At 70.9% G+C, this 55,814-nt stretch carries 53 protein-coding genes and 1 other RNA gene (1 of these 54 only partly in view); 28 read left to right on the top strand and 26 right to left on the bottom strand.

Annotated elements, in window-relative coordinates; genetic code table 11:
- Nucleotides 1-1,994, top strand: the 3' portion of a protein-coding gene (locus tag ACIQD6_RS12850; RefSeq protein ID WP_401881321.1) for an HAD-IC family P-type ATPase. The gene continues 280 nt to the left of window position 1, outside the view; 1,994 of the gene's 2,274 nt are visible here — the last part of the coding sequence; the start codon falls outside the window, past its left edge; the stop codon is at nucleotides 1,992-1,994.
- Between the two features lie 62 nt (nucleotides 1,995-2,056).
- Nucleotides 2,057-2,533, top strand: a complete 477-nt coding sequence (locus ACIQD6_RS12845; RefSeq protein WP_401881320.1) for a (2Fe-2S) ferredoxin domain-containing protein — start codon at nucleotides 2,057-2,059, stop codon at nucleotides 2,531-2,533.
- A gap of 11 nt (nucleotides 2,534-2,544) precedes the next feature.
- Here the strand turns inward: ACIQD6_RS12845 and ACIQD6_RS12840 are convergent, their stop codons facing one another.
- Nucleotides 2,545-2,880, bottom strand: coding sequence for an SCO0607 family lipoprotein (locus tag ACIQD6_RS12840; RefSeq protein ID WP_401881318.1), 336 nt, complete (start codon nucleotides 2,878-2,880; stop codon nucleotides 2,545-2,547).
- A 420-nt stretch (nucleotides 2,881-3,300) separates the two neighbouring features.
- Here ACIQD6_RS12840 and ACIQD6_RS12835 point away from each other — a divergent pair, with 420 nt between their 5' ends.
- From ACIQD6_RS12835 to ACIQD6_RS12825, 3 genes are all read left to right on the top strand, one after another.
- On the top strand, nucleotides 3,301-3,543 hold the full coding sequence (locus tag ACIQD6_RS12835; protein ID WP_401881316.1) for a glycosyltransferase: 243 nt from the start codon (nucleotides 3,301-3,303) through the stop codon (nucleotides 3,541-3,543).
- 230 nt (nucleotides 3,544-3,773) lie between these two features.
- Nucleotides 3,774-4,403: a TetR/AcrR family transcriptional regulator gene (locus tag ACIQD6_RS12830; RefSeq protein WP_401881314.1), complete on the top strand. Its 630-nt coding sequence runs from the start codon at nucleotides 3,774-3,776 to the stop codon at nucleotides 4,401-4,403.
- Between the two features lie 280 nt (nucleotides 4,404-4,683).
- Nucleotides 4,684-5,373, top strand: coding sequence for a GPP34 family phosphoprotein (locus tag ACIQD6_RS12825; RefSeq protein ID WP_401881312.1), 690 nt, complete (start codon nucleotides 4,684-4,686; stop codon nucleotides 5,371-5,373).
- 99 nt (nucleotides 5,374-5,472) lie between these two features.
- Here ACIQD6_RS12825 and ACIQD6_RS12820 read toward each other — a convergent pair whose 3' ends face one another.
- The 8 genes from ACIQD6_RS12820 to ACIQD6_RS12785 form a co-directional block, all read right to left on the bottom strand.
- Nucleotides 5,473-6,225 carry a MerR family transcriptional regulator gene (locus ACIQD6_RS12820; RefSeq protein WP_401881310.1) on the bottom strand — a complete coding sequence of 251 codons (753 nt, stop codon included), beginning with the start codon at nucleotides 6,223-6,225 and terminating at the stop codon, nucleotides 5,473-5,475.
- A gap of 166 nt (nucleotides 6,226-6,391) precedes the next feature.
- Nucleotides 6,392-7,918 carry an NADase-type glycan-binding domain-containing protein gene (locus tag ACIQD6_RS12815; RefSeq protein ID WP_401881309.1) on the bottom strand — a complete coding sequence of 509 codons (1,527 nt, stop codon included), beginning with the start codon at nucleotides 7,916-7,918 and terminating at the stop codon, nucleotides 6,392-6,394.
- Nucleotides 7,915-8,487, bottom strand: a complete 573-nt coding sequence (locus ACIQD6_RS12810; protein WP_401881307.1) for a phage tail protein — start codon at nucleotides 8,485-8,487, stop codon at nucleotides 7,915-7,917. Before ACIQD6_RS12810 ends, ACIQD6_RS12815 begins: the two co-directional genes overlap by 4 nt.
- Nucleotides 8,484-10,451 carry a putative baseplate assembly protein gene (locus ACIQD6_RS12805; protein WP_401881305.1) on the bottom strand — a complete coding sequence of 656 codons (1,968 nt, stop codon included), beginning with the start codon at nucleotides 10,449-10,451 and terminating at the stop codon, nucleotides 8,484-8,486. Before ACIQD6_RS12805 ends, ACIQD6_RS12810 begins: the two co-directional genes overlap by 4 nt.
- Entirely contained in the window at nucleotides 10,451-10,942 is a 492-nt protein-coding gene (locus tag ACIQD6_RS12800) for a GPW/gp25 family protein (protein WP_401881304.1), read from the bottom strand. The genes ACIQD6_RS12805 and ACIQD6_RS12800 overlap by 1 nt, the downstream gene beginning before the upstream one ends.
- Nucleotides 10,942-12,843, bottom strand: coding sequence for a VgrG-related protein (locus ACIQD6_RS12795; protein WP_401881302.1), 1,902 nt, complete (start codon nucleotides 12,841-12,843; stop codon nucleotides 10,942-10,944). Before ACIQD6_RS12795 ends, ACIQD6_RS12800 begins: the two co-directional genes overlap by 1 nt.
- A complete protein-coding gene (locus ACIQD6_RS12790) occupies nucleotides 12,843-13,607 on the bottom strand; it encodes a LysM peptidoglycan-binding domain-containing protein (protein ID WP_401881301.1) in 765 nt (254 codons plus the stop codon). Before ACIQD6_RS12790 ends, ACIQD6_RS12795 begins: the two co-directional genes overlap by 1 nt.
- Nucleotides 13,608-14,045: a phage tail protein gene (locus tag ACIQD6_RS12785; RefSeq protein WP_401881299.1), complete on the bottom strand. Its 438-nt coding sequence runs from the start codon at nucleotides 14,043-14,045 to the stop codon at nucleotides 13,608-13,610. It lies immediately after the preceding gene.
- Nucleotides 14,046-14,375: 330 nt separating this feature from the next.
- Between ACIQD6_RS12785 and ACIQD6_RS12780 the strand changes: the two genes are divergently transcribed.
- Nucleotides 14,376-15,146 carry a hypothetical protein gene (locus ACIQD6_RS12780; RefSeq protein ID WP_401881297.1) on the top strand — a complete coding sequence of 257 codons (771 nt, stop codon included), beginning with the start codon at nucleotides 14,376-14,378 and terminating at the stop codon, nucleotides 15,144-15,146.
- A 708-nt stretch (nucleotides 15,147-15,854) separates the two neighbouring features.
- Nucleotides 15,855-16,457, top strand: coding sequence for a hypothetical protein (locus tag ACIQD6_RS12775; RefSeq protein ID WP_401881295.1), 603 nt, complete (start codon nucleotides 15,855-15,857; stop codon nucleotides 16,455-16,457).
- A 1,001-nt stretch (nucleotides 16,458-17,458) separates the two neighbouring features.
- Here ACIQD6_RS12775 and ACIQD6_RS12770 read toward each other — a convergent pair.
- From ACIQD6_RS12770 to ACIQD6_RS12755, 4 genes are all read right to left on the bottom strand, one after another.
- Complete coding sequence (locus tag ACIQD6_RS12770; protein ID WP_401881294.1) at nucleotides 17,459-17,614, bottom strand: DUF6760 family protein; 156 nt, start codon at nucleotides 17,612-17,614, stop codon at nucleotides 17,459-17,461.
- Entirely contained in the window at nucleotides 17,611-18,117 is a 507-nt protein-coding gene (locus tag ACIQD6_RS12765) for a hypothetical protein (protein ID WP_401881292.1), read from the bottom strand. Before ACIQD6_RS12765 ends, ACIQD6_RS12770 begins: the two co-directional genes overlap by 4 nt.
- Nucleotides 18,117-18,557: a phage tail protein gene (locus ACIQD6_RS12760; protein ID WP_401881290.1), complete on the bottom strand. Its 441-nt coding sequence runs from the start codon at nucleotides 18,555-18,557 to the stop codon at nucleotides 18,117-18,119. Before ACIQD6_RS12760 ends, ACIQD6_RS12765 begins: the two co-directional genes overlap by 1 nt.
- A gap of 120 nt (nucleotides 18,558-18,677) precedes the next feature.
- A complete protein-coding gene (locus ACIQD6_RS12755) occupies nucleotides 18,678-20,267 on the bottom strand; it encodes a phage tail sheath family protein (protein WP_401881288.1) in 1,590 nt (529 codons plus the stop codon).
- Between the two features lie 255 nt (nucleotides 20,268-20,522).
- On the opposite strand from ACIQD6_RS12755, the gene ACIQD6_RS12750 reads away from it, so the two are divergent.
- Nucleotides 20,523-21,956 (top strand): RICIN domain-containing protein, encoded by a 1,434-nt coding sequence (locus ACIQD6_RS12750; RefSeq protein WP_401881286.1) that lies wholly within the window; start codon nucleotides 20,523-20,525, stop codon nucleotides 21,954-21,956.
- A 38-nt stretch (nucleotides 21,957-21,994) separates the two neighbouring features.
- Here the strand turns inward: ACIQD6_RS12750 and ACIQD6_RS12745 are convergent, their stop codons facing one another.
- The 3 genes from ACIQD6_RS12745 to ACIQD6_RS12735 are packed head-to-tail and all read right to left on the bottom strand — an operon-like array spanning nucleotide 21,995 to nucleotide 25,475.
- Complete coding sequence (locus ACIQD6_RS12745) at nucleotides 21,995-24,163, bottom strand: ATP-binding protein (RefSeq protein ID WP_401881284.1); 2,169 nt, start codon at nucleotides 24,161-24,163, stop codon at nucleotides 21,995-21,997.
- Nucleotides 24,160-24,810, bottom strand: a complete 651-nt coding sequence (locus ACIQD6_RS12740; RefSeq protein ID WP_401881283.1) for a DUF4255 domain-containing protein — start codon at nucleotides 24,808-24,810, stop codon at nucleotides 24,160-24,162. Before ACIQD6_RS12740 ends, ACIQD6_RS12745 begins: the two co-directional genes overlap by 4 nt.
- The gene (locus ACIQD6_RS12735) at nucleotides 24,807-25,475 is read right to left on the bottom strand and encodes a response regulator transcription factor (protein WP_401881281.1); all 669 of its coding nucleotides are present in this window, start codon (nucleotides 25,473-25,475) and stop codon (nucleotides 24,807-24,809) included. Before ACIQD6_RS12735 ends, ACIQD6_RS12740 begins: the two co-directional genes overlap by 4 nt.
- Nucleotides 25,476-25,899: 424 nt before the next feature.
- Between ACIQD6_RS12735 and ACIQD6_RS12730 the strand changes: the two genes are divergently transcribed.
- Nucleotides 25,900-26,949 carry a zinc-binding dehydrogenase gene (locus ACIQD6_RS12730; protein WP_401881280.1) on the top strand — a complete coding sequence of 350 codons (1,050 nt, stop codon included), beginning with the start codon at nucleotides 25,900-25,902 and terminating at the stop codon, nucleotides 26,947-26,949.
- Nucleotides 26,950-27,100: 151 nt separating this feature from the next.
- Here the strand turns inward: ACIQD6_RS12730 and ACIQD6_RS12725 are convergent, their stop codons facing one another.
- Together ACIQD6_RS12725 and ACIQD6_RS12720 are read right to left on the bottom strand one after the other, a co-directional pair.
- The gene (locus tag ACIQD6_RS12725) at nucleotides 27,101-27,772 is read right to left on the bottom strand and encodes a TetR/AcrR family transcriptional regulator (protein WP_401881278.1); all 672 of its coding nucleotides are present in this window, start codon (nucleotides 27,770-27,772) and stop codon (nucleotides 27,101-27,103) included.
- On the bottom strand, nucleotides 27,769-28,461 hold the full coding sequence (locus ACIQD6_RS12720; RefSeq protein ID WP_401881277.1) for a DUF998 domain-containing protein: 693 nt from the start codon (nucleotides 28,459-28,461) through the stop codon (nucleotides 27,769-27,771). The genes ACIQD6_RS12725 and ACIQD6_RS12720 overlap by 4 nt, the downstream gene beginning before the upstream one ends.
- A gap of 277 nt (nucleotides 28,462-28,738) precedes the next feature.
- Between ACIQD6_RS12720 and ACIQD6_RS12715 the strand changes: the two genes are divergently transcribed.
- The gene (locus ACIQD6_RS12715) at nucleotides 28,739-29,104 is read left to right on the top strand and encodes a BlaI/MecI/CopY family transcriptional regulator (RefSeq protein ID WP_401881275.1); all 366 of its coding nucleotides are present in this window, start codon (nucleotides 28,739-28,741) and stop codon (nucleotides 29,102-29,104) included.
- Nucleotides 29,101-30,069 carry a M56 family metallopeptidase gene (locus tag ACIQD6_RS12710; protein ID WP_401881274.1) on the top strand — a complete coding sequence of 323 codons (969 nt, stop codon included), beginning with the start codon at nucleotides 29,101-29,103 and terminating at the stop codon, nucleotides 30,067-30,069. The genes ACIQD6_RS12715 and ACIQD6_RS12710 overlap by 4 nt, the downstream gene beginning before the upstream one ends.
- On the opposite strand, the gene ACIQD6_RS12705 is transcribed toward ACIQD6_RS12710, so the two are convergent.
- Nucleotides 30,062-31,102, bottom strand: coding sequence for an NlpC/P60 family protein (locus ACIQD6_RS12705; RefSeq protein ID WP_401881724.1), 1,041 nt, complete (start codon nucleotides 31,100-31,102; stop codon nucleotides 30,062-30,064). The genes ACIQD6_RS12710 and ACIQD6_RS12705 overlap by 8 nt on opposite strands.
- A gap of 439 nt (nucleotides 31,103-31,541) precedes the next feature.
- Here ACIQD6_RS12705 and ACIQD6_RS12700 point away from each other — a divergent pair, with 439 nt between their 5' ends.
- From ACIQD6_RS12700 to ACIQD6_RS12655, 10 genes are all read left to right on the top strand, one after another.
- Nucleotides 31,542-32,225, top strand: a complete 684-nt coding sequence (locus tag ACIQD6_RS12700; RefSeq protein WP_401881273.1) for a hypothetical protein — start codon at nucleotides 31,542-31,544, stop codon at nucleotides 32,223-32,225.
- Nucleotides 32,226-32,309: 84 nt separating this feature from the next.
- Entirely contained in the window at nucleotides 32,310-32,930 is a 621-nt protein-coding gene (locus ACIQD6_RS12695) for a copper resistance protein CopC (protein ID WP_401881271.1), read from the top strand.
- Entirely contained in the window at nucleotides 32,920-35,025 is a 2,106-nt protein-coding gene (locus ACIQD6_RS12690; protein WP_401881269.1) for a cytochrome c oxidase assembly protein, read from the top strand. The genes ACIQD6_RS12695 and ACIQD6_RS12690 overlap by 11 nt, the downstream gene beginning before the upstream one ends.
- Nucleotides 35,022-35,678: a DsbA family protein gene (locus tag ACIQD6_RS12685; protein WP_401881268.1), complete on the top strand. Its 657-nt coding sequence runs from the start codon at nucleotides 35,022-35,024 to the stop codon at nucleotides 35,676-35,678. Before ACIQD6_RS12690 ends, ACIQD6_RS12685 begins: the two co-directional genes overlap by 4 nt.
- Nucleotides 35,679-36,049: 371 nt before the next feature.
- Nucleotides 36,050-36,781: a DUF1775 domain-containing protein gene (locus ACIQD6_RS12680; protein ID WP_401881266.1), complete on the top strand. Its 732-nt coding sequence runs from the start codon at nucleotides 36,050-36,052 to the stop codon at nucleotides 36,779-36,781.
- A 505-nt stretch (nucleotides 36,782-37,286) separates the two neighbouring features.
- The gene (locus tag ACIQD6_RS12675) at nucleotides 37,287-37,706 is read left to right on the top strand and encodes a hypothetical protein (RefSeq protein WP_401881264.1); all 420 of its coding nucleotides are present in this window, start codon (nucleotides 37,287-37,289) and stop codon (nucleotides 37,704-37,706) included.
- Nucleotides 37,707-37,844: 138 nt separating this feature from the next.
- The gene (locus ACIQD6_RS12670; protein ID WP_401881262.1) at nucleotides 37,845-38,990 is read left to right on the top strand and encodes a PLP-dependent cysteine synthase family protein; all 1,146 of its coding nucleotides are present in this window, start codon (nucleotides 37,845-37,847) and stop codon (nucleotides 38,988-38,990) included.
- Nucleotides 38,987-40,240 (top strand): MFS transporter, encoded by a 1,254-nt coding sequence (locus ACIQD6_RS12665; protein WP_401881260.1) that lies wholly within the window; start codon nucleotides 38,987-38,989, stop codon nucleotides 40,238-40,240. The genes ACIQD6_RS12670 and ACIQD6_RS12665 overlap by 4 nt, the downstream gene beginning before the upstream one ends.
- A 374-nt stretch (nucleotides 40,241-40,614) precedes the next feature.
- Nucleotides 40,615-40,965, top strand: a complete 351-nt coding sequence (locus tag ACIQD6_RS12660) for a type II toxin-antitoxin system Phd/YefM family antitoxin (protein ID WP_401881258.1) — start codon at nucleotides 40,615-40,617, stop codon at nucleotides 40,963-40,965.
- Entirely contained in the window at nucleotides 40,962-41,426 is a 465-nt protein-coding gene (locus ACIQD6_RS12655; protein WP_401881256.1) for a Fic/DOC family protein, read from the top strand. The genes ACIQD6_RS12660 and ACIQD6_RS12655 overlap by 4 nt, the downstream gene beginning before the upstream one ends.
- 350 nt (nucleotides 41,427-41,776) lie before the next feature.
- Here ACIQD6_RS12655 and rnpB read toward each other — a convergent pair.
- Nucleotides 41,777-42,177, bottom strand: an RNA gene (rnpB, locus tag ACIQD6_RS12650) — RNase P RNA component class A.
- A 164-nt stretch (nucleotides 42,178-42,341) separates the two neighbouring features.
- Here rnpB and ACIQD6_RS12645 point away from each other — a divergent pair.
- From ACIQD6_RS12645 to ACIQD6_RS12630, 4 genes are all read left to right on the top strand, one after another.
- Nucleotides 42,342-43,088: a MerR family transcriptional regulator gene (locus tag ACIQD6_RS12645; protein WP_401881254.1), complete on the top strand. Its 747-nt coding sequence runs from the start codon at nucleotides 42,342-42,344 to the stop codon at nucleotides 43,086-43,088.
- Nucleotides 43,085-43,927 carry a hypothetical protein gene (locus ACIQD6_RS12640; RefSeq protein ID WP_401881252.1) on the top strand — a complete coding sequence of 281 codons (843 nt, stop codon included), beginning with the start codon at nucleotides 43,085-43,087 and terminating at the stop codon, nucleotides 43,925-43,927. The genes ACIQD6_RS12645 and ACIQD6_RS12640 overlap by 4 nt, the downstream gene beginning before the upstream one ends.
- Nucleotides 43,928-44,001: 74 nt before the next feature.
- Nucleotides 44,002-44,808: a peroxide stress protein YaaA gene (gene yaaA / locus ACIQD6_RS12635; protein ID WP_401881250.1), complete on the top strand. Its 807-nt coding sequence runs from the start codon at nucleotides 44,002-44,004 to the stop codon at nucleotides 44,806-44,808.
- A gap of 98 nt (nucleotides 44,809-44,906) precedes the next feature.
- Entirely contained in the window at nucleotides 44,907-45,530 is a 624-nt protein-coding gene (locus ACIQD6_RS12630; RefSeq protein WP_401881248.1) for a bifunctional 4-hydroxy-2-oxoglutarate aldolase/2-dehydro-3-deoxy-phosphogluconate aldolase, read from the top strand.
- A gap of 62 nt (nucleotides 45,531-45,592) precedes the next feature.
- On the opposite strand, the gene ACIQD6_RS12625 is transcribed toward ACIQD6_RS12630, so the two are convergent.
- The 5 genes from ACIQD6_RS12625 to ACIQD6_RS12605 form a co-directional block, all read right to left on the bottom strand.
- Nucleotides 45,593-46,288, bottom strand: coding sequence for a TetR/AcrR family transcriptional regulator (locus ACIQD6_RS12625; RefSeq protein WP_401881246.1), 696 nt, complete (start codon nucleotides 46,286-46,288; stop codon nucleotides 45,593-45,595).
- Nucleotides 46,289-46,377: 89 nt separating this feature from the next.
- On the bottom strand, nucleotides 46,378-47,766 hold the full coding sequence (locus tag ACIQD6_RS12620) for a bifunctional RNase H/acid phosphatase (RefSeq protein WP_401881244.1): 1,389 nt from the start codon (nucleotides 47,764-47,766) through the stop codon (nucleotides 46,378-46,380).
- A 3-nt stretch (nucleotides 47,767-47,769) separates the two neighbouring features.
- Nucleotides 47,770-48,513, bottom strand: coding sequence for a zinc ribbon domain-containing protein (locus ACIQD6_RS12615; RefSeq protein WP_401881722.1), 744 nt, complete (start codon nucleotides 48,511-48,513; stop codon nucleotides 47,770-47,772).
- Entirely contained in the window at nucleotides 48,510-49,532 is a 1,023-nt protein-coding gene (locus ACIQD6_RS12610; protein ID WP_401881242.1) for a Nif3-like dinuclear metal center hexameric protein, read from the bottom strand. Before ACIQD6_RS12610 ends, ACIQD6_RS12615 begins: the two co-directional genes overlap by 4 nt.
- Before the next feature lie 268 nt (nucleotides 49,533-49,800).
- Entirely contained in the window at nucleotides 49,801-50,877 is a 1,077-nt protein-coding gene (locus ACIQD6_RS12605) for an ABC transporter substrate-binding protein (protein ID WP_401881240.1), read from the bottom strand.
- A 265-nt stretch (nucleotides 50,878-51,142) separates the two neighbouring features.
- On the opposite strand from ACIQD6_RS12605, the gene ACIQD6_RS12600 reads away from it, so the two are divergent.
- The 3 genes from ACIQD6_RS12600 (at nucleotide 51,143) to ACIQD6_RS12590 (ending at nucleotide 54,822) form a co-directional block, all read left to right on the top strand.
- Entirely contained in the window at nucleotides 51,143-52,603 is a 1,461-nt protein-coding gene (locus ACIQD6_RS12600) for a hypothetical protein (RefSeq protein WP_401881238.1), read from the top strand.
- Nucleotides 52,604-53,170: 567 nt separating this feature from the next.
- On the top strand, nucleotides 53,171-54,097 hold the full coding sequence (locus ACIQD6_RS12595; protein ID WP_401881720.1) for an ATP-binding cassette domain-containing protein: 927 nt from the start codon (nucleotides 53,171-53,173) through the stop codon (nucleotides 54,095-54,097).
- On the top strand, nucleotides 54,097-54,822 hold the full coding sequence (locus ACIQD6_RS12590; RefSeq protein WP_401881236.1) for an ABC transporter permease: 726 nt from the start codon (nucleotides 54,097-54,099) through the stop codon (nucleotides 54,820-54,822). Before ACIQD6_RS12595 ends, ACIQD6_RS12590 begins: the two co-directional genes overlap by 1 nt.
- Before the next feature lie 209 nt (nucleotides 54,823-55,031).
- Here the strand turns inward: ACIQD6_RS12590 and ACIQD6_RS12585 are convergent, their stop codons facing one another.
- Complete coding sequence (locus tag ACIQD6_RS12585; RefSeq protein ID WP_401881235.1) at nucleotides 55,032-55,424, bottom strand: hypothetical protein; 393 nt, start codon at nucleotides 55,422-55,424, stop codon at nucleotides 55,032-55,034.
- Between the last annotated feature and the right edge of the window lie 390 nt (nucleotides 55,425-55,814).

The raw sequence follows: 55,814 nt of genomic DNA, 5'->3' as shown, positions 1-55,814 counted from the left end.
GGGCCCTGCGCGAGAAGACCCTGGATGTGGACCTGCTGATGATCGTCGCGGCGATCGGGGCGGCCTCCATCGGGCAGGTGATGGACGGGGCGCTGCTGATCGTCATCTTCGCCGTCTCCGGCGCTCTGGAGGCCCTGGCGACCGCCCGTACCGCCGACTCCGTACGCGGGCTGCTCGACCTGGCTCCCACCACCGCCACCCGCCTGACCTACGGGGAGACGGACAGGAAAACCGGCGGGGAAACCGACGGGAAAACCGGCGGGGAAGAAGGCCGGGAGACGACGGTGGCCACCGAGGAACTCGCGGTCGCGGACATCATCCTCGTCCGGCCCGGCGAGCGGATCGGCGCCGACGGACGGGTGCTGGACGGGGCGAGCGAGGTCGACCAGGCCACCATCACCGGCGAGCCGCTGCCGGTCGCGAAGCGGCCCGGGGACGAGGTGTTCGCCGGGACGCTCAACGGCACCGGCGCGCTACGGGTACGGGTCGAGCGCGATGCCGCCGACTCCGTCATCGCCCGGATCGTGGCGATGGTCGAGGAGGCGTCGGAGACCAAGGCGCCGACCCAGTTGTTCATCGAGAAGGTCGAACAGCGGTACTCGATCGGCATCGTCGTCGCGACCCTCGCCGTTTTCGCCGTCCCCCTCGCCTTCGGCGCGGACCTGACGGGGGCACTGCTGCGGGCGATGACCTTCATGATCGTCGCGTCTCCGTGTGCGGTGGTACTGGCCACCATGCCGCCTCTGTTGTCCGCCATCGCCAACGCCGGTCGCCATGGAGTACTGGTGAAGTCCGCCGTGGTGATGGAACGGCTGGGGCAGGTCGACGCCGTCGCGCTCGACAAGACCGGCACGCTGACGGAGGGGACGCCGCGCGTCACGGCTGTCCGCCCACTGACCGGTGCGGTTCGCCTGCCGGCCGGTGCGGTCCACTCGCCGACCGGTGCCGACGGGCGGGTCGAGACCGGCGTCCCGCTCCTGGCCAAAGGCGTCCCGGCCCTGGCAGATGAATTCCCGCACCTGACCGACGGATTCCCGCTCCAGTCCGACGGATTCCCGCCCCTGACCGAAGACGACCTGCTGGCCCTGGCCGCAGCGGTCGAGCAGCCGAGCGAACATCCCCTCGCCCGTGCCGTCGTGGCCGCCGCCCGCGAGCGCGGCCTGAGCATCCCGGCCGTCGAGGACTTCACGTCCACCCCCGGCATCGGGGTGAGCGCCACCGTACGGGGCTCCACCGTCGCTGTCGGCGCGCCGGCCCGGCTGATCAAGCACACACATGACCCGGATACCGGCGCGGCAGCGGCCAACGCCGCACCCCTCGACTCCGACCCCCTCAACTGTGCTGCGATCGCCGCACAGTTGGAAGATGAGGGCAGCACGGCCGTGGTCGTCCAACTCCACGGCATCCCGGTGGGCGTGCTGGGCATCTCCGACCGGCTCCGCCCCGACGCGACCACCACCGTCGCCGCCCTCACCACACTGACCGGCACACCTCCCATGCTGCTCACCGGCGACAACCCGCGCGCCGCCGCCCGCCTCGCCGCCGAGGTCGGCATCACCGACGTACGGGCAGGGCTGCTGCCGCAGGACAAGGTCGCCGCCGTACGCGAGGGGGAGGCGGCCGGACGCAACGTGCTGGTCGTCGGCGACGGTGTCAACGACGCCCCCGCGCTCGCCGCCGCCCACACCGGTGTCGCCATGGGCCGGGCCGGATCCGACCTCGCGCTGGAGACCGCCGACGCGGTCGTCGTCCGCGACGAACTGGCCACCGTGCCCCAGGTCATCGCGCTGTCCCGGCGTGCCCGGCGGCTCGTGGTCCAGAATCTGGTCATCGCCGGTGTGTTCATCTCGGCCCTGGTCGTCTGGGACCTCGTCGGCCATCTGCCGCTGCCGCTGGGCGTTCTCGGGCACGAGGGTTCGACCGTCATCGTCGGCCTCAACGGCCTGCGCCTGCTGCGCGAGACCGCCTGGACCGGCTCCGGGAAACACTCCTGAGACCATTCTGGGAAACAGTCCGGGATACACCCCGCCGTACCCACTCAGATCGGAGGCGACCGTTGAGCCGCCGCAGTCGCAAGCCCGCCCCCACACCGGCACCCCGGTCCGGAGCCGGAACCCGGTCCGGAGCCGGCGCCGGAGCCGGCGCCGGCTCCGGGGCCGGGCGTCCCACCGTCACGGTCTGCCGCGGCTGCTGCTGTGGGACGCCGAAGATCCCGGGGTTGGACCACGCCGCCCAACTGACCGGCCTGCGGGCCTCCGTCGGAGATGCCGCCAAGGTCCGCGCCGTGGACTGCCTGGACGCCTGCGACCACGCCAACGTCATCGTGATCCAGCCGTCCGCCGAAGGACGGAAGGCGGGCGGGCGCCCCGTATGGCTGGGCCTGGTCAACGACCCCGACGCGAGCGCGGACATCACCGCCTGGATCCACGCGGGAGGACCGGGCCTCGCCGACCCGCCCGACATCCTGGAGCTGTACGCCTTCAACCCGTCCCGCCGTATTCGGCAGACACTCGATCACGACTCCGACGGCTGAGCCCGGGCTCGTCACTCGGCGTCGGGAGCCTTGATGATCTTGCCGTTCTCGTCGATGGTGTGGGTATCCCAGTAGACGTCCCACTTGTCGCCGACGTGCTCGGGGACCTTTCCTTCCGGGTAGCGGACGTATCCCTTCGGCGGCTCCTCGTCGTTGGGTACGCATGCGCTGCCGGTGCTGCCCACATTCAGAACCGGGTATTCGCCGCCGCCGCAGCTCGCGTCCTCCATCGAGCAGCCGGCCAGCCCCACAACAGCGACACAGGCCAGGGCGAGACCTACTACCGATCGAATCGGACGGCTGCCGCCCGCAGGCGAGGAGGTACGGAATTTGCTGGTGGTACGCACAGTTGGCTCCCTCGGAGTGGGTCAAGTGCGGCCAGCCTCCGTGAAGGCGTGACGGCGAACATGAGTACACATACTCATGCGTGGCAAATCTACTTCCCCCGGATGAGGCCGCTCCGGGACGCCTCCAACTCCGGTTATAGGCGCTGCTCATCCCAGAGTCCCAGGACCGCGCAGCTCCTTCGGTCATGGGTGGCATGAGTTCATCCGTGGGAGAACTCGGCAGGGCACGCCGGTGCTGGTGTTGGTACTGGTACTGGCGCTGGGTCTGTCTGGCGAACTCCGCCACTCGTCACGCTACGGGTTGACTTCCGGCGTGGGCTCACACCCCGGTTCGAGGCAGAAGACCGGAGCCTCGTGTGACGAAGTCCGGGCGCTGTCTTCCTAACCTCCTTGACCAGGCGTCGATTTGGGGGGCAGGAAATGGCACAGGGTGTCCTGGAGGCACGGCGGACGGACCGTGCGCCGGACACCGTACGCGAAGGAGAGACCGGCTTCGTGGTGGACGGTCGGAAACCGGAACTCGTCGCGGAGCGGTTGGTTCATCTGCTGACGGATCGGGCCGGTGCCGACGAGATGGGGCGGAAAGGCAGGGCCTGGGTGACGTCCCGATGGACGTGGGACGCCGCGTACGAGCGCCTTTCCGGGCTTCTCGCCGGGGCCTGACGGGTCTCACGGGTCTGACAGGTCTCACCGAACCGACTACGGGATGCGACCAGGGTCGGGCATATCCGCTGGTCAAGTCGCTGCCGCGGCCCCTCGCGCCGCCCCGACCCGACGCGCTTCAGGGTCACCCGCTTGCACGTCACGTCACTTAGCGACATGCTGTCTCTGGAGGACATTCGAAGGCGAGAGCGAGAGGTGCCATGGCGACGAAGGAGCGCAGCGGAGGAGGGATGAGTGAGCAGCGGCGGTTGCGGCTGCGGCTGGAGATCTCCCGGGAGGCGGCGCGTCTGTTCTGGGAGCAGGGAGTGGCCGCCACGAGTGGTGATCAGATCGCGGAGGCGGTGGGGCTGTCCACGCGCACCATCTGGCGGCACTTTCGCAGTAAGGAGAGCTGTGCCGAGCCGATTGTGATGCAGGGCGTTGTCACTCTGATGAGCGTGCTGCGCGCCTGGCCCCGGCAGAGTTCCCTCGAAGACCACCTGGCCGCGGAGCTGGCCAGGCTTCGTCACGAGACGCCGCCCGTCGATCTTGCCGACGAGATGCTCGCGATGAAGATGATTCGGCTCGCCGACACCGAACCGGCGCTCCGTACAGCGTGGTTGATGGCCTGCGACCAGACGGAGCGGGAGTTGGGCGTGATCATCGGTGGCCGTCTTGAGCGGCCGGCCGATGATCTGGAGGTGCGGATCCACGCCGCGGCCGCCGCGGCGGCCGTGCGGGTGCTGGAGGAGCACATCGGCGCCGCCGCCCTCGCCGGCGCCGACCTCTCGGAGTTCACCGACATGAGGGTCCTCGCCCGGCGTTACGCCCAGGAGATCCGCAGGGCGACCGGCGGAGTTGTCGGCGACCCCGTCGCCTGACGCGCCACGCCGTCCGTCCGGACGGCTGGACGGACGGCCGCGCCGGTCGGAGGGTCGGACGGTCGGACGCACCGCAGCCGGCACACCGTCGGAGCCGGCCCCGGAGCGAACACCGGGACCCGTCCCGGGACGTGCACCGGGGCTTCCACGGGGGCTTACGACCGGCAGCCCGCCGGACGGTTCCGACCCCGCCCCTGCCCGTACGGCCGTCACCCGGCCCGCACCGCCGCGACCGTCCGCTCCGTCTGACCGCCCCCGTCGCGAACCCTGAGGAAGAGAGATGTACCGGTCCCAGTCCACGACCCAGACCCAGCCCCAGACCCAGACCCTGCCCGAGCGCCTTTACCTGCTCTGCCACACCGTCGACAAAGGCACGTTCGAACTCACCGGTCTCCAGGGACGCGGCCAGTTGCTGCGCGCCGCGGCACTGACCGAGCTGACCCTCGCCGGACTGCTCACCGCCAGGAGAGGGAAGGTCGCACGACGCGCCACCAACCCACCGGGCGACCCCTTCCTCACCGAGGTGTGGCACGACCTGCCCACCGAGAAGGCGAAGCACTGGCTCCAGTTCGTGCACAACAAGGCCCATACGGCCGAAAAGCCCATCCGCGAGCAGCTTGCCGCGACGGGTGCGATCACGGTCCAGCACGAGAGGCGGCTGGGACTGCTCGCCGTCGACCGGGTCACCGTCAACGAACCGCGGCAGGTGCTCGCCCTCCAGGAGAGGGTACGCAACACCGTCCTCTGCGGCCCCGATCCGGCAATGGTCCCGGTGGACGAACTCACCATGGCCGTGTTCGCCGCGGAAGCCGAGGTGACCAGCGTGTTCAGCGGGAACGAACTCCGCACGCACAAGCAGGCGTTCAAGGCGCTCGCCACGCAGTACGACAGCGTCGTTCCCGGCCTGCGCAAGGCGCTGCGCGACTCGTACCTGTCGAGCAGGGCCGTCGGGGGCGGCTGGGGCAGATGAGCACCGAGGGCGGCACGCGCACGTCTCCCGGATGGACTCCGACCGGCCGGCCCTCGGCCTCAAGTCGACCGACTGCCCGAGCCGGCCCCGCCTTACGGGTCAGGCGGGGCCGGTGCGCCGTGATGCGCGGAGGAGTGGCCGTACCCGGCGCAGGATGTCGAGCTGGGCGGGGTTGTAGACGTCGTTGATGGCCTTGCCGAACGTCTGCTCCGCGAAGTGCGCGCCGCCCGGGGCGTCCTCGTTGGCGTTCCGCAGTCCGGGGTTCGCCGCGTGGAGCGCGTGGATGTAGGGGACAAGGCGCTCGGCCACATCCTGGCGCGTCCGTTCATCGGCGTCGGCGGGCAGGTCGTCGAACTCCGCGGCAACGGGATGGTCCGGAAGGGCTTGCAGCATATCGGTGTAGGTCCGCAGACCTTGTGGCCCGAGGACTCGGGTCAGGACGACGGCGAGTGAGCGGTCGGCGTCGGACAGTTCCGCTTCGGCGGCGAGCGGGGCGAGTTCGGGCGGCAGGTCGGTCGGCGCGGATTGGCGCAGGATGAGGGCGAGTTCGGCGCGGGTCCGCTGGAGTCGTTCTATGGTGGCGGCGAGTTCGGCGTCGAGGGTGCGCAGGGCTTCCTCGGGGTGGTCCTCGGCGTCGCCCATGGCGTCGATCTGGGACAGGGAGAACCCGAGGTCGGTCAGGCGCTTGATCCGCAGCACCCGGACGAGGTGGGCGACGCCGTACTGCTTGTAGCCGTTGGCACGCCGCTCCGGCTCCTCCAGCAGACCGACCTCGTGGTAGTGCCGTACCGCCCGCAGGCTCGTGCCGGCGAGCTCGGCGATCTCTCGGGTGCTCCAGGCCACGACCGTCATCTCGTTTCGAAAGCGGCTCCGTCGGCGCGGTCGCGCCGACGGATGCCAGTCGAAACGTGTCGTAGCGGCATGGTCAAGCGCGCTCACGCCAGAAGCCGCGAAAGTGGCGTGGATCATTCGCTGTCGGGGAGTCGCGGGTGCCGGGACGACTCCCTCTGCCGGCTTTCTACCGGGTCGCGTTGGACGGACCGAAGAACTCGACCTCGGCGATGGCCACCTGCTTCTCGGCGTCGGCTCCGTAAGCCGAACGGATCGTGAAGCGAACCGCGGTGACCTCCTGGGCGCGGAAGGGGCGGCGCTGGAAGCCGGCGCCCTGATCGAGATTGAGTTCCCTGGTGGTGGTCTTGCCGTCCACCGTGGTGATACGGGCCTCGACGCGGTGCGGGAGCGCGGACTCGGTGAGGGTTTCACCGCGGGAGGACTGGCCGGGAGTGATTCCGACGTCCAGCAGGCGTACCGGGTCCCTGAAGCGGGCCTCCAGCCATTCGCCCTCGGCGGACTGGCTGACCCCCGGACCCCACCAGGAGTTGCTGACCACGTCGAACGCCTTGTCCGGGCCGTGCTCGGGGTACGAGCGCGACGCCTTGAAGGAGTCCGGCGCGACCGGGGCGCGCTTGGCGAAGTGGTCGCGTACCGCGTCCACGGCGCGCGGGGTCTGGAAGAGGGCCCAGGCCACCAGACTCAGTACCACCGCGAGACCCACCCAGCGCAGGACGCGACCGATCTGGCGCCGCAGGCGCGGGCGGTCGCCGGCCCAGGGCGCCTCCCTGTCGCGGTGGTCGAGCATCCGTCGCCACCAGGGGCGGCGGGCCGGATTCTCCGTGCGCGCGGCCATCGGCATGGCGCACCGGGCGCAGAAGTGGCGGTCGGGGCGGTTCGCGGTGTGGCACCAGGGGCACGCGACGCCGCCCTGGACCTCCGGTTCGTCCGGGGCACGGACCTCCGGGCGGGCGGGGGCGGGGCGGCCGGGCAGCACCGGGGATACGTACGGAGGGCTCTCCCGCTCGCCCCGGGCGTCGGCCACGGGCACCAGGAGGGCTCTCGCCCGGTCCCGCTCCTGATCCCGGCCTTGATCCCGGTCCCGGCCTTGATCCCGGTCCCGGTCCCGGTCCTGATCCCGGCCCCGGTCCTGATCCCGCTCCTGATCCCGCTCCGGGGTCCACTCCTGGTCCGGGGTCCACTCCTGGTCCCGTTCCCTATCCCTATCCCTATCCCGCTGCCGCTCCCACTCCCGCTCCCGGTCTGTGGCGGCGGAGCCGGTCCCGGTGGCCTCCGGGGCGGCTTCGTGCGTCCCGGAGGCCGTCCGGGGCACGGGTTGGGTCGATACGTCGTCGGGGTCGGCATCGACATCAGCGTCGACATCGGCATCGGCCCAACTGGGGCCGCCCGGACCGGAGTCCGGCCGCCCAGGTCCGGGCGGGGCGTCCCGACGGGCCGTCGTCGGGCTCGGCGAGCCATGGCGCCCCGCCCCTGGGACGGCACCGGCACCGACCCCCGGCACGGCACCCGGCACGGCACCGGGCACGGCCTCGCGGTCGGAGCGCTGGGCCGGGAGCCGGGTGGGCGTCCAGGGCAGCAGCGCGGAGCAACCGTCGCAGAAGGACTGCTCCCGCTCGTGCCGCGTACCGCACTCGGCGCAGATCACGGCCGGCTTCCCGGTGTCACCGTCGCCGGATGCCTGACTGGGGGTCATGTCTGCTGGGTCCTTTCCGCGGCGGTCACCTGGACCGTGTAGGGAACGTGGGCGGGGCGTGCGGCCGCCACGATGTCGTTCAGCCGGTGCTCGTCGGCCGGGGTGGGCGCCGGGAGGCGCAGCGTGACGTGCAGCCCGGGGCGGGGTTCGCCGGGGAACGTGCCGCGCGGGCGGGCGCTCCAGGTCGCCCCGCCGCTCTCGGTGATCTCCGGATCGACGCCGAAGGCGAGCCGTACGGTCTCGGCCAGGCCGCCGCGGGTGCCGCGGACCCGGTGCAGGTACGCGGCGGCGGCGACCGCGTCGCGCAGCCGGGCCAGGCCCTCCGGGTGGTCGTCCTCGATGCCGTCGGTCTCGGCGCCGATCCATCCGCCGAGCCAGCGGGTGAAGTCGGCGGGGGCGAGGGCGGGGGTGAAGTAGCTGTCCTGGCAGTCCAGGACGTTGTGGAGAGGAGCCAGGACCTCGTCGAGCCCGGCGACGAAGCGCTGCGCCAGGGCGTCGTCGGCGAAGACGCTGGGCAGCATCGCCGCGAGCGGGGCGGACGAGGCGAGGCCGTCGATGGAGCCCCTCATGAGGCGCCCCCGATCACCCGGACGCGGTGGTCGTAGGAGAAGACGAGGGACGGCGGATCGAGGTCGATCCGGTCGGTCCGGTCGCCGCGTTTGCCGGTCAGCGGATCGGCCGCGTGCAGCCGTACCTCGTCCACCAGCTCCACTCCGGGGACGCGCTGGAGCACCGCGAAGATCTCGCCCGCCTGGACGGGGCGGCCGAAGGGCCAGCCGGTGCCGTCGGCGCCGCCGGTGAGCGGGTCGATGTGGCGGTGGAGGGCGTCATGGGCGTCGCGCCGGACGCGGTCGGCGTCGATGCCGCGGAAGGCGTGGACGGTGGCGACGACGGTGATGCCCTGGTAGTACGGCGGGCCGACCGCCAGCCGGGTGCCGATCAGCCGCCGTTCGTCGAGGTGGCGGGTGATCCGCCGGAGCAGCGAGTCGGCGGGGACGAGCTGTTCGAAACGGAGCCGGCCGCCGGGGTCGGGGACGGCGCGGGGGACGACGAGGACGCGTACGGCGTAGGAGCCGTGCTCCTCCGGTTCGCCCTCCAGGCAGGTGATACGGGCGGTCTCGGGGGCGGCGCGGCGGGCGAGTTCCTCGTAGTCCCGCAGCGTGACGGCCCGGTCCTGGGCGCGCAGCGTGATGGGGGCGCGGGTCTTGGCCTCCGCGACGCTCTCGCCGTCGACCCCGCCCTGGGCGGCCTCGCGGTTGACGACCTCGGCGACGTACGGGACGGAGTCGCGCAGGGTGCGGATGGTGCCGCGGGCGACGTTGCCGGTGCGGCCGCCGCCAATGCGGTAGCGGCGGGCGCGGATCACGGCGCCTTTGGGCGGTACGGCCCCGTACTGGCGCAGGGTGCCGTCGGGTTCGCGTACGGCGGGGCCGAAGGCGATCTCGCCGGTCGCGGCGTCGAGGGTGAGGTGGCGGTCGTGCGGGCCGGAGGCGGCGAAGTGCGGGACGACCTCCCAGTCCTTCCAGCCCTCCTGCCCGGCGTAGTCGGCCACTTGGAGGTCGAGCGGGGGTACGTCGCCGACGACGGGGGCGTGGGCGAGCCGCAGCCGCTGGCCGGGCAGCCCGGTGGACTCGCCCAGGGCCTCGTCGCGCACCGTCTCGGCGTGGACGGCGGGGACGGTGCCGCCCACGGTGAACGTCTCGGCTGACCGTACGGTGGGCGAGGTGGTGTAGAAGGGCTGGCCGGCCCCGGGCTCGGTGACCCGGCAGCGCAGCCAGCCCGCTTCCTGCCGCCCGGTGCGGGAGAGGATGTGCCCGCCGGGAATGTGCAGGACGACGTCGCCGGGGCGGTTGAGGCCGCCGGTGGTGTCCTGGTCGACCTCGCAGACCACCCAGCCATCGGCGGTCCACGCCTCCCAGACCAGCGGCGGCTGCCGGGGGTCCACACCGACGCCGTCGACCCGGCTGTCGAGCCGCAGCGCGACCGCGCAGTGCGGGACGGCGGCGCTGAGCCCGAGCAGCATGCTGTCGCCGGGGGCCGGGGATTCGGCGAAGCACAGCAGGTCGTTGCCCTCGGCGAGGTCCGTGGTGCGGTCGGTGACCTGCTGCCCGCTGTGCTGGACGGCGAGATGGCGCAACTCGCAGGGGACGACGGTCAGTTCGCGCTCGGTGGCGAAGACGACGGCTTCCTCGCCGTCGGCGCGCTGGGTCGCGGTCTCGGTGCCCAGGGGCACGCTGACGGGGTCCTCCTGCGGGGCGGACAGCCAGAAGGTGATCTCGGTGCGCGCGGCGGACGGCGGGAAGAGGGTGATGCCGACGAGGTCGAGGAAGGCCAGGTGGTTCTTCTCGGGGATCCGGTTGAGCCGGTAGACGACCTGGTCGGCCATGTGGGCGACCGTTTCCACGAGGGTGACGCCGGGGTCGGACACGTTGTGGTCGGTCCACTCGGGGGCGCGCCGCTGGATGTAGCGCTTGGCGTCGTCGACGAACTGCTGGAAGCGCCGGTCGTCGAGGTTCGGGGAGGGCAGTGCCATCAGCGGTCGCTTTCGGTGGCCGGTCCACCGCCGGTGCCGTCGGGGCCGGCGGCGCCGGAGGAGGGGTCGGAGGACGGATCGGAGGACAGGTCGGAATCGTCGTGGGAGGGGATGACGTAGAACGGGAAGACGAGATTGCGCGGGTTGTTGGTGCCGCGGATGACGTAGCGGACGTCGATGTAGAGCACCCCCGGGTCGTCGCCCGCGGTCACCTCCACCTCGCGTACCTCGATACGGGGCTCCCAGCGGTCCAGGGTGGTGTACACCTCGTGCTGGATCCGGCCCGCCGTGGCCTCGTTGACCGGCGCGAAGACCAGGTCGTGGACGGCGCAGCCGAACTCGGGCCGCATCGGCCGCTCGCCCGGCGCGGTCGCGAGCACCAGCCGGATGGCCTCCTCGATCTCCCGCTCCCCGCTGACCAGGGCGATGCCCCCGGTCGGGCTGACGCGCAGGGGGAAGGACCAGCCGGATCCGACGAACTGCCCGGCCATCAGAGCAGCACCGGCTTGGTGTTGACGGTGACCAGGCCGGTCAGCGCGACCGAGGTGCCGCCGATGGTGACGGCGCCTGGGGTCACGACCTGGAGGACCCCGGGCAGGATGTTCACCGCCCCGCCCGTCACGTTCAGCGTCCCGGCCTGGATCGATCCGGTGGTGCCCTTGACGTTGAAGGTGGTGCCCGCCGTGGCGGACAGGGCGCCGCCCGCCGTGAGGGTCATCGCTCCCCCGGCCTGGAGGTTCATGGTGCCTTTCGCGCGCATGCTCAGGTTGGCGCCGGCCTCGACGGACACCGACCGGGTGCCCTTGATGACGACGCTTCCCGCGCTGTCCACGGTGATCTCGGTCCTGGTGCGGTCCAGGTTGATGGTGAGCCGGTCGTTGCCGGTGCTCAGCCGCACCCCGCGCTTGCCGATCTTCTGGCTGAGCAGGTCCAGGCGGTTGTTCTCCCGGTCGGCGACGGTGTGCCGGGTCGCCTTGCCCTTGAGGGGGTCGTGCAGCGGTACGTCGCCGGGCTTCGGCTTGTCCTTGCCGTTGTAGAGGCCGCCGATGACGTACGGATGGTCCAGGGCGCCGCGGTCGAACGCCACCAGGACCTCGTCGTTGACGTCCAGCGGAAGGATGCTGCCGCCGCCCACTCCGGCGAACTGCACGGTGCGGGTCCAGTCGCTCACGTACGTGGCGTCCAGCCAGGGGAACTTCAGCTTCACCCGGCCCTGCCGCAGCGGGTCCTTCACATCGGTGACGAGCGCGTTGGCCACGGACGGCAGCCGGGACCGGTCCGCCGCACCGCCGCCGGAGGCGAGGCCGTACAGCGACCGCCACTGGCGCCCGCTGACGGTCACCCAGGTCTGGTAATGGTTGCCCGGCTCGAAGACATGGCGGACACCGGTCATCGTGTACTTGCCGTCGAAGGGCTTGCCGACGTCGGTGAGTGTCACCGGGATGTCGGCGCGCAGCCTGGGGTTGCCGTGGACGGTGATCTCCAGCTCGGCGAAGGCCGACGTCACGTCGTCGGCCAGCGCCTGCGCCGCCCGTCCGACCTCCCGCTGCTGGTCGTAGGGGCTCGACGTGTCGACCAGATTGGCCGGCTTGAACTTCCCCTTGCCGGCGCCGGGTTCGGTGCCGAGGTCGAGAGCGGTGTTCTTGGTGGCCGGTGCCTGGGCGGTGATGGCCTTCTTGCTCCGCACGTTCCAGCCGCGCGCCTGCACCTGGGGCACCTGGTCGGCGGAGGTGACGGAGATCCGGCAGCGCAGGATGTCCTCGCCGCCCTTGAGCACGAACGGGTTCTCGTCGCTGTCCATGGTCTTCGGGGGCGCTCCGGCGGCGCGCTTGCGGCTGACGAACTGGAACTTCCCGTCGGAGTCCAGGAACATCACCTTCTTGCTGTCGTCCGCCAGGCGGGCCAGGAAGTCCCAGTCGCTGATGTTGTCCTGGGTGATGAAGTCGTACGGGGCCCCGGTGGATTCGATCTTTCCGACGGAGATCTGGCTCGCCTTGACCAGCCGCTTGGCGATGTCGCCGGCGGACATGCTCGTGTATCCGGCCACGCGGCGCTGGCGCAGCATGCGGTGGCCGAGGTCGTAGCCACGTACGACGGTGAACGTGCCGGTGCCGTCGTAGTCCTTCTCCAACCCGGTGACCTCGCCGGTGAACAGCGGATCCTGCGCCCCCTTGCCGTCCGCCACCGGCGCCAGCACGGCCTTGGAGCCGATGTCGATCTTCATATCGTCCAGCAGCCTGCGGCCGTCGTCACGGAAGGTGAGCTGGAAGGCGCCGGGCACCCCGACCCCGAAGTCCACCCAGACATCGGTCAGTTGATCCTGAATCAGGCGGGGCAGCGAACTGTTGTCCAGCCGGACGTCGATGACACTGGAGTAGGAGATCTTCGTCATCAGGCGGTCACCTCCTCGACCGCGGGCAGCACGAGTTCGGTGCCGGGTGCGAGCCGCGACGGGTCGTCGATGCCATTGGTCTCGGCGATCACCCGCCAGACGGTGGCGTCCCCGTACTCCCGCCAGGCCAGCGACTGCAGCGAGTCGCCCGCCACCACCCGGTGGACGCGCCGTGCGGTGAGCGCGCCCGACGTGGGGTTCTGTCCCTTCGTCCTGCTCGGTATCTCATGCAACCGGACCTGACAGGTGGCCCTGATCGGCACCCCGGTGGTACCGAAGAGGGTGTACGTGGCGTCCACGGACTCGACGTAGGCCGTGAAGCGGGCGGTGGAGAACGCCCCCCACTGGAACACCACCCACGGCGTCGACGGCTGCTTGGCGGCGAGGCTGGCCGCCGTCACCTCGCAGCAGGAGAAGAGCGCCTCGACCTTCTTCAGCACGCTGTTGCCGTTCGGATCGTCGGACGAGTCCAGGAACACGTCGATGCCGAGCTGCCGGGGCTCGGGGCCCATGAACTCCGGCACGGGGCCGTCACGGACCGCCGGGCTCGGCGTGAACTTCCAGTCCGTACGGCGGCTCATGGTGAGCTGGGACGGGTTGAAGTCGAAGGTGAAGTTCTTGATCAGCGCACCGGGGGTGGTGCTCTTCCCGACGGGCGGCTGGTGGATCGCGAGCGAGGCGCGCACCAGGCTCTTGCCGGCGCCGCCTCCCTTGCCGCCCTTACCGCCGCCCCTGGATCCGCCCCTGCTTCCGCTGCCGGCCATCTACGCCGCCCCCGCATCCGTGAAGCCGTGGTGGGTGATCTCCAGCACCTCGGTGGCCACCGCCGGGTTCTCCGGGTTGAGCGAGGGCCCCTGCCAGCTCACCGGCAGCACGTCGATCAGACCCCACTGGGCGACCAGTGAACCGTCCGCGCGCAGCGCGGCGATCTGGCCGGTGGGGCGGGTGACGCCGGTGGTGATGGACGAGATCCAGGCCGCGACCTTCGCCGTGTCCGGGGTGAGGGGGCGGGTGAGCCGGATGCTGGAGAACGTGACGCGGGACGGCAGTTGCCAGACGAAGCCGTTGTTGCCGCCTTCCTGGTGGTTCTCGATCTCCACCGCGGAGGACAGACCCTCGCAGCCGTTGAAGTACCCCAGGCTCTCGCCGTCGATGGTGAGGGTGAAGAAGATCGTGGATCCCGGGTCGAGATCACTGGGCATCGGGGTCGGCCTTCTTTCTTGCTGCGTCCGCGCGGGGTGCTGGGATTCGCCCGGACGTCGGGCGTCGGTCAGGCGGTCGGGTCGGTGGGCGGGGCAGGTGGTCAGGCGCTCAGGTGGTCAGGTGGTCAGCGGGGTGAGTCACGGAGCTTGCCGACACGCTCGCGGTCGAGGCGGAATTCGGCTCTCAGCAGTCGGGTCAGCGGGCCGATCAGACGATGGACCAGCTCGTCGAGTTGGGCGCCCGTCAGCTTCCGGGCATCGAAGGCGGCGGTGCCCCGCTGGGTCCCGGTGGACTTGCGGGTGTCGGTACGTACGCCTGCGTCCGTTTGCGTGCCGGTGCTCGTGTACGTGGGCGTGGGCGTGGGCGTGGGCTCGGTGGTGTTCGTGCTGGTCGTCGTGGTCCTCGTCTGCGGGGGCCGGGAGGTGGAGCGGCGCTGGACGGTCGGGGCGGGCGGGGCCGTTGCCGCCGGGGGTGGCGGCGGTGCCGGGGTCGCGCCCGGGAACGGCAGCGGGCCTGGCGGTGGGGCCGTACGGGCCGGTGTGGCACTGCTCCGCTGCACGGGCAGCGATACGGGCGGTACGGGTTCCGCCCGCCGCAGCGGTACGGGTACGGCGGGCGGGACGCGCCGGGGTGTGGGCGGCTGCGGCTTCGCGTGTGACTGCGCCACGTGGTGGGGAGGGGGCGCCGCCGTTCGCCGTACCGGCGGGGCGCCGCCCGGACCGCCGTCCACGGACCGCTGCACCGGCGCGTGGCCGGACTGTGGGAGCGACGGTGCGAGTGGCGGTGTGAATGGCGGTGCGAGTGGCGGTGCCAGGCCGGGCGTACGGGCTTTGGCCGTGCGCTGCGTCACGGGGCCTGCGGGCGGGGCTGACGACGGGGCGCGGGGCGCGGGCCCCGGCAGCGTCGCCCCGCCGGACGCCGAACTGTCGGGACCCTCCGACCGCGCCTTCGGCTGCCCCTGCGGTGATACGGGCGGGGTGGACAGCTGCGGGGCGGACGGCTGCACGGCGGCGCGCTGTACGGGCGTACGGGCCTCCGTCGATCGCTCGGGCTCGGGCGCGGGCGCGGGCTGCGAGGGCGCCCGCGTCGCGTCGGGGTAACCGGTTCCGGTCGGTCGCACGGCCGGTCGTACGGTCTCCGAGGGGGCCACCCCGCGCCGCACCGGAGCGGCATCGGCCGCCGAGAACCTCGGCTGTGGCGCCGTCGCGGCTGCCGAGACGACAGTGGTCGGGCCGGCCTCCCGGGGCCGGCGCACCCGTACAGGCTGCGAGGGCGAGGGCGACCGCGTCGCATCGGGAAGCCCGGTGGTCGGGTGTCCGGTCCCCGGCGTGGCTGCCTTGCGCTGCACCGGAGCGGCATCGGCGTCGGCTGCGGCGGGCCTGGGGGCCGGCGCCGCCTCAGGGACGCCGTCCGCAGGTGCCGACGTGGCGGTGGGCCGACCGGGCCGGCCGTCCGACCCTATTCGGCCGGGCGCGGGCTCCGAGGGTGACGGCACCGGCGCAGAGCGCGCCTCACGCTGCGCAGAAGCGCGGGACTCTGTCGGCCGCTCCGGCGATACCGGTGCGTCAATTCCCGTCCCCTCGCCGCCAGTTCGTCGCACCGGAGCGGGCTGTACGGGCGGCTGCGCCGCCTCAAGAGGACCGGCTCCGGTCGACCGTACCGCTCCAGACGTGGCCGTCCTGCGCTGCACCGGAACGCTCGTGCCGCCGCCAACTCCTCCGCCTCGCACAGCAGGGGGGACGGTACGAGGAGCCGACACCGGCTGACGTGGTGTCCGTGGTGGCGTCGCCGACGCGGACGGCGCGGGCGTGCGCCGTGCCGTCGGGGAGGTCCAGGGACCGCGACCGGTGGCGGTGGTGTTCGGGACGGGGGCTGCCGACGAGCGCCGATTCACCGGCCCGGCCGGTGAAACCCCCGGCTGTGGCGCGGTCCCCGTCCCAACGCGCCGCAGCGGCGCCGCCGTTGGCGCACTGCCGCGCTGTACGGAGGCGGGCCCGGTGGGGGCCGCCGTCGGTAGCGCGGAGGTCAGAGGGCGCGCCGACGCCAGGGGAAGCGAGGCGGAGGGCCCGGGACGGCCGGTCTCCTTGCCGGTCTCCCCGCGCGGCTCGGCTGATACGGCGTCGGCATCCACGGTGGAGACGGGAGCGGCGGCCGGGAACCTCATCGCGGGCCGTACGACCGGCGCGCCGGACGCGGGAGACGTGGTCCCTTCGGCGGGGGCGGGCGGTGTGGAAGCGCCCGGGTTCGCTTCGCGTCGTACCGGCTCGGACGACGGTGTCCGCGCCTGCGCGCTCGCCATGGGGGGCGGTGTCGTGGGGGCCGGGCGCGACGGCAGCGGCGCGCCCAGTCCTGTACGGAGGCGGGGCCCGGTGGCGGGCGGCGTACCGGGAGCGGACGCAACGCGCCGCTGAACGGGCGCCGGGGACGTCCCGGTCACTGGTGTCACTGGTGTCACTGGTGCGCCCAGACCCGTACGCCGCTGGACGGGGGCCGGCCCGGCGGACGGACCGGTTACGTCGCGCCTCGCCGATTCGCGTCCGTCCCGCCTCGCCGACTCGCGCCGCTGAACGGGCGGCGGCGGGGCGGCGGGTGACGGAGTCGTGCCCGTTGCCGGTGCGTCGGGGCGGCCACCCGTGGGCCGCTCGTCCGAGTGCACACCGGACTCCGGTTTCGGCGAGGGACCAGGAGCAGACGGAGCTGGAGCAGACGGACCCGGAGCAGACGGACCCGGAGCGGGGACGGACAGCCGACGCGTCGGCGCGGCCGTCGGCAGCACCCGCCGCTGTACGGCAGGGGTCGCCGCGGCCGTGGTCAGACCAGCGGGTCGGGCGGTACGTACGGCACTCGGCTGCACCGGCCGCACCCGGGGCCCCAGCGACCGGGCGACCACCGGTGCCGTGGTCCCCGTACCGGCGGACATTCCATCCCCGGCCAACTCACCGGCCAACTCACCGGAGGGCTCTGCCGGTTCCTCCGGCCGGGCCACCGGCAGGGCCAGTGAGGGCGCCCCGAGGTCCGGGGACGGCCTGCCCGACGTGATGAGGGCGTCCCGGACCAGGCCGCCCGGTGCGCCGTCGAGCACGGCGTGCGACAGCGTCCCGGCGAAAGAGGGGTTCTGCCAGGTGGTGAGCGCGCCGCCGAAGCCCGGGTCGGCGACACCGCGCGGTGGCCGGGCGGCGGCGGCCGGCCGGATCGGGGGCAGGCTTGACCAGCCGGCCGCCCCGCGCTCCGTCACCGTACGAGCCGCCCCGTCCGATGTCTCCGCCTCGGACGCCGGACGGGCAGTGACATCCGTCGTCCCGGTCTCCGCTCTCCCGGTCTGCGCCGTCCCGGTCCGCGCCGTCCCGGTCTCCGCGGGCGTTTCGCCGCCGGCCTCTCGGGTCCGGCCGCGCAGCCTGTCGAGGAGTCCCATCTACCCCTCCGTGGCGCGTGTGACGAGGGAGGCGATCTCCTGGGCGTAGCGCCGCCGGTCGCGGTGTTCGAGATCCAGGATGTCCTCCAGACTCCAGTGGAAGTGGTAGGCGATGTACGCGATCTCCTCGTGGATACGGTCGGTCGCGTACGTCACGATTCCCCCAGGCGGCTCCCCGCGAGCTCCACCTCGAAGGGCTGCTCGCAATGCGGGCAGGTCACCCCGGCCCTGGTGTGGCCCTCGGCGTTGACCTGGCGGTAGAAGTCCTGGAGGAAGGCGAGGTCGGAGGCGAACATGTTCTCCACCACCCCGTCGTGCACCATCGGCAGCGTGCCGAGCCGGCTGATGACCCGGCCCAGCAGCACCACCGACAGATAGGCCGGGTTCTCCTGCACCCGGACGTCCCGCAGCGGGACCAGTTCGTCCCTGGCGGTCGCCAGCCGCATCGATCCGGTGCGGTGTACGGTGCCGGACTCGTCGACGTATCCGCGCGGCAGCTCGAACTCGAACTCGGTGCGGAGCCGCTGTTGTCCGGCGACCCGCGCGGCGGACTCGGCCTGCGGAGCGGGCTCGGGAGCGGGCATCCCGGCAGGATCCGCGGCCGGGTCCGTACTCGTGGCCGTATCGGTTGCCGATGCCCGGACGGCGCTGCGGCGCATTACTCGATGACCAGTTCTTCGTAGGTGATGCTCACGGTCTCGGTCAGCGCGGAGGCCTGGCCGGCCTCGACCGAGCTGGCGTCGATCTTGTAGCACCAGGCGTTCCGCATGTTGTACCGCTTGACCGGGTTGTTCTCGGTGTCCATCACGAGGATCGTGGCGTTCTTGCGGGCCATCGCCATGTTGCCCGCGATGGACTGCTGGATCCACTCGGTGAACGCCGAGGACTGCGTCATGCCGCGCACGACGGTGCACTCGCCGGCCTTCTGCACCCCCGGCATCTTGCTGGTCTTGGGCAGACCGATGGCGGAGACCTGCTGGAATTCGATGACGTCCTGCTGGAAGCTCAGGCCGTCGACCTTCTGCAGGTATTCGACCATGACGCCGTCGATCTGCAGGCCGAAATTGTGTGAAGTGAGGGTGTCGCCAGGCGCGATCATGAGCCGCTCTCTGTCCTTCTACTCGATGCTGACGGGGATCGGGATCGGGATCCCGACCCCGCGAGGGAGGGAGGCGCGGTGGCACGCCACCCCGCCCACCGCTCTACCGCGCTGCGCGCGCTACTCCTCCAACTCGCCGCTTCCGCTGGAGAACTGGGCCAGCCGGAAGATCACGAACTCGGCGGGCTTGACGGGCGCGATGCCGATCTCGCAGATGACCCGGCCCAGGTCCACCGACTCCGGCGGGTTGCTCTCCTCGTCGCACTTGACGTAGAAGGCCTGCTCCGGGCTGGACCCGAACAGGGCGCCCCCGCGCCACTCGTTGACCAGGAAGGCGGAGACATTGCGCCGGATACGGGCCCACAGGTGATGGTCGTTGGGCTCGAAGACCACCCACTGGGTGCCGATCAGGATCGACTCCTCCAGGTAGTTGAAGTACCGGCGGATGTTGACGTACCGCCAGGCCGGGTCGGAGGAGAGGGTGCGCGCGCCCCAGACGCGGATGCCGCGGCCGGGGAAGGCGCGGATGCAGTTGACACCGATCGGATTGAGCAGGTCCTGCTCCCCGCGGGTGACCTGGGTCTCCAGGTCGATCGCGCCGCGCACCACCTCGTTGGCCGGGGCCTTGTGCACACCGCGCTCGAAGTCGTTGCGCGCCCAGATGCCGGAGATGTGACCGCTCGGCGGGACCAGGCCCGCCTGGCCGGTGGCCGGGTCGAAGACCTTGATCCAGGGGTAGTAGAGGGCCGCGTACTTGGAGTCGTACCCCGCGGTCTCCTGCCGCCAGACCCGGATGTCACGGGCGTTCAGGCCGGGCGGCGGGTCGATCACGGCGACCCGGTCACCCATCAGCTCGCAGTGCGCGATCAGCCCGAGCTGGACGGCCTTGACCGCCTCCAGGTCGATCGCGCCGCGCTGGTAGGCCGCCATCAGGTCGGGGACGGCGACCATCGAGATCTCGTCGACCGCCTCCAGGCCGCCGAAGCCGGTGCGGTCGGCGGAGTCGCCGAGGTACTGGGCGGGGCCGGGGTGGTCGACGGTCGCCTCGACCGGGTCGCCGGCCGGAGCGGGTGCGGCGGGACGGGCCAGGGCCACCGACTGGTTCTCGGGCCGCGCGAGTTGCCCGGCGGGAGCCGACTCCTGGACGGTGATGAGCCTGGAGCGCTCCTTGACCTGCGTGACCACGTAGGAGCGGTTGCCCCTCTTGGCGCTCACGTCGAAGGACTCGGCGACCTTGCCGTCGTCCTTGACGATCAGCTTGAACCGCTCGGCCGGACCCTCCCCTTCCGGGTCCGCCACCTCGACGCTGAGCGCGCCGCCGGGGGTGAGGGCCTGGACGGTGAACGTGCCCAGCTCGGCGGGGGCGCCGGGAGGAAGCTCGGCGGGGGTGCCGGCGGACCCGGTCACCGCGGCCGGGGCGCCGGCGGCCCCGGCCTCCCCCTGGTCCGCGCCGCCGACCCGGACGACATAGGCGGCGGAGCCGCCGTTGTTGAAGAAGCCGTAGACGGAGTGCGCCAGGTAGTACCCGTCCGTGAACTCGCCGAAGGACGCGACGTACTGGGACCAGTTGGTGACCAGCGTCGGTGTGTTCAGCGGTCCGGCGGGCGCGAGCCCGACGAAGGCGGCCACCGAGGTCCCGACCCCCTCGATCGGGCGGGAGCCGCTGGCGACCTCCTCGACGTAGACGCCTGGCGACAGATACGACGGCATGCGCGGGTGCTCCTCGGGAAAGGCGGCTGGACAGTGGAACAGCGTCCACACTGGTTCGGCACGGAACGAGGCGGAAGGTCCCTCAGGACCTGTTCGAGGGCACCGCCGTTACCCCAACGGGCAGCCACCACGCCTGCCGCGCCCGGCCCCGAGGCCCGCGGGGCGCCCGCCGGGGCAGTGCGCCGAGACCTTCAGGCAACGGACCGTGCCCCCACGCCTGTTACCGGTCCCGGGCGCCCGCCATAGCGTCGTACGGTGAGCCTTTGGACCTCTCTGGAACCCGCCTCGACCACCGTGGACCCCGGTGGCTCGACCACCGTGCGGCTGCGACTGCGCAACACCGGCGACGTCGTCGACGAGTACCGCTTCGTACCCGTCGGCGAACTGACCCCATGGACGACCGTGGAGCCGCAGTCGCTCCGGCTGTATCCGGGCACGACCGGGACGGTGGAACTGACCTTCGCCCCGCCCCGGACCCCGGACGCGACGGCCGGGCCGAATCCGTACGGCGTGCAGATCGTCCCGACCGAACATCCCGGGGCCACCACCGTCCCCGAAGGCAACATCACCGTCACGCCGTTCAGCGACGTACGCGCCGAACTCGTGCCGCAGACGGTGAAGGGCAGGTTCCGGGGGCGGCCGCGACTCGCGATCGACAACGTCGGCAACGTCAAGCTCACCGCGTCCGTCAGCGGCAGCGACACCGGCGACCAGATCTCGTACGACATCCACCCGGCCAACGTCCAGATCGAGCCCGGCCGGGCCGCGTTCGTCAAGAGCACCCTCAAGCCACGGGAGATCATCTGGGCGGGACCCAAGGAGTCCCGGCCCTTCACACTCTCCGTGCAGCGCTCCGGCGCCGAACCGCTGCCGGTACCGGGCACCTACGAGCAGCCGGGGCTGCTGCCGCGCTGGCTGGGGATGTTCCTGAGCCTCCTGCTCGCGCTGAGCATCGCCTTCGTCATGATCTGGTTCGCGTACAAGCCGCAGGTGAACACCCAGGCCAAGGACCGGACCGAGCAGGCCGGCGCCTCGCTGCCGCCCCCGGAAGCGCCGGCCCCCAGCCCCCCGCCGTCCGCGGACCCGGAGCCGGAGCCGGAGCCCACTCAGCCGAAGCCGGACGGTGACGAGCAAGGCGATGGCGGCGGTGAGGGCGCCGACAAGCCGAAGCCGGAGGACAAGTTCGCCCGTGTCCTGCTCCGGAACGGGACGACGCAGAAGTGCGCCGCCCCGGTCGTCGAGAACGGGAAGGCGGGTGGGGGCACCGCCCAGTTCTCCTGCGACGGGTCCAAGGACCGCCAGTTGTGGAATCTCGAAACGGTGTTCAAGGGGAAGGGGCCGGGCAACTCCGACCTCGTCCAGATCCGCAACACCAAGGACGGCTACTGCATGGACATGTCGGAGAAGGGCGCGACGACGGGCCCGAAGGGCGTGCTGGAGACGCCCTGCACCCGCGAAATGAACGACGACCAGCTCTGGTGGCTGGAGGAGCTGCCGGACACGAACGGTCTCCACTGGATCCACAACTACTCCAGGGACCAGCTCTGCCTGGACGTCGCCGGCTTCGTCTCCAAGGAAAAGAACAGGCCGGACGGCACGCGCCTCACTCTCCACGACTGCTCCAGGGACGACGATCAGATCTGGTTCATCGTCAAGCCCGACGTCAAGCCCGAGAACCAGCGGAACTGAGCGCACGCGTGAAGTGCGGGCCGCCGCTCACCAGGAGTTCACCAGGACACCTCGTCCAGCACCAGGCGGCCCGCTTTCCGGTACTCCCGCCGGGCACCGGCCAGCAGATCGGCGCCGGTGACCGGTTCGCCGCGGTCGGCCGCCGCGTAGGCGGCGGTCACCACCGCGCTGCGGATGGAGCCGCCCGCCAGCTCGAACTCGCGGGCGCACGGGCCCAGGTCGATACCGTCCTCGCACGGCACATGGACCAGGCTGTGCCGCCACAGCGCGAGCCGCTGCCCGGCGTCGGGGAACGGGAAGTCCACCACCAGGTCCAGCCGGCGGGTGAAGGCATCGTCGATGTTGGCCCGCAGGTTGGTGGTGAGCAGGGCGATGCCGTCGAACGCCTCCAGCCGCTGGAGCAGATACGCGCTCTCCATGTTGGCGTAGCGGTCGTGCGAGCCCTTGACCTCGGAGCGTTTGCCGAAGACCGCGTCGGCCTCGTCGAAGAGCAGCACGGCGTCGGTACGGTCGGCCTCGGTGAAGATGCGCTCCAGGTTCTTCTCGGTCTCCCCGACGTACTTGTCGACGACCGAGGAGAGCTGCACCACGTACAGGTCCAGTCCCAGATCGGCGGCGACCACCTCGGCGGAGAGGGTCTTGCCGGTGCCGGACTCCCCGGCGAACAGCGCCAGGACCCCGCGCCCCCGCCCGCCGCCCGCGCTCAGCCGCCACTCACCGAGCACCCGGTCGCGGTGGCGGGCGCGCAGGGCCAGCTCGCGGAGGTGACCGAGCGGCTCGTCGGGCAGCACCAGGTCGTCCCAGCCGACGTCCGGCCGGATCCGGCGGGCGTGTTGCTCCAGCCCGGAGGCGGACAACTGGCGTGCCGCGCGCCGCAGATGGCTCGCGGCGAGAGGGATGCCCTCGAACGCGGCCAGCCGCAGCGCGGACCGCGCGGCCCGGCGGATCCGCTCACCGCCGAGATGGTACGGGGCGACGGTCGCCGCCAGGTCGAACCCGGGGTCGTCCGCCGGGCCGATGCCGAGCGCGGCCGACCACACCTCGACCCCGCCCAGGGGCAGCCGGTCCACCTCCAGCACCAGCGGATCGCCGTCGGACCACTGCGGGTCGTAGGGCCGTGTCCCGGTGAACAGCACCGGTACGTCGCGTACGGACAGCGCCCGGATCAGCGGTCCCGGCCGTTCGGGCAGCTCGGAGACGACGATCCCGCAGCCGCGCAGCCGCGCCTCGCGCAGCAGTTCACGCACCGGGCCGTGCGGGGCGGCACGGTGACGCCCGGTCGCGTGGTCGTCGTGCCCGGCACCCGCCGCGCCGCCCGGCTCGTGTCCGTCCGTGTGCCCCACGGGGGCGTAGTGCAGCACACCGTATCCGGCGGCCCGCAGGGCGGTGACCGCGCACAGGAGGCCGTCGCCCTCCCGGTTTTCGCGCAGGTAGACCATGAGGGGCGCCGCGACGAGATACTCGGCGAGCCGGTGGGCCGACGGACCGCCGTCGCCCGCGTCCGTCGCGTCGGACGGAGCCGTCCCGTCGGACGGAACCGGAAGCGGACGAAGGTGTCCGTCGAGCGCGGCGTCCAGTGTCTCGTCACCCAGCAGATGCGCGACCAGCCGGTCCGGAACGCGCAACGAGCGGCTGAGGAAGGGCCGTTCGGGCTCCTCGACGATCAGCAGGCCCAGCGACGGCAGGGGCGCCGAGGGGTGGAACCGGTCACGGGCCGCGGCATGCGTGGCGGGCAGCCCGCAGACGTCGAGCACCAGCCCGACCGTGGCCCGGCGGCGGCTGACGTCGTCGTTGAGGTAGCCGTACAGCGGCTCGAAGCCGCGGTCGAGGTCGGGTGCGAGCGCGATGAGCAGGGCCGCGGTGTCCAGCTCGGTCAGGCCCAGACGCCGGGCGAGCCGGTGCAGGCGGTCGCCTGCCCGCGGCCTGTCGTCCCCTGGCGACTCACCGGCGGGCCCCGGCCCCGCCTGCTCCTCCGGGAGCGGCACGTCGCCGGGCCGTCCCCGCAGATGGTGACGTACGGCCTCGTCGGACAGGTAGAGGCCACGCAGAGGGTCGGCCGCGGTGGGATCCCCGGCGCTGCGCCGTTCGACGAGAGCGGTCAGCCGTTCGCGCAGCGCGGCGAGCCGGGCGACCACGGCGCGCGCCGGATCGTCGGTGTGCGGGGCGCGGGAGGAGACATCGGGCGAGGGAGTCTGGCTGTCGGTCACCGGGTGCGTGCTCCCGTGTCCGTCCGGGCGAGGTGGCGCGGCTGGTGCATCCGGTCGTCGTCCTCCAGAGGGCCGTCCAGTTCGCGTGCGCGCACCAACGCGCCCTCGGTGACCGGCGGTCCGGCGTCGTAGTCGGGGTAGGGCGGGAACGGCACGGTGATCACGAGGTCGAGCGACGGTTTGAGCGTGCCGCCGAGCGAGGACCAGATCTCGGCCAGGGAACGGGACTCGGACTGCGCCCCGGAGACCGTGAGCGGCAGGCTGAGGCCGAGTGCCGCGAGCGGTTCCGGGAGGCTGTCGGGCGGCAGCACCTCCTGGGGGATCAGGGTGGCCAACGCGGCCGACAGCAGCCGGTGTTCGTCCTCGGGCCGCTTGGTCCAGGCGGTGAGCAGGTACGACAGCCGGAACCAGCGCGGAGCGCGCCGCCGGCTCACGGTGATCCCCCGCTCGTCGCGGACGGGGGCCACGCCGCGTTGCCGCCGGTTGACGTCCTCCCGGATGTCGTACAAGTAGCAGTCCAGGACCGGGGCGTTGCGCCGGGCGGCCCAATCGCTGGTAGGGACGTCGAAGACGATCTCGATGTCGCTTCCGGTCAGCGCGCCGCCCTGGAGCAGTGACCGCAGCAGTCCGTCGACTTCGTGAATCAAGAGATGTACCCCTCGCGCAGTGCGTAGGCCACGGCATGGGCGCGATTGCGCAGGGCCAGCCGGGTGGTGAGTCCTTGCATGATGTTCTTGACGGTCCGTTCCGAATAGGACAGCTTCCCGGCGATCCCCGCGGTGTCCATTCCCTCCGCGACCAGCCGCAGGACGTCGATCTCGCGCGGGGTGAGATAGGTGGTCCGGGAGCCGGAGCCGCCCACCGCTCCCGTCCGCAACGCTCCGACCTGGCCGAGCAGCCGGCCGAGCAGATCGGACGGCAGGTCACCGTCGCCATGGAAGGCCGCGGTCACCGCCTGGAGCAGCCGGCGGCTGGTGGCCTCGTGGCGCCAGACGATGGCGCCGACGCCGCATTCGATGACGTCCAGCAACTCGGCCTCGCGGATCAGATTGACCACCAGGACGAGGCGCATACCCTCGCTGCGGACGAGTCTGCGTAACTGGGTCAGCAACGCCTGGTTGAGCGATTCGGCGAGGAGTACGGCCACTCCTTCGTCGTGCGGGGTGACCTCGTCGACGAGGTCGACCTCCGGGTGCCGCCGGAGCTGGCTGATCGTTCCTTCCCGTGAGATCGGATCCGGTGCGTGGACCACCACGGGAATTCTCTTGTCGAGCTTCATCGCGGTCAGTTGAGGGCTGGGGCTACTACGCATCTGCCCCGCCGGGCGTGAGTTCGATCCGGTTGCCGTGGTGCGTCATCGGACTTCTCCTTGGCCGGGTTGGAAGGGTCGTGCACACACCGGACATCGCCATCGACGACGGCCGGGCATGGCAGCCGCTGCCGCTGCCGCTGGGAGGGCCGGGGCACACGTGGGCACAACTCTCGTCCTGGGTGCCGCGACTGTGAGGGCGGGACCGTGTGCCAGCTGACACCATGCCGTTGCGGCACAGTCAACACATGGCCGCGTCGATCCGATCGTGTGGGTGCGACGCGCGGCGGTGAACGCGGTCGTCGCGGCGCTGCGCGACCATCCCGGGATGCCGGCCCTGTCGGCGCCGGCCCCCTTCCGAAGGCCGGCGCCCCCGTGATCCGATGGGCGTCCGACCGTCGGGAAACGGGAAAGGTGAGTGGTGCGCGTGCGGGCCGTGGTGTTCGAGGAGTTCGGGCAACTCCCTGAGGTACGGGACGTACCCGACCCGGAGCCCGCCCCGGCAGGTGTGGTCGTACGGGTCGGGGCGACCGGCCTGTGCCGCAGCGACTGGCACGGCTGGATGGGCCACGACGACGGGATCGCCCTGCCCCACGTGCCCGGCCATGAACTCGCCGGATACGTGGCCGCGGTGGGCCCGGACGTCGCGAACTGGCGCGTGGGCGACCGGGTCACGGTCCCCTTCGTCTGCGCCTGCGGTACGTGCGCGGCATGCGCGGCCGGTGACCAGCAGGTCTGCGAACGCCAGGAGCAGCCGGGGTTCACCTACTGGGGATCGTTCGCGGAGTACGTCGCCGTGCCCCGCGCGGACACCAACCTCGTCGCCGTCCCCGACACCATGCCGTTCACCACGGCGGCGGCACTCGGCTGCCGCTTCGCCACCGCCTACCGCGCCGTCGTCACCCAGGGCCGTACCCGCCCCGGCGAGTGGGTCGCGGTCCACGGCTGCGGCGGGGTCGGCCTCTCCGCCGTGATGATCGCGGTGGCCGCCGGAGCGCGTGTGGTCGCGGTCGATGTCGCCCCGGGCGCGCTGGAGTCGGCCGAGAGGTTCGGCGCGGCCGTGTGCGTGAACGCCGGGTCGGTGTCCGACACGGCCTCCGCCGTACGAGCGGCGACGGGCGGCGGCGCACATGTCTCCCTCGACACGCTCGGCTCGGCGGCGACCTGCGCGGCGTCCGTGACGGGCCTGCGGCCCCGGGGCCGGCACGTACAGGTCGGCCTGCTCCCGGCGGACCGTACGCCCGTACCGATGGCCCGCGTCGTCGCCCAGGAACTCGAAGTCCTCGGCAGCCACGGCATGGCCGCCCACGCCTACCCGGAGATGATGCGCCAGATCGACGCGGGCACGCTCCGCCCCGACCTGCTGGTGTCCACGTCCATCTCCCTGGACGCGGCTCCGGCCGCCCTGGCGGCGCTGAGCGACGGCACCACGACCGCGGGCATCACGGTCATCACCCCGCACGGAGGGGCGCGCTGATCGACTCGCCACGGGTCCGGCGGGTCCGGCGGGTCCGGCGGGTCCAGCAGGTCCGGCGGGCCTGGGCGGAAGCACGCCCTGGCCTGGTCCGTACGGCACTTGGCGTGCTCAGCCTCGCGCCTACGCCCAACCTCTATCCCTGCCCTTGCCCCTACCCCTGCCCCGCGTCACCCGTCGGCTGAGCGGAGGGCTTGGGCCAGGTCAGGAGAATCTGGCCGTCGGTCATCGCGGACGTATGTGCCGCCGGGCCCTGCTCCAGGCCGAAGCCCATCAGCAGAACCTCCGCGTAGCGTCGCCAGGCCTCGGGGGCGATGTCCTCGGTACGGTCCGCGACGGCGCCGATCATGTACAGGAAGGCGTACACGTCGGAACTGGCGAAGTCCTCGCGGACGGTGCCCGCGGCCACCGCGCCTTCCACCAGGCCGTCCACGTGGCGGCCGAGGTCGTCGCGCATCCCGGCGATGGGCCTCGCATCCGTGCTCGCGTGGGCGAGGATGACCTCAAGGGCCCGGTCCCGGGCCCGCCACCGGGCCGCCGCGAGCAGGTAGTGGCGCAGCGCCTGTCCCGGGCTCGCTTGCCGCTCGGCCTCTGCCGCGAGCTGGAGGAACGTGGTGAACCGTTCGGTGAACAGGGCGTCGATGAGCGCCTGTAGGTCGGGAAAGCGCCGGTAGACCGTGGCGACGCCGACGCCGGCCTCGCGTGCGATCTCGTTGAGGGTGACGGTGGACCCCCGCCGCGCGAACATCCGGTCGGCCGTCTCCATGATCAGCCGACGGTTTCGTTCGGCGTCCGCGCGCAGCGGGCGTTGCGTATCCCGGGTCACGCCGAGACATTCTCCACGACGGACGGCCGGCGCGAGTACCTGGAGCCCCTCCCGGCACCAGCCAGGACCAGGGCTCCCGTCACCACGCTCCACAGCAGCCAGGAGTAGACACTGCCGCGCTCGAACGCCCCGGCCGTGCTCACCGAGACGCCCACGAGTGCCACGCTCACCAGGCCCAGGACGCCGACCGTGACGCTGAAGACGCGGTACGCCGGGGGAAGTCCGAGGCCGCGCAGTGCCCCTGCCAGGATCGCCACCGTGTTCGCGCACAGGATGCCGACCCCGGCTCCGGCGAAGTGGACGGCAAGCCCGTAGCCCGGGCCGTCCGGGGAGCCGTGGAACAGACCGACCAGCACCATCCCTGTGCCGTGCGCGACCGCGAGGGCGATGAACACACCACGCGCACGGCCTGTGACCAGCCGGGCCGACAGCAGCAGCACACCGATCGCGAACAGGATCCCTTCGACCAGGAACGACGTGCTCATCAGCACATGGTCCGGGGAACAGAGTTCGCGGCCCTGCATCTGGACGCCGCAGCCGGGGACACCGAGGTCGCTGATGTAGTTCCGGGCGTAGCTGTACGGCGGATCGGTCCAGGCCGCCGCGGTGATCGCTTCGGCGACCACCCATTGCACCGCGTTCACCACGAGAACCACCGCTCCCAGCGGAAGCCACAGTTTGCGAGACATCGGGAACTCCTCTCTCGACGTCATGGGGCGAGGTCGACGGGTGTCAGCGTAACAGCAAACGGATAATTTTATCCACTTAACCTCGGCGTACCTGAGTACACGTAGACAACTGCGGGTTCCGAGAGGCCCGGAGGCTGGGCGGTAGCTCGAACAGGGCGACCGTTGAAGTGCCGGTCCGAGAACCTCGTTGAACAGCTTTTCCGTGGGCGAAGGGCCCAATGCCGGCCGCGTCTACTATGGCCCGGGACGCGAGGCGGTGACGGAGAGGACGCGGGCAATGCGGTGGCTGGGGGAGCTTGAGGCCGAAATCCTCGACTGTCTGTGGAAGTGGGGCAGACCCGCCACAGTCCGTGAAGTGGTCGACGACATCAACACGCGTCGCTCCACGGCCTATTCGACCGTGATGACCGTGGCCACGATCCTCTACAACAAGGGGTGGCTGACCCGTGAAAAGCAAGGCCGGGCCTGGCTGTACACGCCCGTACGGAGTCGGGAGGCGTACTCGGCGGCTCTGATGGAGGACGCCTTGGGTGCCAGTGAGGACCGTCCGGCAGCCCTTGCGCATTTTGTCGGGCAGATGACCGACGAGGAAGTGGCCGCGCTCCACGAGGCGCTGCGAGTCGCCGGTCGTCCCGCGGAATGAACGCCGCCCCTGCTCTGCTCGGTTACGCGGCCACCGTTGGCTGGGTCGCGCCGCGTCTGATGCTGCGCGGAGGCTGGCCCTACCGGTCGCCGGTCCTGGCCGCGACCGTATGGACCGCACTCGCGGCCTCTTTCTCTCTGTGCGTCGCCCTCTCCGCCCTTCATCTCGCCACCCCCGGCGCACACCTGCACGGCATCCTCTATTCGTGCAGCGCGGCATTGGGGGGAAGTCCGCCGGGCACAGCCACGATGGAGCGCCTCGGCCAAGCAGCCTCCGCTGTTGTGGTCATTGCCCACGCGGCGAGCTTCACCTTTCATGCCCTGCGGGCCCGCGTGGCACGCAATCGTCATCGCAGGATCCTGGACAAGGTCGGTCGCCCTTCAGCGGGGCTGCGGGCCACAGTGGTCGAGCACGAGGTACCGGCCGCGTACTGTCTCCCGGGGCTCCGCCCCCGAATCGTCGTGAGCAGTGGGGCCGTTGAGCGGCTTTCCCGTGCGGAGATCGACGCCGTCGTGGAACATGAGCGAGCCCATATCGCCTGCCGTCACCACCTGATCCTGGTTGCCGTCGAGTCTTTCGCCACGGTCTTTCGAGGGCTGCCTCTGGCGCGGCACCTGCGCGAGCAGGTGCCGGTGTTGTTGGAGATGGCCGCCGACGACCGTGCTCTGCGCCATTCCGCGCACGGGGTGCTTGCCACGGCCATGTTCGAGATGGCGTCAGGCGGAGCCGCCCCTCGGGGTGCGCTGTCCGCGGGCGGTCCGACCGCGCTCGTCCGGCTGCGGCGGCTTCTGGCACCGTCCCGGTGTGCGCACCCGGCGTTTCGCGGCATCGTGGCAGCGGCCGCGGTCGTGATCCCGCTGTTGCCGCTTCTGCTCGCGTGCCCTCCCGGGCTGACCGAGATTCCGCTGCCCACGATGCCGGAGGCCTTGTCCGGTCCCGCGTCCGGCATCCCCGTTCTCAGCTGATCCGTACGCCCCACATGAACGGCATGCCGCTTCGCGCGATCGATTCGTAACGCACCTGGGCGCCCGGCTTCGGCGAGTGAAGGATCTGTCCGTTACCCGCATAGAAGCCGACGTGGCTCAAGTCGGTGCGCATGATGATGAGATCGCCGGGCTTGAGCGCGCTCAGGGAGTTGACGCGGGTACCGGCGTTGGCCTGGTCCTGGGAGGTGCGGGGTATGGACACGCCTGCCTGACGGAACGCCCAGGACGTCAGACCGGAACAGTCGAAGGAGCTGGGCCCGGTCGCTCCCCACACGTAGGGCATGCCGACTCTGCTCTTGGCCGCGCTGAACGCGGCAGCGGCCCGCCCGGGCGCGCCGGCTTCGTTGCCGAGATCGACCCGGTCGCTGGCCCGGTTGACCCGTTGCTCCTCGGCGTCTCTCTCGGCACGCTCCTTGGCCGACAGCGTGTTGAGGAGTCTCCGCGCCTCCGCCAGCTTGCCCTGAATCGCCTTCTTCTTGCTCCCGATTTCGTTGCGGGTGTCCTGAAGGTCCTTGAGCTTCGCCGCGGCCTGGGTACGTTGCTGCTGCAAGTCACGTTGCTGCTGCAGGAATTGTTCGAGTGCGCCGGCCTGCTGTGCGCCCAGCCGGTCAAGGGCGGACGCCTTGTCCAGGTAGGCGTCGGGGTCGGCCGAGAGGAACAGCTGAACCGAGGGATCGATGCCGCCGCTTCGGTACTGAGCGGAGGCCACCGCACCGAGACGGTCGCGGAATTCGTTGAGATCGGCCTGCTTGCGGGCGGCGGTGTCCTGGAGATTGTCGACCTGCTCCTGCAGCCCCTCGGCCTTCTCCTTCGCGCCGCTGTACTTCTCTGTGGCCTGAGTCGCTTCTTCATACAGGCGGTCGATCTGTGCCTGCACACCCTTCTTGTTCGGGTCGGGCAACGGGTCGGCCGACGCCGACTGTGCCGACATGGCGACGGCCGCCGCGGCTGTCGCCGAGAGCATGGTCACGTATGTCTGATTCGGCTGCTTGGGACGACGGTGGGACGCCACTGAAGCGAGCTCCTTCTTCCACGGCCGCCACCGGAAGACCGGCTCAGCCGCCCTCCGGCTCCGCCCGAGCACTGCGGATGGCGGTTCCTTCGCCGCCACCCCCGGCGGGTGGTCGACCGCGCGAAGGCCAGAACTAAATACTAATCTGCTTAGTGGATTAGTTCCAAGCCTCGGCATGCCGGAGAGGTCGATCCACGACGCGATTTCGTGCTCTGCCAGGCGCGACGAACGGCAGCCGTACCGCGAGATGATCCACGCCTCCCGGCCTTCCTCGACCGGCATGGTCGCTATGACAAAGGCGGCCTGGAGCGGCGCCCACCCTCAAGCGAAGCGGTGGGCGGCAGTAGATACGCTTCCAGGGCGCGGGGTTCGCCGCATACGTCGCAACGTCTGCCGCCCCCGTCCACCCCGAAGGCATACCTCTCAAGAGATGCGACACATGCGACCGCTCCGCCCGACGCGCTCCGTCTCCCCGGCGACCGGGGTGCTGCGCGGGCTGCGTGCGGGGGCGCTCGCGGTGCTGTGCGTGCTGCTGCCGTTGGCCGGGCATGCCCTGTTCCAGGGGCACGCGCCCCGGTGGATCATCGTCGCGGGAATTGCCGCGGTGGCTGTTCCGGGCGCGGCGACGCTGACGCGCCGTCGGCTGACCGACGCGCAGGTGGTCGGCGTCCTCGCCGCCTCCCAGGTGGCCTATCACGTCGCCTACTCGCTGCCCGGCGCCTGCCGGACGGTGGCGGGAGTCGGCGGAGCCGGCGACGAGACCGCTGGTGGTCTGTCCGCCCTGGTCGAGCACGGCACGGCCGTCGGGCCGCCGCCCGCGGTGCTGCTGGCGGGACATCTGGTGACGTTGTTCATCGGCGCCCGGTTGCTGGGGATCACGGAACGGCTGCTGTGGCAGAGCAAGCCGTTGTTGATGGCCGTGGGCCGCCTGTTGTTGTTCATCTGGCCGTCGTCGCGTTCCGCTCACCGGCAGGGCCCGGAACCGGAAATCCGGGAAAGCGCCTCGCCACTGAAGTCGGCCGTGCTGTCACGCCTGTACTCGGGCAGAGCGCCTCCGCGTCGTGGGCTTGCTCCTTTTGCCCTTTCCCGGCCGATGTTCGTCGGCGGTCCCTGCCTGCCCTGACGGGCACGACGGAGGACCGCCCGGTAAGGCCGGTCCTTCCGTCCCGGCGGCCTGTTCGCCGGGGGACACAGAGAGCCCCATGACATGCCCGTCACCAACCGGCGTGCCGCCCGCACGGCGGTACGCGCCTTCGTCGTACCCATGGCCACCGCAGGCTGGCTCACCGTCGCCGTCCCGCAAGCGGCCGCCCATACCGAACTCGCTTCCAGCAGCCCGAGCGACGGCGCCACACTCGACCGGCTACCCGAACGCGTCACTCTGACCTTCAGCGACGAGATGACACGGGAGTACGCCAGGATCGCCGTCACCGTGCCGGACGGCTCGTCCACGAGAACGAGCGGATCGTCGGTCACCACGGGCGAGCCGCGAGTCGAGGGCAAGAGCGTCACGCTCGCTCTCGAACCCAGCTCCCCCGGCGGTCGATATACGGTCGGCTACCGCGTCGTGTCCGCGGACGGTCACCCCGTTTCCGGCTCGTACACATTCGTCGTCAAGACCGCGAGCGGTGCGAGTGCGTCGGCCGCCTCTCCCACCAGGCCCGCCGACACGTCAGCGTCCTCTCCTGCCACTGCCGCCGTACCGGACGAGGCGGGCGGGTCGTCCTCCGGCGTGGGCAGCGCGGTGCCGGCCGGTGCCGGAGCGCTCATCGTGGTCGGCGCCGGTGCGTACGTCGCCTGTCGGAAGCGGGCCAGTCATGGCGGCTGACACCAAGCCTCTCGCACGACTGCCCGTCGTTCTCGCCGGGGCGGTGATCGCTGCCGTCGCTGTCACGCTGGCCGCCACCTGGGCGGGCGGAGGAGCGGCGGTCCGGATCCCCGGGATCCCGGATGCCGGAGCGGTTACCTCATGGGGTCTGCCCGTGGCGCGTACGGTCGCCGACGCGGCGGCAGTGGCCACGGTCGGCGCTCTGCTGCTGGTGGTCGTTCTGCTGCCCGGCGGAAAACGCCTCGGCGAGGCGCAGTTGCGCTACCTCGTGTGGGCCGCGTTCGCCGCGTCGCTGTGGGCCACCGCCTCGGCCGCAGCGCTGGTGTTCACCCTGTCCGACCTGTTCGCCCAGCCCGTGAGCAGGGTTCTGTCCCCCGATGTGGTGGCGGACTTCGTCGTCAACGATGCCCAAGGGCGTTCGTACGCCATGGTGGTGGCCGCCGGCGTCCTGCTCGGCACCCTGTGCCCGGGAATCGGTACGGCGCGCTGGGCCCGTTGCGCGCTGGCGGTTGCGGTGCTGGGGGTTCTGCCCCCGGCGTTCACCGGTCACTCCTCGGCCGCCGCCGACCACGACTCCGCGGTCGTCAGCCTCTCCCTGCACCTGGTCGGCGTCACGATATGGGTCGGAGGGCTGCTCTTCGTCCTGGTCGTCGCCGCACGGCGGGAAGACGCCGCCGCGGATGCCGCACGGCGTTTCAGTCCGCTCGCCGGGTGGGCCCTGCTCGCGGTCGCGGCCAGCGGGATCGTCAACACGGCGGTCAGGCTGCCCGGTCTCAGCGATGTGTTCGGCAGCCGGTACGGGCTGATGGTCGTCGCCAAAACGTCGGCGCTCGCGCTGCTCGCCGGGTTCGGCTGGTGGCACCGCCGGCGTACTCTGCCGGGTTTGCGGGCCGGTGAGCGCCGGGCGTTCGTCCGGCTCGCGGTCGGCGAGCTTTTGGTGATGGCGGCGGCCATCGGGCTGGCAGTGGGCCTGTCCCGTACCCCTGCGCCCGCGGTGCGTGACGCCCCGCTGTCGCCCGCCGAGGAAACGCTCGGCTTCGCCATGCCTCCCCCGCTGGGGGACTTCCCGTGGACCCCGCTGTTCACCGAATGGCGCTTCGATCCGCTGTTCGCTCTCGGAACGGCAGTTGCCGCGGTGCTGTACCTGGCCGGAGTACGCACCTTGCGCAGGCGCGGCGACCGGTGGCCCGTCGGCCGCACGGTCGCCTGGCTGCTGGGTCTCGCGGTGACGGTGGTGGCCACCATGAGCGGCCTGGCCACGTACGGCAAGGTCCTGTTCAGCGTGCACATGGGTCAGCACATGATCCTCGCGATGACGGTGCCGATCCTGCTCGTGCTCGGCGCTCCGGCCACCCTCGCCCTGCGCACCCTGCCGCCGGCGCCGAAGGGCGGATCGCCCGGTCCGAGGGAGGTGCTGCTGAAGTTGCTGCACAGTCGCCTCGTCAAGACCATCTCGCATCCGGTGGTGGCGAGTGTGCTGTTCGTCGGCAGCGCTTTCGTCGTCTACTACACGTCGCTCTTCGAGACCCTGATGGGCAGTCACCTGGGCCACCTCGTGATGCTCGGACACTTCCTCGCCGTCGGATTGCTGTTCTTCTGGGTCATCATCGGTATCGATCCGGGCCCGCGCCGTCCGCCCTATCTGGGCAGGCTGTTCGTGCTCATCCTGACGATGCCGTTCCACTCCTGGTTCGCCATCTCGCTGATGAGCTCGTCGGAGCTGATCGGCGCCGGGTGGTGGAGGACCCTCGACCGGCCCTGGATCGAGTACCCGCTGGACGATCAGTACAACGCCGGCGCCATCGCCTGGGCCACCGGCGACATCCCCGTACTGATCACCACGATCATCCTCGCCTTCCAGTGGGTCCGTTCGGACGCACGCGAGGCCCGCCGCATCGACCGCCAGATCGACCGCGGCGACGAGAACGACCCGCTGGCCGCGTACAACGCCTATCTGGCGAGCCTGCACGCCCGCGACCGCCGCCCTGTCGCCACGGCACCGGAACCTCGGTCCGACGACGCGGACGGTGCCGCCCGCGAACCGGGCACCTCGACCCCGTCCCCCACCCCCCTCCGACAGCCCGAGGAATCATGAAGAAGCACCTCTACATCGCCCTGGTGATGGTGGCCGCGTTCGCCGCCGCCCTCGGCTCCTTCCTGCTGTTCTCCCCGGACAACCCCAGCGGCACGGTGAACGCCGAGCCCGCCGCCGAGGCCCAGCCCGTACGCGAGACGAGCCACCGCCTCACCCGGCCCGAACGCTCCGAACTGACCGTCGTGGAGTTCCTGGACTTCGAGTGCGAGGCGTGCGGGGCCGTGTATCCGGTCGTGGAGAAGCTGCGCGAGAAGCACAAGGACCGCGTCACCTTCGTCGCCCGCTACTTCCCCATGCCCGGCCACCGCAACGGCGAACTCGCCGCCCGTACGGCCGAAGCCGCCGCCCAGCAGGGCAAGTTCGAGCAGATGTACAGCAAGCTCTTCACCACACAGGCCCAGTGGGGCGAAGCCAAGGAGTCGAAGGAAACCGTCTTCCGCGGATTCGCCGAACAACTCGGCTTGGACATGGCGAAGTTCGATGCCGCGCTCAGCGATCCGGCGACCGCGGAGCGCGTGCGAGCCGACCAGCGCGACGGGCTCGGGCTGGGCGCGCAGGGCACACCGACCTTCTTCATCGACGGAGAAAAAGTCACCCCCGGCTCACCCCAGGAACTCACGGCACTCATCGAGAACCGGCTGTCCCGCCCATGACGCAGGGAGACCTCGACCCCATGCAGTACCTCACCGACCAGGCCGGCGCCTTCCCCGCCTGGCCGACAAGTCGCTGCGACTGCACGGCTGGTTCTACGAGGTCGAGTCCGGCGCGACACTCGAACACCGCCCGCGGGCCAACGCCTTTCTCCCTCTGTGAACAGCCATTCCTCCTGCGCCGTATACGACAAGGTGACCACCGTGACCCTCAGCAAGGCCCCCGTCCACGAGGAACACCTGACGGCACCCACATCCTGGTGGATCATCGCCGCGCTCTTCGGCCTGGCGATGGCGCTGGTCTTCCTCCCCTAAGGGGGCATCGCCACCCTGATCGCCCTCGCGGCCCGCTCCCCGAGCAAGGAGTTCTCCCTGTGTCCACGCATCACTTCACCCGCGCGACGCGGAGTTTCGGGTTCGTGAGCGTTCTCGCGCTGACGGCCACCCTCGCGATGGCCGGTACGGCATACGCCCATGCGGAGGTTACCGCTGACAAGCCGCAGGCCCTCGCGGAAGGTGTCACACTCAGCTTCATCTCCGAGGCGGAATCCGAATCCGCGGGCTTCACGCAGCTACGCGTCGTCCTGCCCGAAGGCATCGCGCCGGACGACGTCTCACTCGCCGGCGGCCCCAAAGGCTGGAAGCTGAAGACCGTTCAAGATGGTTACACCGTCGAAGGGCCCACTCTCCCCGCGGGCACAGACGCCGAACACAAGATCAGGGTCCGGCAGCTTCCGGATACCAAGGAGATCGCGTTCAAGACGGTGGAGACGTACAGCGACGGAGAAGTCTCCCGCTGGATCGAGGTGGCCGGCGACGGCGAGGAACCGGAGCAGCCCGCCCCGGTTCTCAAGCTCAAGGCCGCCGCACCGGGGGCTGCTGCGACGAGCCCGAGCCCGGCGGCCAGCCCGTCTTCCAGCGCGCCGCCGTCCGGCACTCCGTCGGCCTCGTCCAGCACCGAGACGTCTGATCAGAAGAACACCGCTGAGGAGGACGAGCGCTCCTCTCCGGTGCTGCTGATCGGCGTCGGCGCCGCGGTGCTGCTCGCGCTCGGCGCGGGTGCGTGGTGGCTCGCCCGACGGCGGAGGACGGCCGACGGTAACTGACCGCGTGGGGTTGGCCTGTGGGGCGGCAGGGCTGTCGCCCCACAGGCCCGCACTCAGGCCGAAGGTACGAAGCGGTGAGACCGATCGACGGGTGCGTTGTGCTGGTCGGCCCGGTTCTGCAAGGCGCTCATGCAGGCGTGGTCCATATGCCGGAGACCGGACAGGTTGAGTAGGACCCCTCGCTCAACTCCCGAGCGGAAAAGGTGAGATGGCCAGCACATCTCTGCCACTGCCCGTAACAATCACCAGGTCAGCAAGGGTTTGCCCGATGCAGGGACGAGTCGCGACAACGCTCCGAGGAGACCGATCAGGTGCGGGTTCACTCGATGTGATGATGAGTGACCTACGTTGAATTCCGCCACAGGCCGCCACAACCCCGAGAAGCCCTGCGACTTTCCGGCTGTTCAAGGCTCTGATGGCCGCCTGGTGACGTGCACAGCCACTCACCCCACGAGCACTTTACGCACTCACGTGCTTACTCTTTGTGCTTGTGATGGCTCTGTCGGTGCCCCGCAGCAGCCGCCCCGCGTATTGGACCCGGGCGGCACTCTGCGTTGCCCTGGCGGCTCTGATCCACCTGTTCGGCTGCGCGCACGGCCCCGCTCCAACGGGGGCGAGCCGCACCGATGCCGTCCTGACGGCTTCATCCGCCTGCGCGCAGATGACGAAGCCGGTCGACGGGTCTGCCGTGGAAGCGGCAGACGACCACGAGGGCGAGGCGGCCCAGTGCCTCGGAGTGGACGAACCCTCCGTCCAGGCACCCCGGAACATCGGCGTGGCGGACCAGGCGTCCGAAGCTGCCCGACTGATCGACACCGACACCCTCACCGCCCTCCCCGTTCGGGCCGGGCCACCTCCGGGCGAGAAGTCCGGCAGCTCCACTCATGGCAGCGCGCGAGCCCTACTTGGCGTGTGGCGGACCTGACCGGCATCTGAGCCGGTGATCAAACCTCCTTCAGGCGCGGGTTCACATCACGGCTCACGCGGTCAGCTCTTTCTCTTTCCACTCTCACGTGACCGACCGGCGGCCGCATCGCGGCACCGGCCGAGGGAGAAGCACGCCATGCATCACTTCGCCGCACCCGCCGCACACTTCCCCGCCTCACCGGCTCAACTTCTCGCCGGCGCCAAGCGCCCCGTGCACTCCCCCGCCGGACTCGTCGGCGACACACCCGTGTTGTGGGTCGGACAACCGTTCACCACGCACGGAAGCGGATTCTGGGCCAAGCTGGAGGGCCACAACCCGGGCGGGATCAAGGACCGCACCGCCCTGTACATGGTCCAGGCCGCGCGCCAACGTGGCCAGCTGCTTCCCGGCGCACGGATCGTGGAGTCCTCGTCCGGCACCCTCGGACTCGGGCTCGCCCTGGCCGGGGTGGCCTTCGGTCACCCCGTCACCGTCGTCACCGACCCCGGTATGGAACCGCTGATGACAGGCCTGCTCACCGCCTACGGAGCAGACGTCCAAACGGTCGGCACCCCGCACCCCCTGGGCGGCTGGCAACAGGCCCGCCGTCAGCGGGTCGAGGAACTGCTCTCCGTGCACCCGGACGCCTGGTGCCCGGACCAGTACCACAATCCCGACAACGTAGCCGCGTACGGGCCAATGGCCCATGAACTCGTCGCTCAACTCGGCCGCATCGACGCCCTGGTGGTCAGCGTCGGAACAGGAGGCCACTCCGCCGGCATCGGATCTGTACTGCGCGATTACTTCCCGGACCTGTACATGGCCGGAGTCGACACCACCGGATCGACGATCTTCGGACAGCCCGCCGGGACACGGCTGATGCGGGGCCTCGGCAGCAGCATCCACCCCGGCAACGTCGCGTACGACCTCTTCGACGAGGTGCACTGGGTCCCCGCCGCCGAGTCGGTGTGGGCAGCCCGCTCGCTCGCGCGGTGTCGTTACGCCACCGGCGGCTGGAGTGTCGGCGCGGTCGCCCTGGTCGCCCGCTGGCTGGCAGGGCAACTGCCGCCCGAGTCGAGGATCGTCGCCGTCTTCCCCGACGGACCGCAGCGGTACGTCGGGACGGTCTTCAACGACGCATACTGCCACGAGCACGGCCTGCTCGACCACGAGCCCGCGTCGAAACCGGAGGAGATCGCACATCCCCACGAGAGCACGGTCGTCCGCTGGACCCGGTGCACCACGGTCGTCGACCCACTCGGTGCCACGCGCGAGCAGCGGCTGGCGGGGGTGCCCCGGTGACATCCCTGTGGCGGCAGACCCGCTCCTTCCCGCCCGCCGTACGCCTGTTGATGGCCAACCAGTTCGCCATCAACCTCGCCTTCTACATGCTCATGCCCTATCTCGCCGCCCATCTCTCCGGGGACCTCGGACTGGCGGCCTGGTCCGTCGGACTGGTCCTGGGCGTGCGGACCTTCTCCCAGCAGGGCATGTTCCTCGTCGGCGGCACCCTCGCGGACCGATACGGCTACAAGGCCCCGATCATGGCCGGCTGCCTGCTGCGCACGATCGGCTTCGGTCTGCTGGGCTGGGTCGACAACCTCCCCACTCTCATCGCCGCCTCCGCCGCGACCGGTTTCGCCGGCGCCCTGTTCAACCCCGCCGTACGCGCCTACCTCGCGGCCGAAGCCGGCGAACGACGGGTGGACGCCTTCGCCACCTTCAACGTCTACTACCAGGCGGGCATGCTCCTCGGTCCCCTCGTCGGCCTCGCGCTCCTGACCACCGACTTCCGCCTCGTGTGCGCGACCGCCGCCGCCATCTTCGCCGTACTCACCACGCTGCAATGGCGTGCTCTGCCGCCACGGCACGGCAACTCCGCAGCCTCCGGCGGCTCGGCGGACAGCGTGCCGGCGCAGTGGCGCACGGTCGTGGCCAACCGGCCCTTCCTGCTCTTCTCCCTCGCCATGACGGGGTCTTACGTACTGACCTTCCAGGTCTACCTCGCGCTGCCGCTCGCTGCCGACAGCGCCCTGGGAGCGAGCGGGACCAAGGTCACCAGCGGTCTGTTCGTCGTCTCCGCGGCCGTCGCCGTCGCCGGTCAACTGCGCCTGACGCACTGGGCCGGGCAACGCTGGACTCCGCACACAGCTCTTGTCCGGGGACTCACGACGATGGGGCTGGCATTCGTACCCCTCGCACTCACCCCGCGCGACACGCCTGCGACGACGGTCTTCTCTCTGCTCATGGCGGTGGTACTGCTCGCCGCGGGCGGCGCGGTGGTCTACCCGTTCGAGATGGATACGGTCGTCGCCCTCTCCGGCGACCGGCTCGTCGCCACCCACTACGGGCTGTACAACACCGTCTCGGGACTGGGCATCACCCTGGGCAATCTCGCCACCGGGGCACTGTGGGACTTCGCCTTGCGCCACCATGCTCTCTGGCTGGTCTGGTCCGCTCTGACCACCGTGGGACTCATCTGCGCGGCATCCATCACCGGCCTGGCCCGGACAGGACGCCTCGCCAAACCGCAGGGATTCGCCACAGCATGAGGGCACCCCCGCGTTCCGGGCGACTTTCGGGGGACTTTTCACTTTCACTTTCACCGCCTGGCCTGGCAAGCCCCTGAAAGATCAGGAAGGGCCTCCGACGCAGGTCAGAGGCCCTTCCGAAAGCAAAGCAGCAGGTGGCGGCAGACGAGTCGGGCTGTCCGCCGGGGAGAATCACCGCAACGCTATGACCTGCACAAACGTGCGGGGAGGGCGTTTCCGTGGCTACCTTGGTGGCTACGTGAGGGGGCGCCCCGTGTGACAGCCTCCGGGACGGGGTGTGGATACCTCCAGGGCCGCCCGGGGGGCGGAACACTCGCCGGAATCCGTACTAGAATCTGTACAGAATCAAGCCTCTATATGGGTACGGTGACAGCATGGAGATCCCTGAGGTCGTGACCGTCAGCGACGCGCGCGCGAGACTGTCGCGGATCCTGACCGACCTGTCGGAGTCCGGCGCGGATGCCGACCCGATCCTGATCGGCGCCCACCGCAAGCCCCAGGGCGTCCTCCTGTCCGTGGAGGCCTTCGAGGCGCTGAGCGGCCGAGCGGCACGACGTGCGGCCGTCGCCTCGGCCACGGGCTCTATCGAGGCTGAGAGGCTCCATGCCTCCAATGCCTCCGACCGCGACACCGAGGCGTACGTGAAGGGCGACCTCGACGTGGACACCCTTGTCGCCCGCGCGATCGCCCGCCACCGACAGACGTCGGAGCGGCGGGCAGGATGAACGATCCGTACGCCATGCCCAACGGCGTGCTGCGCAACAAGCTCGGTATCACCGACCATCAGCTGCTCGCGGCAGCGGAGGCGGACATCACCCGGGCGCGCCTCGTCATGCTCGCCGAACGCCCCCTACCCGGCGCGTACGACCTCGGCCATCTCCAAGCATTCCATGCCGCGGTCTTCGGTGACATCTATCCGTGGGCAGGCGAGTTACGCACCGTGAACATCGCCAAGCGCACACCGTTCTGCCCGGCGAGAAACCTGGTGCCCTACGCCGGAGAGGTCTTCGGCCGTTTCGCCTCCTCCGGTCAGCTTCAGAATCTCCCCCGGCAGGAATTCGTCATCCAACTGGCCACGTTGTACGGCGACCTGAACGTCCTCCACCCGTTCCGCGAGGGCAACGGCCGTGCCCAGCGGGCGTTCCTTGCCCAACTCAGCGCCGACGCGGGATACGCGCTGAACTGATCGGGCATGGACCCTCAACGCAACGAGGACGCCTCGGTGAAGAGCTTCCTCGGTGACAACAATCTGGTGGAGCAGCTGCTCGACGAGCTGGTCACCACGAGCTGACGCCCGTCACTCCGGCTAGCACCGAACCGGATTCCGGACGGACCCAAGCATCTTGACCGGGGAGGGCCTCCCCCCAGCTCCGTGGACGCCTCACCTTCGACCCGACGAAGCGTGGCTACCTTGGTGGCTACGTACGTAGCCGCGCGGTCCGGTTTGAAACGGTATGGAGCGGGGTCTGACCAAACCCCCGGATCTACGAGAAAGGGCCTCTGACCAGTACTTTCGCTGGCCAGAGGCCCTGGCGGCAGACGAGTCGGGCTGTACGCCGGGTTCTGTCGCCCGGTCGCCTCGCGGCGGCCGGGGAGACGGCCATCCATCTAGGACCGGCGTTGCCGCCGGTCTCGTGCGGTCTACCCGCGGACTCGGGCGGGCAGCCCTCGGTCGTCCGCGCAGGGCCATCAGCCGATGGCCCCTCTTGACCTTGCTCCGGGTGGGGTTTACCTAGCCGTCCAGGTCACCCTGGACGCTGGTGGTCTCTTACACCACCGTTTCACCCTTACCGGGGACCGAAATCCCCGGCGGTCTGTTTTCTGTGGCACTGTCCCGCGGGTCACCCCGGGTGGGCGTTACCCACCACCCTGCCGTGTGGAGCCCGGACGTTCCTCGGCAAGATCAATGATCTTGACGCGGCCGTCCGCCCGGCTCGTCTGCCGTGCTGGTCATGTTACCCGCCGGGGAGGGGCCTGATCGCATCGGCGTCAGGCCCCTCCCCCGGACCGGCCGGTGGACGCCGATGCGGGCGGCGGCCCTTGACCTCGCTCCGGTTCAGCGGCTTGACCTTGCCGCAACGTCAACGTCTCTACTGATGTCATGCGTATCGGAGAGATAGCCGCACTCGTCGGGGTCACCTCGCGTGCGGTACGGCACTACCACCACTTGGGCCTGTTGCCCGAGCCCGCGCGGCGGGCCAACGGCTACCGCGACTACACGGTCCGGGACGCCGTCCTGCTCGCCCGGATCAGGCGGCTGACCGAGCTCGGGCTCGGCCTGGACGAGGTACGGGACGTGCTCGCCGATGACGCCGGGGGTGAGCTCGCGGAGGTGCTCGGCGAGTTGGACGCCGACCTGGCACGGCAGGAGGCGGAGATCCGGGCCCGGCGCCGCAGGCTCGCGGAGCTGATGGCGAACCCGCCGTCCGCCGAGGGGCCCGTATCGCCCGCGCTGGCACAGCTGTTGAGCGGCCTGCCCGCCACCGGTTCCCCCTCCGCCGCCAAGGACCGTGAGCTGCTGACGCTGCTCGACACGGCGTCCGGCGGCGGCGACGGCCGTCACCGTCTCTACGACGCGCTGCGTCCGCTGGCCCAGGATCCGGAGACCCTCGCCCTCTACCGGCGGCTGGACGAACTCGCCGACGCCACTGCCCGCGATCCCCGCGTCGTCCCCCTCGCCGAGGACCTGCTGGCGGCCGTACCGGACGAGGTCCTGGCCTCGATACCGACGGACGGGCAGCCGGCCGACGCGGGATTCGGCGAGGCTCTCCTCGCCGACTTTCCCCCGGCGCAGGCCGAAGTGGTACGGCACGTCATGCACGCACTGGTGGAGAGGGGCACGGGATGACCCGGACGGCAGTGGCGGTCTGCGCGGTGATCGCCGCCGAAATCGGCCTGGCCGGCTGCCTGTTGGCGGGGGTGTCGGTGCCGGGGCCCGTACTTCTCGGCGCCGAGGCCGTCGTGTTCACGCTCCTCGCGCTGAGAGCCGTGATCCTGTTCCGGCGCTACGCGGCCGCCCGGCGCCACGCGGCCCGGCGGCGGGACGCGTTCGCCGAGGCGGTCCGTACGGGCGTGCCCGAGTCCGTACGGCGGCTGGTCACCCACGAGCTGCGGGCCCTGGCCGGCCTGGGCCGGTGGGTCGCGGGGCGTCCGCACGGTGTACGTGCCGGGGCGGGCGACCGCCCCGCCCCGTACACCGGCCCGCAGACGGCCATGGTGTACGGCCTGCTCTTCGTCGCCGTCGTCGAGACGGTGGTACTGGCCCTGGTGATCCCGTGGCCGGTGGTACACATGATCGTGCTGATACTGGACGTGTACGCGGTGGTGATGGTGCTGGCGCTGCACGCGGCCTGTGTGACCCGGCCCCATGTGGCAGGCGCGGACGGGTCGTTGAGGATCCGCTACGGCACGCTGTTCGATCTGCGCGTCGAACCCGCCCTGATCGCTTCCGTACGGGTCGACCACCGTCTGTCGGACGGCGGGCTGCTCCGGTTCGATCCCGACGGAGGCGGCGGCGACGGCGGCCTGGACATCGCGGTGGGCGGGCAGACGACCGTACGGGTGGAGCTGACCGAGCCCGTCACGTTCGTACGGCCGCTGGGGCGGCGGGGGCAGGCGCGGGTGATCCGCTTCCACGCCGACCGTGCGCCGGAGCTGGTCAAGGCGGTCACACAGGCCCTGGCCTGACCCGTACCCTGGCGCGGGGCCTGACGTCCTGCCCCGGAGATATCACGCTCTTGGATCATGCGAGGAGAACCACCGTGCTCGTGCTGTTGCCGCCGTCGGAAGGAAAGGCCGCTTCCGGGCGGGGCGCCCCGCTGAAGCCGGAGTCCCTCTCCCTGCCGGGTCTGACCGAGGCGCGGACCGCCGTACTGGACGAGCTCGTGGAGCTGTGTGCCGCCGACGAGGAGAAGGCGCGCGAGGTCCTCGGCCTGAGCGAGGGGCTGCGCGGCGAGATCGCGAAGAACGTGGAGCTGCGGACGGCCGGCACGCGCCCGGCCGGGGAGATCTACACCGGGGTGCTGTACGACGCGCTGGACCTGGCCACGCTCGACGCCGCCGCGCGACGGCGGGCGGCGGCGTCGCTGCTGGTCTTCTCGGGGCTGTGGGGCGCGGTACGGGTGGGCGACCGTATCCCCTCGTACCGCTGCTCGATGGGGGTCAAACTGCCGGGACTCGGCGGACTCGGCGCGTACTGGCGCGCGCCGATGGCGTCCGTACTGCCGGAGGCGGCGGGCGACGGTACGGTGCTGGATCTGCGCTCGTCCGCGTACACGAGCGCGTGGAAGCCGAAGGGCGAGCTGGCCGAACGTACGGCGACGGTAAGGGTGTTGCACGCGCAGACCGACCCCGTGACGGGTGTGGAGAAGCGGTCGGTGGTCAGCCACTTCAACAAGGCGACGAAGGGCCGGCTGGTGCGGGACCTGCTCACGACGGGTGCGCGGCCGAAGGGGCCGGCGGAGCTGGTGGAGGCGCTGCGGGATCTCGGGTACGTGGTCGAGGCGACGGCTCCGGCGAAGGCGGGCCGGACGTGGGCGCTGGACGTGGTGGTCACGGAGATCCACTGAGGTCCGCCGAGCTCCCCGGGGAACCCAGCCGAGCTCACGCATTGCATCCTGCGCAACGGCCATTGCGCAGGATGACCGACACCCGGCAGGATGTCGCCATGACCTCCGTCCTTGACCTTGCCCCCGTCATCCCGGTCGTCGTCCTCGACGACGCCACCGACGCCGTACCGCTCGCCCGTGCCCTGGTGGCGGGCGGGCTGCCCGCGATCGAGGTGACGCTGCGGACACCGGTCGCGCTGGACGCGATCCGGGCGATCGCGGCGGACGTGCCGGACGCGGTGGTCGGCGCGGGTACGGTGCTCACGGCCGACGCCGTGAGCGAGTCGGTGGCGGCGGGCGCGCGCTTCCTGGTCAGCCCGGGGTGGACGGACGCGCTGGTGAACGCGATGCGGGAGTCGGGCGTACCGTTCCTGCCCGGAGTGTCGACCACCTCGGAGGTCGTGGCGCTCCTGGAGCGCGGGGTGACGGAGATGAAGTTCTTCCCGGCGGAGGCGGCGGGCGGCACCGCCTACCTGAAGTCTCTTTCCAGCCCGCTCCCCCGGGCCCGCTTCTGCCCCACCGGCGGGATCACGGCGGCGTCGGCCCCGTCGTATCTGTCACTGCCCAACGTGGGCTGCGTCGGCGGTACGTGGATGGTCCCGGCGGACGCGCTGGCCGCGAAGGACTGGGCCCGGGTCGAGGCGCTGGCCCGCGAGGCATCGACGCTGCGCGACCCGTCGTAATCACAAGGGCGTATCCCACAAGGGCGTACCCCCACAGGGCGTACCCCATGAGGGAACGCGCTTCACGGCGAATCGGGGTCCGGCGGACAGAACACGTGGCGCGGGTCGAGCGGGGTCGACGGCGGCAACGGGCCTGCCTGATCGGCGTGTTCGGCGCGGAAGGAGTGGAGCAGGTAGGCAACGAACCGGCGGGACGCGGCCAGCGCCGCCTCGTCGGACGTGGTGACCAGGCCGCTGTTGGCCATGAGCAGCATCATGAGGTCGTCCTGGACGAAGTCGGCACGCAGCCGCCCGGCGTCCTTGGCGCGCTGTGCCAGCAGGGCGAACCCCTCCTCGGCGCGGGCGCGTTCACGCTCGAAGTCGATCGCGTCGGGGAACGCCGAGAGGAACGCGGCGGTGAATCCCCGGTCGACGGCGTGCATGGCGCACACCTTCTCGATGACCCCGCAGAATCCGCGCCACGGGTCGGGGTCGGCGAGCGCGTCGTCCACCACCGATACGCACGCTTCGAGTTGGTCGGCGAACGCTTCGGTGATCAGCGCCTCCTTGGTGGGGAAGCGGCGGTAGAGCGTCGCGACCCCGACCCCGGAACGCCGGGCTATCGCGACCATCGGCACGTCCAGTCCCCGTGCGGCGAAAACCTCGCGGGCCGCCTCGACGATGCGATGGCGATTGTGCAGCGCGTCGGCGCGCAGTACCGGCTCTCCGGCGGTGGCGCCGACGCGGGCGCGCTGGGTCCGGGGCGACTCGGTGGGCATGATGCCTTTCACTTTGCTCCCAGCCGTCGGCTCTCGGCTCAACCGTCAGCGCGGATCGGCTCAACCGTCAGCGCGGATCGGCTCAACCGTCAGCGCAGATACGAGGTGTCGTTCAGGAGCCGCACCGACGGGTTCCCGTCCGCGTAGTAGGCCACGACCGAGGTCGAGGCCGCTGACAGTTCCATCCGGAACAGGGCTTCCGGAGGCGCGCCCAGGGCCAGTTGGACCAGGATCTTCACCGGGGTGACGTGCGTGACCAGCAGCACCGTCCGGCCCTGGTAGCGAGCCAGCAGCCGGTCGCGGGCGGCCTCGACGCGGCGTCCGACCGTCGCGAAGCTCTCGCCACCGCCGGTGGGTGCGACGGCGGGTGAGGCGAGCCAGGCGTCCAGATCGTCGGGGTAGCGCTCCTTCACCTCGCCGAAGGACATCCCCTCCCAGGCGCCGAAGTCCGTCTCGCGCAGGCCCTCCTCGATGGTGACGTCCAGGCCGAGCCGCGACGCGACGGCCGCCGCCGTCTCGCGGCAGCGCCTGAGCGGTGAGGAGACGATCTCCTGGACGGTGCCGCGCGCGGCCATCGCGGCGGCGGCGTCCTCGGCCTGCCTGCGGCCGACCGCCGACAGTTCCGGGTCGGTGCCGCCACTGCCCGAGAAACGTTTCGACGGGGTGAGGGCGGTCTCGCCGTGGCGCAGCAGTACGAAGGTGGCGGGAGGGCCGAGGTCGGAGGCGCCCCACCCGACGGAGGTCTCCGATTCGGACGTCCCGCCCGCCGGAGCGGTGGCGACGGACAGCTCCGTCTGCGTGGCGTGCCCTGCGGCCGCGTTCCCACCGGCCGTACGGGACGTCGTACTGCCCGCTCCCGCCATCGCCGCCCGGGCGCGAGCCGCTCCCGCGGCGGCGTCACCGGGCGGACCGGACCGACTCGACAGGCCGGATTCCGCGCCCGGCGTCGTTGTACGCGCGGCCGACGCCGAACGCGCCGCCCCCGCGTCCAGCGCCGCCGTGGACGCCGACGGCTCCCACTGCTCGCCCTTCTTGCCCGCGTCCATCGCCTCGTTGGCCAGCCGGTCCGCGTGCTTGTTCTTCTCGCGCGGGATCCACTCGTACGTCACCTGTCCCGAGGGAAAGACCCGTGCGGCCTCGGCGGCCAGCGGCTTCATGTCCGGGTGCTTGATCTTCCAGCGCCCCGACATCTGCTCGACGACCAGCTTGGAGTCCATCCGGACATGGACCCTGGCGGCCGGGTCGAGGGCCTTCGCGGCCTTCAGCCCGGCGACCAGGCCCTTGTACTCGGCAACGTTGTTCGTGGCGATCCCGATGTACTCGGCGGCCTCGGCCAGCGTCTCGCCGGTCGCCGGGTCGAGCACGACCGCGCCGTACCCGGCGGGCCCCGGGTTGCCCCGGGAGCCGCCGTCGGCCTCGATGACGAATTCCGCCGCCCGCTTCGGTGCCGTGGCCTCCGACGGCATCGACGTGGACATCGGCTACAGGCCCGAGTCGGCGGTGCGGACCAGGATGCGGCGGCAGTTCTCGCACCGGAGCACGGTGTCGGCGGAGGCCGCCTTGACCTCGTTGACCTCGGTGATGTTCAGCTCCAGCTGGCAGCCCTCGCAGCGCCGCCGGAAGAGCCGGGCCGCGCCTACCCCGCCCTGCTGCACGCGCAGCTTCTCGTACAGCTTGAGCAGATCGGCCGGTACGGAACCGGCCACGACCTCGCGCTCCTTGGTGAGCGTCGCGGCCTCGCCGTCGAGCTCCTCGACGGCGGTGTCGCGGCGCGTGGCCGCGTCGTCGGCCTTGGCCTGGACGGCGGAGACACGTTCCGTCAGTTCGGCGACCCGCTCCTGCGCGGACTCGCGGCGCTCCATGACTTCGAGGACGACGTCCTCCAGATCGCCCTGCCGCTTGGCGAGCGAGACGATCTCGCGCTGGAGGTTCTCCAGGTCCTTGGGCGAGGTGACCGTGCCGGAGTCCAGCCGCTGCTGGTCGCGTACGGCGCGCTGGCGCACCTGGTCGACGTCCTGCTCCGCCTTGGTCTGCTCGCGGGCGGTGTCGCTCTCCTCGGTCGACGCGGCGACCAGCAGGGAACGCAGCTGGGCGAGGTCCTTGGTGAGCGACTCGATCTCGGCGTGCTCGGGCAGCGAGCTGCGCTTGTGAGAGAGCTGCGACAGTCGTACGTCGAGGGCCTGGACGTCGAGGAGTCGGATCTGGTCGGCGGGCGCGGCGTTCAGTTGGGGGCTCCTGAGGTGGCGGGGGCTAGATGGGCGGACCAGGGATCGGTGACCGTCTTCGAGACGTGGACCCGCAGGTCCCAGCCATGGCGGTCGGAAATCTCATCGAGCTGGGCGGCGGCCTGCTCGCACCAGGGCCACTCGGTGGCCCAGTGCGCGGCGTCGATCAGTCCCAGCGGTGAGTGCCGCGGGGGCGGCGAGTCCTGCGGGGACTCCGAGGGGGCGGAACCAGCCAGGGAAACAGCCGGGGAACCAGCCGGGGAGGCAACCAGGGAGGCAGCCGACGGGCCAGTCTGGGCAGCGGCCTGGGAAACGGCCTGCGCGACAGCCTCGGAGGCCGGGTGGTGGCGCAGATCGGCGGTGAGGAACACATCCACACCCGCCGCCCTGACCTGGTCGAAGAGGCTGTCGCCGGAGCCGCCACTGACCGCGACCGTACGGACGAGGGCGTCCAGGTCACCGGCGATCCGGATGCCCTGCGCGGTGGCGGGCAGCCGGTGCGCGACGCGCGCGGCGAAGTCGCGGAGGGTCGCGGGACGGTCCAGCTCGCAGATCCGGCCCAGGCCGCGCCGCCCGGAGGCGTCGGTGGGATCCGGTACGAGGGGTCCCACGATCCGCAGGTCCAGCGCGCCCGCGAGGGCGTCGGAGACACCGGGATCGGCGGTGTCGGCGTTCGTGTGGGCGACATGCAGCGCGATGTCGTTCTTGATGAGGGTGTGCACGACGCGGCCCTTGAACGTGGACGCCGCGACCGTCGTCGTACCGCGCAGATAGAGCGGATGGTGCGTGACGATCAGGTCGGCGCCGAGCCGTACGGCCTCGTCGGCGATGTCCTGCACGGGGTCGACGGCGAACAGGACGCGGGTCACCGGGGCGTCGGGATCACCGCAGACCGTGCCGACGGCATCCCACTGTTCGGCGCGCTCGGGGGGCCAGAGGGCATCGAGCGCGGCGAGTACGTCGGACAGCCGGGGCGCGGCCGGACGAGGCGCTGAGGGGACGGAAGACACGGAAGGCACGGTGCAAAGGCTACCTGCCTCGTGTACCCGTCCGGCCAGGGCTTGGACGGGCCTGCGGACCGGGGCCTGGACCAGCATGCGGCGACTGCCGACACCCTGGCCGACGCCCTGGCCGATACCGCCGCCGGCACGGCAGCCGACGGCACCGCCGATACGGCCGCGGACCGTCTCCCGCCGGGGGCCGGTCCCGTACCCGCTCGGGCGGTACCGGCTCAGGCCGTACCCCACGGAACCGTCTCGCGCCCCGCCACGCTCCGTACCCCGTCCGTCACTTGGCCAGGTAGCCGCGGAGATCGTCCAGCACCAGGCCGGCCGCCGTCACGCCCAGACCCAGGTACCAGGTCTCGTCCCGCACGTCCTTGGCCCGGCCGTCCTTGACCGCGTTCAGGTTCTTCCACAGCGGGTTGGAACGCGCGCTGTCCCGCCCGGTCTTCTCCGGGTCGCCGTACACCCCGGTGAAGATCCAGTCGGCGTCCGCGTCGTCGATCTTCTCCGGGCTGATCTCCACGGCGAGATCCTCGACCTGCTGGTTCTCGGGGCGCGGCAGGCCGACGTCGTCGAGGACCGTGCCGATGAAGGACGCCTTCGCGTACAGCCGCAGCCGGTCCGGCATGTAGCGCACCATCGAGACGGTCGGCTTGTCCGGGCCGATGTCGGCGGAGAGGGCGGCCACCTTCTTGTCGTACGCGGTGAGCGCGGCCTTCGCCCCGGCGGTACGGTCCAACGCCTGGGCGTTCAGGAGGTAGTTCTCCTTCCAGGTGAAGCCCGGCCGGATCGAGAAGACCGTCGGAGCGATCGCCGACAGCTCCTTGTACTTGTCGGCCGCGCGCAGCTGGCTGCCGAGGATGAGGTCGGGCTTCAGGCCCGCGATCGCCTCAAGATTGAGGTTGTTGATGGTGCCGACGTCCTTCGGGCTGCCCGCACCCTTCTTCAGATAGCCCGGAATGCCCTCGTCGCCCTCGGTCGGGGCGTAGCCGACGGGCTTGATGCCGAGCGACACGACGTTGTCGAACTCACCGACGTCCAGCACGACGACCCGCTCCGGGCGCTTCTTCAACTCCGTTGTGCCCATGGCGTGCGTGATCGTGCGCGGGAACCGGCCCGGCTCGGCGTCGGTCCCGTACGCGGCCGTCTTCTTGGCCGCGTCGGCGAAGTCCTTGCCGCCGGTGGCCACGGCGGCCTTCTTGCCGCCGCCGTCACCGTCACCGCCGGACGCGGCGGAGTCACCACCGGAGGAGCCACCTCCGCAGGCCGCGAGGGAGAACGCGACGGCGAGGGCGACAACGGCCGCCGCGCCACGGCGTCTTGCCGATCGGGCGAGAGATGTCGACAGGGATATGGACATGCTTCGTGCTCCCGGTGAGCGAGGCCGAGCACGGCGTGCAGAGCGGACAAGAGCGGTGCAGGACGGTGCTCAGTAGCGGTGCAGGACAGTGCCCAGTGAGGTTACTTAGGCAGGCCTTACCTTAAGCGAACGTCATCGGGCAGCACACCCGCCCCGCGCTCTCAGGTGAATGCCGTGGCGGCCACCCTTATGTGTGAAGTGACGAGGCACGTGTTGTTCGGCAGGAAGTGCGAAAACTAGTTTCGTCGCCGGAGGTGACCAACCGATGACGGCCTGTGCTACCGAGACGGCTACCGAGGGCGGGACCGGACCGGCACGCGACACCGCGCACGGAGCGGCACGCGAGGCGGCCCGGCGTGCGGAGTTCGCGATCACGGCGAACGGGGCCTACGCCGCGCGGCTGACGCTCGGCGCATCGCCCCCGGACGGCCCGACCACCGGTGGATACGGCAGCGCCTACGGCGGCAGTGCCTACGGCGGCGGGGACAGCGGTGGATACGGCAGTGGATGCGGATACGGCGGCGGCAGCGCGGACGCGTGGTTCCCGGAGCGCTGGACCCTCGACGGACCCGAGCCGTACGCCGTACCCCTCCCCCTCGACCAGCCCGAGGAGCCCGACACCGATGTGCTGCCCCTGGCGGACGGGCGGGTGCTCATCCGGCGCCGGGTGGCGGACCGGCACGACTTCTCCCTCCTCTACCCGGCCGGGCGGGGGACGGGCCAACTGCCGGTGGGCGCGGTCGGCTGCGAGGACGAGTACGCGGAGCTGACGCTCCTGCCGCCGTCGCCGGACGGCCGCCGCGCGTACGCGCTCTCGGTCGGCGCGCACTCCACCACGATCTGGCTGGTGGCGGGCAGCGCCTTCGGCCCCGAGCGGGTCGCCGAGGTGCCGGGCCGCTGCTCGGGCGGCGCCTGGCTCGACCGTACGGGTCGGATACTGGCCCTGGACCGCGAGGATCACGACGGCGTGGTGAAGGCCGTCGCCATCGACCTGGAACGGGGCGGCGAGGCGACTCCGCTCCTCCAGATCACCGACGAGAGCAACGACCGGCTGCTGCTGGCGGATCCGGACAGCGGCCTGCTGCTGATCCGCTCGGACGCGCCGGGGCACGACCGGCTGGGCTGGGGAGTGCTCGGGAGCCGGATGCCGGTGCGCTTCCCCGAGTGCCTGCGGCCGGGGGGCCGTACGGTGACGCCGTTCGCCGTACAACCGGGGCAGGTACTGACGCCGGAGAGCTGCGCGGTGGCGCTGCGGATCGACGGCGTGACGGACAACGGGGTGGCGGGCAGCTGGGTGGGGGTGTGGCGGCCGGCGGGCCGGCAACTGCATCAACTGCCCGCGCCGGACGGGTGGCTGGCGGGGGCCGGGCTGTGGACCCGGGAGGGCGAACTGCGACTGCCGTACGCGACGGGGTCGGTGCCGTGCGGGGTGTCGCGGCTCATGGCCCCGGTGGACATGCCGCTGCCGGAGCCGGGCCACGGAGCGGGCGCTCCACCGGAGCCATGCCCTGGAGCGGGTGCCGTACCGGAGCCGTGTCCCGGAGCCGCTGACGCACCGGATCCCGTGTCCGGTCCGAGGCTGTCCGCCGGTCCGGGGCTGTCCGCGAAACCGGCACAACCGGAATCGCCGGGCCGGGAACCGTACGCCGCCCCACAGACTCCTATCCCCTGCAGGCCCATTCCCTTGCAGCAGGCGCCCCTCACGGACCGCGAAGCATCTGGCTAGACTTTCGCCGGGGCTGCGCCGCCGTACCGACCGGGCACTTGTCGGTGACGGTGATGTGGACGCGTACCGCCATGCTGGAGGGCGGTACGGAAGCGGCCGGGGCCCTGCGTCACACAAGTAAGCGATCACGACGGGGTGACTTCCCAACATGTCTGAAGCCCGAACCGACACGACCCAGGGGCGCCCGCAGGGAGCGGACGCCGACCAGGACGGCATCGGCGGTCTCGGAAAGCACCGAGGGGGTGCGGCACCGACGGAGGACTCAGCGACTCCCGCGTACGGCCGCCACCGCCGCCCGGGACAATCGGAAAGCAGCAAAGCGGCCTGATCCGAGGATCCGAGGCCGGACGTCGAGAGGCCGCCGCGGTGCACCCGCGGTGGCCTCTCGACGTTCCCGCCGCGTCCCGCGCTCGAAGGAGTGACATTTGTACCGGTCGAGTTCGTATATGCGAGGCTTCCGCAGCACCGGGCCCACTCCGTAGCGTCGGGGGCATGACGCGAACAGCAGACGCGGTGAACGCCGCGAGCGTGGCGAACGCGGGGAGCTCGGCGAACGGGGCGAGCGCCGTGAGCTTCACCGGTGTGATCAAGAACTTCGGCGCTGTACGGGCCGTCGACGGCGTCGACCTGGGCATCCCGCGCGGCGAGACCGTCGCGCTGCTCGGCCGCAACGGCGCGGGCAAGTCGACCACCATCGGCATGCTCCTCGGCCTGGACGAGCCCGACGCCGGGACGGTACGGCTCTTCGGCGGGCCACCCGCGCGGGCCGTGGCGGCCGGGCAAGTCGGGGCGATGCTCCAGGACGCCCGGCCGATCAAGCGGGTGACCGTGCGGGAACTGGTCGCGTTCGTCGCGAGCACCTTCCCCCGCCCGCTGCCCGTCGCCGAGTCGCTCGACCTCGCCGGACTCACCGAATACGCGGACCGTCGCGTCGACAGACTCTCCGGCGGCCAGCTGCAACGCGTCAGGTTCGCGGTCGCGCTGGCCGGCAGCCCGGAACTGATCGTCCTCGACGAACCCACCGCCGCCCTCGACGTGGAGGCCCGCCGCGCCTTCTGGACCTCCATGCGCGCCTACGCCGAGCGCGGCAACACCGTGCTCTTCTCCACGCATTACCTGGAGGAGGCCGACGCCAACGCCGACCGGATCGTCGTCATCGACCACGGCCGGATCGTCGCGGACGGCACCAGCGAGCTGATCAAGAGCGCGGCCGGCGGCCATCTCGTCTCCGTCGACCTGGCGGGCCGCACCACCGAGGAGTTCGGCCTCCTGCCCGGTGTCGGCTCGGTCGAGGTACGCGGCGGCCGGGCCCTGCTCCGTACGGACGACTCCGACGCCACGGTCGTCGCCCTCGCCGGACTCGACGCGATACGCGGGCTCGAAGTGACCCCGGCGACCCTGGAAGACGCCTTCTTGAAGCTCACGAATACGACCACGGGTACGGGTACGGGCACGGGCACGACCGCCACCGCGTCCACGAAGGAGGCGGCGTGATGTTGAAGTACGTCAAGCTCGAAGTCCGCCGGACGCTGCGCGACCCCGGCTTCGTCATCTTCGGCGCCGGGATGCCGGTCCTGATGTATCTGCTCTTCACCAACGTGGCCGGGGCCGGGTCCGACGACGACAGTTGGAAGACCGCCTCCATGGTCGGCATGGCCGCGTACGGGGCGCTCGGCGCGGCCATGAGCACCGGCACCGGTATCGCCGAGGACAAGTCCCTCGGCTGGCTGCGCCAGTTGCGGATCACCCCGATGCCGCACCGGCAGGTGGTGCTGGGCCGGGCGATCGCGGGCTCGGTGACCGTACTCCCTGCGGTGCTCGCCGTCCTCCTCGCGGGCGGCCTGATCAACGGTGTACGGCTCGGCCTCTGGCAGTGGGCCGCCCTGATCACCCTGCTATGGGCGGGCGCGCTCCCCTTCACCCTGCTCGGCATCGGCAACGGCTACCGGCTCTCCGCCCAGACGACCGGCGTGGTGAACACGGGCTGCCTGATGGGCCTGGCCGTGATCGGCGGACTCTGGTTCCCGGTCGACGCCTTCCCGGGCTGGCTGCGCTCGCTCGCCGTGTACACCCCCGCCAACCGCTTCGCCGACCTGGGCTGGTCCACCACACACGGCACGGCCCCCGGCGCCACCACGATCGTGGTGCTGATGGGCTGGGTGCTCGTGTTCGGTTCGTACGCGGTGGTCTCGTACCGCAGGGCGGCGAGGACCTCTTGATACCAGGAAAAGTCCGGAGTCGATGGACAATTGAGTCGATGGACAATTGAATTGAAGCGCCGGACCACCGAACCGCCCACCGATGATCCGACGCACCATGGGATTCACCACCGCACCGCCAGATGCACCGATGACCCCGGTCAGCCGAAGGAGCCGTCAGAGCTCCTTGAACGGTATTCTTACCGCTGCCGCGAAGGGCGATGAATCGTCTAGCACTTCGGGATCTTCTGCGACCCCTCGTTGATCCATTCACTCAGGACGTAGCGAGTCTCCACGTCGTCGTAGTAGAGCCGGAACCAGTCTTGTCCGTCCTGCCCCTTCGGGATCCAGCACGCCACATAGAATTTCGTACCTCTCAGGACGGTGCCCCACAAGTTGTTGCGTGAGTCTTCGACCGTACTTATACGGATATTCGCAGCGCTGACGTTTTTCTTGAGAGCGACCGTATAGCGGGCCGCCGCAGGCGCCTTCGCCTCGGCGACCGTCCGCTCGACGGAGGCGGGTGTCTCGGTGGCGGACGATGCCGAGGTGGCCGCCACAACTCCGGTGCCGGCGACCGCGAGCGCAGCGAATACCGCGACCCCCTTGGCCTTGATGCGCATTTGACGCATGACTTCCTCTTTTCTTGAGAGAAGGCGAACGGAGAGAAGGGAAGAGGAACCTCGCCATTCGCACACCCCCTTTATGGCACGCCAAATGACCCATCAGCTAGAGGAGTTGGCGACTATCACCCGTACGAGGGGCGGCACAGTATGAACAATGGCGTATCTGCGCCAGCTCGTTTAATTCCCCCGCCGGGGTAATTCTTCAGAATTCAATAAGGCTACGGGATTCGCTGGCCAACTCGCCAGGCAGGCTTGCCACTTGGACGCCATGCCAAAGCCCCGCCACTCAAGATTTGCTTGAGACGAGTAGCGGGGCCCGGTGCTGTGGATCTGTTCAGCTGACGCCGAACTCGCCGCAACGGACGGCTCGGACGAACGAGGCGAACG

The sequence above is a fragment of the Streptomyces sp. NPDC088400 genome (assembly GCF_044753355.1).
Lineage (GTDB): Bacteria > Actinomycetota > Actinomycetes > Streptomycetales > Streptomycetaceae > Streptomyces.
This window is presented reverse-complemented; position numbering and strand designations above follow the sequence as displayed.

Bases quoted from the DNA above. Each gene is read 5' to 3' on its own strand.
- ACIQD6_RS12835 (WP_401881316.1), top strand. From the start codon at position 3,301: ATGGCACAGGGTGTCCTGGAGGCACGGCGGACGGACCGTGCGCCGGAC.
- ACIQD6_RS12830 (WP_401881314.1), top strand. From the start codon at position 3,774: ATGAGTGAGCAGCGGCGGTTGCGGCTGCGGCTGGAGATCTCCCGGGAG.
- ACIQD6_RS12825 (WP_401881312.1), top strand. From the start codon at position 4,684: ATGTACCGGTCCCAGTCCACGACCCAGACCCAGCCCCAGACCCAGACC.
- ACIQD6_RS12820 (WP_401881310.1), bottom strand. From the start codon at position 6,225: ATGACGGTCGTGGCCTGGAGCACCCGAGAGATCGCCGAGCTCGCCGGC.
- ACIQD6_RS12815 (WP_401881309.1), bottom strand. From the start codon at position 7,918: ATGACCCCCAGTCAGGCATCCGGCGACGGTGACACCGGGAAGCCGGCC.
- ACIQD6_RS12810 (WP_401881307.1), bottom strand. From the start codon at position 8,487: ATGAGGGGCTCCATCGACGGCCTCGCCTCGTCCGCCCCGCTCGCGGCG.
- ACIQD6_RS12805 (WP_401881305.1), bottom strand. From the start codon at position 10,451: ATGGCACTGCCCTCCCCGAACCTCGACGACCGGCGCTTCCAGCAGTTC.
- ACIQD6_RS12800 (WP_401881304.1), bottom strand. From the start codon at position 10,942: ATGGCCGGGCAGTTCGTCGGATCCGGCTGGTCCTTCCCCCTGCGCGTC.
- ACIQD6_RS12795 (WP_401881302.1), bottom strand. From the start codon at position 12,843: ATGACGAAGATCTCCTACTCCAGTGTCATCGACGTCCGGCTGGACAAC.
- ACIQD6_RS12790 (WP_401881301.1), bottom strand. From the start codon at position 13,607: ATGGCCGGCAGCGGAAGCAGGGGCGGATCCAGGGGCGGCGGTAAGGGC.
- ACIQD6_RS12785 (WP_401881299.1), bottom strand. From the start codon at position 14,045: ATGCCCAGTGATCTCGACCCGGGATCCACGATCTTCTTCACCCTCACC.
- ACIQD6_RS12765 (WP_401881292.1), bottom strand. From the start codon at position 18,117: ATGCGCCGCAGCGCCGTCCGGGCATCGGCAACCGATACGGCCACGAGT.
- ACIQD6_RS12760 (WP_401881290.1), bottom strand. From the start codon at position 18,557: ATGATCGCGCCTGGCGACACCCTCACTTCACACAATTTCGGCCTGCAG.
- ACIQD6_RS12755 (WP_401881288.1), bottom strand. From the start codon at position 20,267: ATGCCGTCGTATCTGTCGCCAGGCGTCTACGTCGAGGAGGTCGCCAGC.
- ACIQD6_RS12735 (WP_401881281.1), bottom strand. From the start codon at position 25,475: ATGCGTAGTAGCCCCAGCCCTCAACTGACCGCGATGAAGCTCGACAAG.
- ACIQD6_RS12720 (WP_401881277.1), bottom strand. From the start codon at position 28,461: ATGTCTCGCAAACTGTGGCTTCCGCTGGGAGCGGTGGTTCTCGTGGTG.
- ACIQD6_RS12715 (WP_401881275.1), top strand. From the start codon at position 28,739: ATGCGGTGGCTGGGGGAGCTTGAGGCCGAAATCCTCGACTGTCTGTGG.
- ACIQD6_RS12710 (WP_401881274.1), top strand. From the start codon at position 29,101: ATGAACGCCGCCCCTGCTCTGCTCGGTTACGCGGCCACCGTTGGCTGG.
- ACIQD6_RS12700 (WP_401881273.1), top strand. From the start codon at position 31,542: ATGCGACCGCTCCGCCCGACGCGCTCCGTCTCCCCGGCGACCGGGGTG.
- ACIQD6_RS12695 (WP_401881271.1), top strand. From the start codon at position 32,310: ATGCCCGTCACCAACCGGCGTGCCGCCCGCACGGCGGTACGCGCCTTC.
- ACIQD6_RS12690 (WP_401881269.1), top strand. From the start codon at position 32,920: ATGGCGGCTGACACCAAGCCTCTCGCACGACTGCCCGTCGTTCTCGCC.
- ACIQD6_RS12685 (WP_401881268.1), top strand. From the start codon at position 35,022: ATGAAGAAGCACCTCTACATCGCCCTGGTGATGGTGGCCGCGTTCGCC.
- ACIQD6_RS12670 (WP_401881262.1), top strand. From the start codon at position 37,845: ATGCATCACTTCGCCGCACCCGCCGCACACTTCCCCGCCTCACCGGCT.
- ACIQD6_RS12660 (WP_401881258.1), top strand. From the start codon at position 40,615: ATGGAGATCCCTGAGGTCGTGACCGTCAGCGACGCGCGCGCGAGACTG.
- ACIQD6_RS12655 (WP_401881256.1), top strand. From the start codon at position 40,962: ATGAACGATCCGTACGCCATGCCCAACGGCGTGCTGCGCAACAAGCTC.
- ACIQD6_RS12645 (WP_401881254.1), top strand. From the start codon at position 42,342: ATGCGTATCGGAGAGATAGCCGCACTCGTCGGGGTCACCTCGCGTGCG.
- ACIQD6_RS12640 (WP_401881252.1), top strand. From the start codon at position 43,085: ATGACCCGGACGGCAGTGGCGGTCTGCGCGGTGATCGCCGCCGAAATC.
- ACIQD6_RS12630 (WP_401881248.1), top strand. From the start codon at position 44,907: ATGACCTCCGTCCTTGACCTTGCCCCCGTCATCCCGGTCGTCGTCCTC.
- ACIQD6_RS12625 (WP_401881246.1), bottom strand. From the start codon at position 46,288: ATGCCCACCGAGTCGCCCCGGACCCAGCGCGCCCGCGTCGGCGCCACC.
- ACIQD6_RS12620 (WP_401881244.1), bottom strand. From the start codon at position 47,766: ATGTCCACGTCGATGCCGTCGGAGGCCACGGCACCGAAGCGGGCGGCG.
- ACIQD6_RS12605 (WP_401881240.1), bottom strand. From the start codon at position 50,877: ATGTCCATATCCCTGTCGACATCTCTCGCCCGATCGGCAAGACGCCGT.
- ACIQD6_RS12600 (WP_401881238.1), top strand. From the start codon at position 51,143: ATGACGGCCTGTGCTACCGAGACGGCTACCGAGGGCGGGACCGGACCG.
- ACIQD6_RS12590 (WP_401881236.1), top strand. From the start codon at position 54,097: ATGTTGAAGTACGTCAAGCTCGAAGTCCGCCGGACGCTGCGCGACCCC.
- ACIQD6_RS12585 (WP_401881235.1), bottom strand. From the start codon at position 55,424: ATGCGCATCAAGGCCAAGGGGGTCGCGGTATTCGCTGCGCTCGCGGTC.